Raw genomic sequence first — 57,546 nt, forward strand, 5'->3', positions numbered from 1 at the left:
GGGGGTGGGGTCGGTGGCGGCGGCGGGGCGGGGGGGGTGGGGGGGTCGGCGCGGGGGGGGGGCGGGGGGGGGGGGGGCCCCCGCGGGGCCCCCCCCCCCCCCCCCGCCCCCCCCCCCCCACGGCGGGTGTGTCAGGTGGCGCTGGGGGTCCCCCCCCAAGCCGTCTGGGCACAGGGGGCGGAACTGCGCGACAAGCCACGACGGGCCGCAGACGCCGTAACCGCAGCTCGCCGCACGGCGGAACCGCGCCCGCCGACGGGGGACGCACGGTCACGACCTAAGGCGCGGCCGGGGAATCGGACCGGTCCGCGGGCGTCAGCAGGTCCGCGAGGCCCTGCCGGGTCGTGGCGACGACGACGCGGTCCTCGGCGTCCAGCAGGTGCCCGGGGTGGAGGCCCCACAGCAGGGACGGTTCCTGTTCGTGCTGGCCGTGCGCGAGGTCGAGCGAACGGGAGTCCGGCCGCGCCGTGTCCAGGGCGATGACCCGCCACACGCCGGGGCGGAAGGCTTCGGCGACGGTGCGGCCCTCGAAGTGCGGATGGCCGGCGACGGGCACCACGGCGAAGAGCAGGATCCGCCGCTCCACGAAGATCGCCCCCAGCACCTGCCGCCCCATCATCGCGCTGGCGAAGGCGGGCGCCGCCAGATGGGCGACGCTGCGGCTGCGGGTGACGGCGGTGGGGTGCGCGGAGCGCAGGGTCCGGTACACCGCGGTGGCGAAGTCGTCGTCGTCCAGCCGCAGCACCACCCGCAGGTCGTTGCCGAGCGACCGGGCGGCGAGCGTGGCCTCCAGGTTGGTGGTGTCGGAGCTGGTGAGCGCCAGCAGGGCCTCGGCGCGGTGCGCCTTGGCGGACTCCAGGACGCCGTCCTCGGTGACGTCGCCGAGGACCACGGGCACCCCCAGGTCGCGGGCGAGCGCGATGCCCCGCGCGTCGGCGTCCTGCTCGACGCAGACGACGGGGATGTCCAGCTCGCGCAGCCGGGTCAGCACCCGCGCGCCGACCTTGCCGAGGCCGAGCAGCACGATGTGGTCCGACAGTCCGCGCGGCGGGCGGCGCAGCGCGCCGGTGCTGCGGAAGGTGCCCAGCGCCTCCAGCACCCCCGCGACCAGCAGCGGCAGCAGCGCCAGCCCGGCGAGCCCGGACAGGAGTTGCAGCACCTGCCGGGCGGTCGGCTCTTCGATCGCGGGTTCGTTGATGGAGAACAGGTCGAGCAGGGTGAGGTACGCGGCGCTGACGGGCGCGGCGTCGGTGAGCCAGGTGGTGGTCGCGGTCAGCGCGACCACGGCGCCGAGGATGCCGGCGAGCGCCCACCGGAGCTGGGAGGAGACCAACTCCCGCAGCGGCACCCCGCGCCGGGCGAGCCGCCGCGCGCCGAGCGCCGGCCCCTCGTGCCGCACGGCCTCCAGCACGACGGTGCCCCGCCCGGCGCCCTCGCGCACGGTCCGGTCGTCGGGCAGCAGTTGCGGCCCCTGCGCGCCGCTGCCGTCCGAGCCCTCGGCGCCGGCGGGGTCGGCGGCGGTCGACGACAGCAGTGCGAGCGTGCACAGACCCCCGTCGGGCACCTCCCCCCGCCCGGGCGCGGGCCGTTCGGCGGCCCTCAGCAGCAGTCCGTCGGCCTGCACCACCTTGTTGGTGTCCGCGACGGCGGTCGCCACCAGCGCGGGCGCCGCGGTGTCCGCGTCGGACAGCACGGTCGTGGACGCGTCCAGACTGGCCCGGTCCATCCCCGGCACCGCCACCAGCGCCGCCTGGTCGAGGAGTTCCTCCAGGTGCTGCCCCAACTTGCGGTTGTACATCCGCACCACGAGCCGCAGCCCCGGGCTGAGCCGTCGCGCGGCGAGCGCGGCGCGCAGGTTCGTCTCGTCGTCCTCGTACACGAGCGCCAGCGCGGTGGCCCGTGCGGCGTCCGCCCGCACCAGCGCCTCCTGCGTCGGCGCGGCGGCGGTGACGACCTGCACGCCCGGCCCGCCCGGATCCGCGTCCTCCGCGGGCACCAGCAGCACGACCCGCTGCCGGTACACGTCCCGCAGTTCGACGGCGACCCGCTGCGCGAGCGCGTCGTCCCCGCAGACCACCATGTGCCCGCCGTCGCCCGACTCCGCGTCCTGCTGGTGCGGCAGCGTGACCATGTTCCCCCTCGTGACGTCCCGGTGTACGCGTCGATGATGCAACCGGCGGTGGTGGAAAGGGGAGTTCGGCCCTCCGCGGGGCCCATCGGGTGCGGTGTCCTTCGCCCGAGGGCGCGAGCGGTGCGGGTTCCGCCGCGGACGCCGTCCGGGTGCTCGGGTGCTCGTGTCCCGTCGGCCGGTGGGCCGTTAGAGCGCACGGCGCCAGCACTGCCCGTGCCAGGGACGGCGGGGGTCCGCGGCTCCGCCGCGCGGGCGGTGTCGTTGCGCCAGGCGGCGTACCGCCGGGGACCGCCGGGCGACGGCCGGGCGTGCCTCAACCGCCCTGGTACGCGCCCCCGTTGTGCGCCCCGGCACGTGCCCGCCGTACGCGCCGTGGCGTACGTCCGTGCGCCGGTGGCGTCCGTGACGGCTGCCTTCGTCGGCCGTTGTCAGCGTGTACGCGGACGCGCCCCGACTGCGCCCGAACACCGCCACGCCATGTTTGGAGATGCCGTTGCACGGCCACGTCCCGCCCGCGTCCCACCCCCATCCACCCCACACCCCCCATCGCAACAGGCCCGATCTGAAGGGGTACGCGGCCTCGTCCCTCGGGTACGCGCTCTTCGCCACCCGTTGGCTCCAGGCCCCGCTGTACTTCGGGCTGGTCGCGGCCCAGGGGGTGTACGTATACAAGTTCTTCAACGAGCTGTGGCACCTGGTGCAGCACGTGATCACCGGGCAGGCCGACGAGACCATGGTCATGCTCGCGGTGCTCAAACTGGTCGACGTCGTCATGATCGCGAATCTGCTGATCATGACGATCGTGGGGGGCTACGAGACCTTCGTCTCCCGGATCGGCCTCCAGGGGCACCGGGACCAGCCCGAGTGGCTGTCGCACGTCAACTCGAACGTGCTGAAGGTGAAGCTGGCGACGGCGATCGTGGGCATCTCGTCCGTACACCTGCTCCAGATGTTCGTGGACGTCGCGCACACCTCGCACCACGCGCTGCTGTGGGGGACGGTCATCCACATGGCGTTCATCCTGTCGGCGGCGATCCTGGCGTACATGTCGGGGCCGATGGAGCGCCGCGGTGCGCACCACCCGCACCACGACCCCGCGCCCCGGCCGACGCCCGCGCCGCCCGCGCCCGCGCCGGCGTCCCCGACGGCAGCCGCGGCCCCCGGGCCCGTTCCCGTGGCCGTGCCGGCTCCGGCCGCGTCCGTCGCGCCGCGGTTGGAGAGCGTGCCCGTGCAGCCGAAGGCGACGGCGGTCGACGTCGAGCAGCGGGACCACGCGTCCGCCGACGCCCGGGTCCGGGCCGCCGGGCTGCCGGCCCGCAAGACGCTGGAGGAGTTCGACGACGAACACCTGCGCTCCTTCGACCGGGAGGCCGTCGCCCGGCTCGGCGAACTCGACTTCGTCCGCGCGCGCCGCAACGTCGTCTTCCTCGGCCCGCCCGGCACCGGCAAGACGCACCTCGCGGTCGCCCTCGGCGTCCGCGCCTGCCAGGCCGGCCACGAAGTGCGGTTCGCCACCGCCACCGAGTGGGTCGCCCGGCTCGCCGCGGCGCAGTCCGCGGGGCGGCTCACCGAAGAGCTGGCCCGGCTCGACCGGCACGAACTGCTGGTGATCGACGAGATCGGTTACGTGCCCTTCGACGCCGACGCCACCGGTCTGCTCTTCCGGCTGATCGCGCACCGCTACGAGCGGGCGTCGGTGGTCGTCACCGGCAGCCGCCCGCTGGGGCAGTGGCCGGCGACCTTCGGGGACGGCCCCGTCACCTTCGCACTCCTCGACCGGCTCGCCCACCACGCGGACGTGATCACGCTCAAGGGCGACAGCTACCGACTGCGGGGCCGGACCGCGCAGGCCGCGGCGTCGGCCCCGGCGTGGAAGGCGGGCTGACCCCGCCACCCTCGGGCGCGGTGCCGTACGGGTCCGGTCCACCCGGCCCGCACGACACCGCGCCCACCGCTGTCACGGCGCCGGGGCAGCGGGAGTCAGGCGTCCGTGAAGGTCCGCACCTCGCGGACCGTGCCGGCACCCGCGTCGGCTGAAGTCGGCTGAGGCCGACGGAGGTCCTACGGCTTGCGGGCCACCGCCCCCAACATCGCCACCTGCTCGTCGGCCACCCCCGCCTGCTCCTCCGTCGGCCGCCAGCGGTGCACCGGGGTGAGCCCGGGCGCCACCAGTTCCAACCCGTCGAAGAACGCGCCGACCTCGGCCTCGGTGCGGGTCACCATGGGGATGCCCCGGCTCTCGTACTGCTCCTTCACCCGCCCTATCTCGGCCGGCGCGTACACGTCGGTGGCGGTCGACACGGCCAGGAAGCTGCCCGACGGCAGCGGGTCGAGCAGCCGCCGCAGCAGCACGCCGTCCGCCGGCGGCCGGATGAAGTGCAGCACGGCGATGGCCGTCAGCGCGACGGGCTGCTTCAGGTCCAGCAACTCCTTGAACACCGGCGATTCGAGGATCGCGTCGGGCTCGCGCATGTCGGCGTCGAGGTACGCGGTGCGGCCCGGCGGCGCGCTGGTCAACAGCGCCTCCGCGTGCGCCAGCACGATCGGGTCGTTGTCGACGTACACCACCGACGCGTCCGGCTGCTCCCGCTGGACCACCTCGTGCAGATTGGGCGACGTCGGCAGGCCGGTACCGACGTCCAGGAACTGGCGCACGCCCGCCTCCCGCGCCAGATGGCGGACGACCCGCTGCATGAAGAGCCGGTTCTGCCGCATGCTCACCCGCAGCGACGGCCACCCCTCCATCATCGCCTCGCCGGCGTCGACGTCCACTTGGTAGTGATCCTTGCCGCCGATCACGTAGTCGTAGATCCGCGCCGGGTGGGCGCGACTCGTGTCGATGCGGCCGGGCGCCTGCCCACCCGCCTGCTCGCCGTGTGCCATGCATCAACTCCCGTCGTTCCACCGTATGTTGAAACCTTAATTGGTCTACACCGCAGGAACGGGACGACCGGGCCGTGATATCACGCCAACGACGGCACCGGCCCGCGCGCGGCCCCGGGGCGTCCCGACGGCGCCGCTATCGTGTGCGGCACGGCGCATGGGGGGTGGTGGACCGGTGGAACCGTTCGGGTCGGTGGTGCTGGCGGCCGTCGGCACGGTCACGTCCGGCGTGGTCGCGGGCGCGGGCGGCGAGGTGGGCCGGCGCAGCGCGGAGGCGCTGGCCGGACTCTGGCGCCGGGCGCGCGGTGCGGAACCCGCGGCGGAAGGCGGCGACGGTGCGCTGCCCGGCACCGAAGAGGAACGGCGCGCGCTCGCCGCCGACCTCGACGCGCACGCGCGGCGCTCGCCCGAGTTCGCCCGCGAGGTCCGCGAGTGGGTCGCCGAGGCCGAGCACCTGGCGGCCGCCCGTCGGTCGGCGAGCGGCGGCTTCGACGCCGTACGGCCGCAGATGCTCCCCCCGTCCACCGCCGTCTTCACCGACCGCGAAGAGCTGATCGCGGACGTCACCCGGCTCGCGGAAGCAGCCGACGCCACCGCGGGCGGCGGCGCGCCCAAGGTCGTCGTCCTGTCCGGCCCCGGCGGCATCGGCAAGAGCGCCACCACCGTGCACTGCGCCCACCTGCTCAAGGACCGCTTCCCCGACGGGCAGCTGTACGTGGACCTCGCCGGCGCTTCCGGCACCGGCGCGCTCCGGCCCTCCGACGCCCTCGTCCGCTTCCTGGCCGCGCTCGGCACGCCCCCGGAGCGGACGCCCGCCGACGAACACGGGCAGACCGCGCTGTACCGCGACCGCACCGCAGACCGCCGGCTGCTCGTCGTCCTCGACAACGCCCACTCCGACGCCCAGGTCGAACCCCTGCTGCCGGCGTCCCCGCACGCCCTGGTGCTGGTCACCAGCCGGCTGCGCCCGCACGGCCTCGTCCGCGACCTGGGCGCCGTCGCCCGCACCCTCCCGCCGCTCGACGCCGCCGACTCCCTGCGGCTGTTGGCCCGGATCGTCGGCGCCGACCGGATGGCGGGCAGCGAGACCAGCACCCGGGCGGTCGCCGCGGACTGCGGCGGCGTACCGCTCGCCCTGTGCACCACGGGCGCGCACGTCGCCGCCCGCACCCATCTGACGTGGGAGACGGTCGCCCGCCAACTGGCCACGGGTAGGGGAGGGGAAACGATGGGCGAAGACGGGAACGACGGCACGCCCCGCGGCGCCGTCCACCGCGCCCACGACGTCAGCTACGCGGAACTCGACCCGGCCGCGGCCCGCCTGTACCGGCTCGCCGCGCTCTGGCCCTGGCCCGCGGTCACGGTGCCGCTCGCGGCCCGCGCCGCCGACGTCGACGAGCCCACGGCCCGCGCCCTCCTCGACCGCCTCGCCCGGCTGCACCTGGTCGAAGAGGTCGCCGAGGAGCGCTACCGCTACCACGACCTCGTGCGCGACCACGCCCGCCGCAAGGCGGAGGACGTCGACGGCCACCGCGCCGTCGCCGCCGCGGTGGGCCGCACGGTCCGCCACTGGCTGGGGTTCGCCGTCGCCGCCGACCACCGGGTCATCCCGGCGCGCTGGCACCTGGGCCCGGCGTACCTGCGCCCGGCCCGTGAAGAGGCGGCGCCGGGCGGCGCCCGGGACGCGCTCGCAGCCCTGGCGCGCGAGCGCGACAACCTCGCCGCCGCCGTGCGCGCCGCCGACCACTGGGGCCTGGACGACCTCGTGTGGCAGCTCTGCGAGGCGACGTGGGCCATGCACCTGCGGCTCGGCTTCCACGAACAGTGGGTCGACACCCACCTGCTGGGCGTCGCCGCGGCCCGCCGCGCCGCCGAGGACGGCGCCGGTGACCCCCGCGCCGAGGGCCGCGTCCTCGTGCAACTCGCCTTCGCCCACATGGGCCTGGGGCGGCAGGAGGACGCCGAGGACGACCTCGCGCAGGCACTCGCCGCGGAGGAGCGGGCCGGCCACCACCGGGGGCGCGCCACCGCGCTGGAGGTGACGGGCCTGCTGCGACTGCGCACCTGGCGCTGGCCCGAGGCGGAAGCGTGCTTCGAGGCCGCGCTGGGCGCCCTCGCCGACATCCGGCCCGGCGACGACGGCGAACAGGACGTGCCGCGCGCCAGCGCCATCCTGGCCCACCACGTCGGGCGCGCCCTGCGCGGCCAGGGCCGGCACGCCGAGGCCGTACGCCGTCTGCACACCGCACTCGCCGCCTTCCGCGACCTGGACGCCCGCGACCGCTACAACGAGGGCCGCGTCTACATGAGCCTCGGGGAAACCCACCTGGAGGCGGACGAACCGGAGTTGGCGCGCGTCTGCCTGGACCGCGCCGTCGACGTGATGACGCAGGAGGGCGCCGCCCTCCAACTCGCCGACGCCGCCTACCTGCGCGCCCGCTGTGCACGCCGCCTCGACGACCCGACCGCCGAGCGCGCCGACCTGACGACCGCGGAGCGGCTGTACGAGCAGGCCGACGACTACGGCTCGTTCGGCTCCCTCGCGGCGATCCGCGCCCGCCTGGTGGACCTGCGAGACCCGCTTTAGGCCGCGCCCGGGGAACCCCGCGCGTCCCTATGCGTCCCTGCGCCCAGGGCCCCCGGCGCCCCCAAGACCCCGCCGTCTCCTTGCGGGATCAGTTTCCCCTGCGGTCCGGTGGGGGTTGTTCGCGCAGTTCCCCGCGCCCCTGTTTCGCTGCCCCCGTCATTCGTCTGCGGGCTGGAGGCGGAGGCATTTAGGGGCGCGGGGAACTGCGCGAGCAACCACCCACCGGCCGGTAGAGACCAAACTCGCCCGCGGGGGCTACGGCGGGTGTGTCAGGTGGGGGTCCCAACGCCCTCTGGGCGTAGGGGGCGGAACAGCGGGACAAGCCCCCACCGGGCCGCAGACGCCGTAACGCAGCTCGCCGCACGGCGAAACCGCACTCGCGGGGAAACGGTGGATCAGCCCAGCCGCACCAGGAAACCCGCGCGACCTAGCGCGGAGCGTGCTCCACCGAGACCTGGTGGTGGGCGCGGCCCGTCACCACGACCAGCCACGTCGGGAGGGACGAGGCGCCCTGCATCACCAGCCAGCCGTGCAGCGCGGACGCGTACGCCGCCGGGTCCGTGAGGTCGGTGCGGCCGTCCGCGCCCGGCTGTGCCCGCAGTCGGACGAGCCGGCCGGACCTGGTCCGTACGACGCAGCGGTCGGGGCCGTCGACCCAGACCGCGAGCCGGCAGTACGGGTGCCGCGCCAGCACCTCCGCCGTCCACGCGGCGGGCGGGCCGACGCGAGGGTCGTCGGGCGGGCCGTGCCGCACGATGACGTCCGCCACCCGCAGCCGGCCCGGGTCCCGGGTGTCCTCGTGCACCGCGGTGTGCGCGGCGTCCGCGTCGTCGGCGGCGTCGCCGACCGGGTCGTCCGGGCCGGTCTCCGAGTGCCGGACGACGGCGACCCGCGCCGGGTCCGTGCCGAGGATCCGGGTCAACACCCGTACCGGCGCGGTGCGTTCGGCCGGCTCGTACGCGGGCAGCGGAAGCGGGTCGAGCAGCGCGGGCCCGTGTCCGGGCTCGGGCAGCCCCAGCAGGCCGTAGAAGAGGCGGCGCAGCAGGGCCGCGGACTCGCCGGGCACGGAGCTGGTGAGCGCGGCGAGTCGGGCGTACCGGTCCGGTGCGTGGGTGTCGATCGCCCGGTCGATCTGGGCCCGCAGGTCGCCGGCGCGGCCGGGGCGGCGCAGCGCGGGCGCGGCGCGGCCGAGCGCGGCGACCGGCGACGCGGGGTCGAGCACGGAGTCCGCGCCGTGGTCGTCGTCGGACGGGAAGGCGCCGAGGAGGACGGGGGTGCCGACGGCGGCGGCGTAGTACGTGACGCTGCCGTGGTCGCCGATGACGCAGTCCGCCGCGACGATCGCCTGCCGCCAGGCGTCCAGCGGCGAGACGGTGACCAGCCCGGCGCGGCGCGCCCGGTCCAGCCAGGCCCGCACCTGGCCGGGGCCGTGGCCGTACCAGATGTTGGGGTGCAGGACGGCGGCCGTGCGGTACTCGTCGGCGGGCAGTTCGGAGGCGAGCCGCGGCAGCAGTCGGGGCAGGGCGTCGTTGAGGAGCCCGCGGGTGGACCACGTCGAGTTGAGGACGACGAGCCTTTGGTGCGGGCCGACGCCGAGGGCGCGGCGGAAGCGGTCCCGGTGCGGGAGCGCGGCGAGGATGCGGTCGTAGCAGGGGTCACCGGCGATGGCGGCGGTGGGTGCGGCCTCGGGGCAGGCGGCGGTCAGCCGGGCTAGCTGCTCGGGGTGGGACAGCACGGTCGCGGCGGCGAGCGGACGGCCCTGGTGTAGCAGCCACTCGGGTGCGAGCCCGAACACGGGCGGGGCGGTCGCGGTCGTGACCGAGGTCGCGGTCGCCGGTGCGGCTGCGGCGTCCTGGCGTCCTGGCGTCCTGGCGTCCTGGCGTCCTGGCGTCCTGGCGTCCTGGCGTCCTGGCGTGGCCAGCCTCTTATTGTATCCAACGCCGTGCGACAGGACGGCCAAGTGCCCTCGCAGCAAGTGCAGTTCGCCGCCGTAGCTCGCCGAGATGGCCAGGTCCACGGGGGTGTCCACGGCCTGCTCCCACGGGAGCACCGGCAGTTCCGTCCCGGCGAGCAGCTCCGGCACCCCGCCCTGGAAGGGCGAGGACCCCGTGCACGTGACCAGGAGCTGCACCCGCGGATCGCCGTCGAAGAGCGGGAGGACGTCCAGCAGGCGGGTCGCCGCGGTGACGTTGTGCACGACGAGGAGGACGCGGCGGCAGCCCTCGCGCGAGATCCACCGGTCCGCGTCGGCGCCCACCGGGACCCTCAGGGCCTGTCTTATGGATCTTGCTGGGCTCGCGTGCCCTGGTGCCGCTCCCCCTGGGCCTGCGGCCCGGGAGGTGCCCCCACTCCGCGTTGTCGTCGGTCGCCGAAGGCCCCCTGTGCCCTGAGGGCACGGGAGGTACCCCCACCCTGTGCCCTGAGGGCACGGGAGGTACCCCCACCCTGTGCCCTGAGGGCACGGGAGGTACCCCCACCCTGTGCCCTGAGGGCACGGTGGTACCCCCACCGCTTCGACTCTCCCCCTGGGCCTGGCGGCCCGGGTGGTACCCCCATCCTCCGCCTTGAGATCCACGACACCAGCCCCCGCTCACTTATCCAGCCTGATCCGTAAGACAGGCCCTCAGCCGCACTCCCCGTCCCCCAGTCCCCGCGCCTCCCGGAGCCCGTCCGCTCCGGCGTCCGCCACGCCGTCGGCGCGTCGCCCGATGCTACCTCCGGGCCCCGGCGGGCGCCGGCTGGCAGACTCGCGCCTGCCAGTGTCAGTGCCGATGCCCGTACCAGTGCGCGTACCGGAGGCCGTACATGACGACGAGTCACCCCATCGCCGAAGACCTCGAACACGACCTCGACGCCGAGGTCGTCGTGGTCGGTGCCGGACCGACCGGGCTGATGCTCGCGGGCGACCTCGCCGCCGCGGGCGTACGGACCGTCCTCGTCGAGCGCCGCCCGCCCGGCCTGAGCAATCTGACCCGCGCCTTCGGCGTGCACGCCCGCACCCTGGAACTGCTGGACGCGCGCGGCGTCGCGGACGAACTGGTCGCGACCGGGCACCGGGTGACCGGCTTCCGCCCCTTCCGCTGGTTGAGCGTGGACCTCTCGCGGCTGCGGACCCGCTTCCCGTACCTGCTGATCACCCCGCAGTACGAGGTGGAACGCGTGCTGGAGCGGCGGGCGCGGGACGCGGGCGCGGACGTCCGGTACGGCACGGAGGTGGTGGAGCTGCGCCACGACGGGCGGGGCGCGGTCGTCGCCCGCACCGCCGACGGCGCTGAGCTGACGGCCCGCTACCTCGTCGGCGCGGACGGCGCCCGCAGCACCGTCCGCCGGGCGCTCGGACTGCCCTTCCCCGGCGGCTCGGTGATCCGCTCGATGGTGCTCGCGGACGTACGGCTCGACGAGGCGCCGGAAGGGATGCTGGCGGTGAACACCGACGGCGACACCATCGCGCTGGTGCTGCCCTTCGGCGACGGCTGGTACCGGGTGATGGGCTGGGACCGGACGCACCAGCCGCCGGACGACGAGCCCGTGGACCTCGAAGAGATCCGTTCGCTCGCGCGGCGCGCGCTGGGGACGGACTACGGGATGGGCGAGCCGCGTTGGATCTCCCGGTTCCACTGCGACGAGCGGCAGGTGCCGTCGTACCGCAGGGGCCGGGTGTTCCTGGCGGGCGACGCCGCGCACGTCCACTCGCCCGCGGGCGGGATGGGCCTGAACACCGGCATCCAGGACGCGGCGAACCTGTCGTGGAAGCTGGCGGCGGCGCTGCGGGGCCGCGCGGGCGATCCGCAGGCGCTGCTCGACGGCTACCAGCGGGAGCGGTACCCGGTGGGCCGGGCGGTGATCCGCAGCAGCGGCGCGATCATAAGGCTGGCGATGGCCCACACCCGTCCGCAGCGGGCGGCACGGGTCGCGGTGGCGGGCGTCGCGGCACTGCCGCCGTTGACGCGCCGGGCGGTGGCCCAGGTGACCGGCCTCGGCATCGCCTACCCGCGCCGCCCGGGCGCCCACACCCTGGAGGGCCGCCGCGTCCCGGACCTGGCCCTGGCGGACGGCCGCCTCTACGAACTCCTGCGCGCAGGCGGCTTCGTCCTGGTGACGCCCCCGCACGTCCCGCCGGTGCACCACCCCTCCCTGATCCACACCCACTGGCCCGACGCCTCCCACCGCGACCTGTGCCTCCTGATCCGCCCCGACGCCTACGCGGCGTGGGCGAGCGCCCACCCGGACGCGGTGTCCCTCCGGGACGCGGTGGCTTGGTGGTGCGGTTCGTGACCCGGGTCGCGGGAGCCCTCGGTGAGGGCGTTGGTGACGCACTGGAGGCCGTCGCCACCGCGCGGACCAAGGGGGTGTCGTGCCCGCGCGCGGATGCTAGTTTCCTTTCCCGTGACGGGGCACCAGGACGAGACCAAGGCGGCCTACAACGGGGTCGTCGAGCTGTACGCATCGCTGTTCGCCGATCGGCTGGAGTCACAGCCGTTCGCGAGGAACATGATCGCCACGTTCGCCGAGTTGGTGCGCGCGACGGGGAACGCACGGACGGCCGATGTCGGGTGCGGACCCGGACACCTCACGGCCGTGCTGAACGAGCTGGGGTTGGACGCCTTCGGGCTCGACCTCTCCCCGGGAATGATCGACCACGCCCGGGGCGCCCATCCGTCGCTGCGGTTCGACGAGGCGCGGATGGAAGCCCTGCCGATCGACGACGGCACGCTCGGCGGCGTGCTGGCCCACTACTCGATGATTCACACCCCGCCCGATGAGTTGCCTGCGCTGCTTGCCGAGCAGGTGCGCGTCCTGGCGCCAGGAGGTCTCATCCTGGTTTCGTTCTACGGGACCGACGGCCCGGAACTCGTCCCCTTCGACCACAAGGTGGCTCCTGCCTACAGTTGGCCGGCGGACCGGTTCGCAGAACTGCTGGCCGGGGCGGGCCTGGACGTGTTCGCCCGGCTGCTCCACGACCCGGCCTCCGAGCGAGGCTTCCTCGACGCCCACTTGCTGGCCCGCCGACCGGTCTGACTCGGCCCGGTCAAGGACGCCACCACTGAGGTCGCCACCCGGATCGACAACGGCCGCCTCGGATCACCTTCGGTGAGGTCCTCCTTGATGCCGGTGAAGACGGTGGCGGAGATGCGGAGGGCGGCACCGGTCGGGGCCTTGAAGTCGCGGACGGGGACGACGTCGGACCGAGCGTACGCCGTGCGGAAATCCAGACACCGCCGTCGCTAGTTCTTCTGTTCCTTCCTCAGCACTTCTTGCGCCCGTTCGCGTAGCCATTGCATTTCCCAGTTCGTGTACCTCCACTCGTAAGGCGGTTCGCCCGCGTTCAAGGCGGCAAGAGCCGGGATGTTGAGGACGCGGAGGGCGAGATTCGGGTTCGTGGGTACTACATGGGAGATGGCCCGCAGCACCCAACCCAGTGGGTTCCTTCTGTGCCACCGGCGCCGGGACCAGTCCATCAGCAGAGCGGGGGACGAGTTGTCCGAGACGAGTTCCACGAGGAAAGTGAGCGCGGACTCTGGGTCGGTGCTCACGCCCACCAGGAGGAGCGCTCCCACCTCCCGGACGCGGTCGTGCTTCGGGGATGAGACGAATTCTGTGAGGACCTCGACGGCGGTTTCTGCGTCGTGATCGATCAGGAGTTCCGCGGCTTCTATCCGGGCGAAGCTATTGAGAGACCCACTCCGGGCCAGATGGGCGACGAGAGGCGATCCGGTGCGCATGTCGTGGTCGATGACGAGTCTCGCGGCGGCTATGCGGGTGGATGAAGCGAGGGTGTCGTCCTCGGCCAGTCTGAGGGCGAGGGACGAACCGATGTCCACGCTGTGACCGTGGACGATGCGTACTGCCCGTAGTTGATCGTGCGCTTCGAAGCCAGGAGTGCGGGAGGAAGCCCATGCTGAGAGGAGCTTGATCGCGCTAGCGGGACCGTTCTCGATGACAAGTTCTGCGGCGTCCATGCGGGTGGCGGGAGCGAGGGTGTCGTCCTCGGCCAGTCTGAGGGCGAGGGACGAACCGATGTCCACGCTGTGACCGTGGGCGATGCGTACTGCCCGTAGTCGATCGTGGGCCTTGAACTTCTTGAAGCGGCGGGTGGTGTCGGAGACTGCTTTCGTAAGAAATTCGAGCGCGTACTGCGTGTCGTGGTCCAGTAGGGCTTGGGCCGCGTCGATCCGGCGGGCAGGCGATCGACCGCTGTCGCGGGTATACCGGCGGAGGAGCTGCTTGCCGGTTTTCGGCGCGTGGCCGAGTAACGCTGCTGCTGCCCTGATGCGATCCGAACCACGCTCGGCCTGTTTCGCTTGGGTGGTGGCGTAGCGCGTGAAGACCTTCAGGGTCTTCTTGGGGACGGGAGTGCCGAGTTCGAGAAGCGGAGGCAGCCAGTCGATGGCAACGTCCCGGTCGGCGATCTCGTGGAGTTGATCAACGCACACGCGGGTCAGGTGGGGTCTCTGGTTCGCGGTGCTGTTGGCGGCAAACTCTGCTGCCTCGATGAGGAATCCCGCGTAGGAGTGCCTTTTCTTCTTCGGTATTCTGTATGTGCCGTCGGTGCGACGTAGCGGCAGGACATCCCTGACATCGTCGTGAAGAACATCGGGCGTGCGGACGGCGTGGCGGGCGGCGAGGAATTCCAGGACGGTCTGGTGGCGGAATTCAAAGCGCCCTGGCTTCTTCTGGTCCATGCCGTTGACTCGGAGCAGACCGGTGCGGGCGAGCTGGTCGGCAACGCGGTGGGCCCATTCGGCGTTGCTGTGGCGGTGGCTCTTACCGGGAACGGCAGCGAGCAGGGGCAATGCCCGCAAGCGGGCATTGCCGAGGCAGCCGTGGGCGATCTCCTCGATGAGGCGGATGCACGACTCAGTGTCCATCGGCTGGTACGGCTCCGGTTCGGAGCGGTCGATGAGGAGGTTGGTGAACTGCCGGTACAACTCGCCGCGAGCTAGCGGCAGCGGGCCGTCGGGGTTCAACACGCGAAGCTGGCACAGCATGGCTGCCATGAGTGGCGTGCGTGCTATTCGGGCCAGCTTGGCACGCTTGATCGCCTCGGTGAACCTGGTGGCCATCTCACCTGGATTGCCGACCTCGCTCGCCCGGAACCATGCTTCGGCGAATTCCGGAAGTTCCTTTCGCGTGAGGGGTTGAAGCTGATGGCGGTGTGCTCTGGGAAGCAGCCTTTGGATCTCGCTGCCAATCAGGGGGCGAGTTGCGACGATGATCCTGAACGTGCCCTCGTTGCTGAACTTCTTCAGGGCTGCCTCGACGCGAACGGCGTCGGGGGCCTCGTCGAGCGCGTCGACCAGCAGCAGCCACGGCTGACGAGGGTGCGGGCGGGTGGCGAACAGCTGCGGGCGGACGGCCCCGGTCTGGCCAATGTCGTCGAGAACGGCGGCTGCGGCGCTGGCAACACCTTTGATGCTCAGGTCGGAGGCGCGGACCAGGACCGGAAGCGCGACGCTTCCCGGCGCTTCCCGCCACTTCTTGACGCCGTCGTCCAGGAGGTGGCGGAGCAGAGTGGACTTGCCGCCGCCGGGACCGGCCAGCACCACACTGTGGCCCGGAACGTTCAGGAGCACCTCGGCCTTCAGACGGGGCCCGAGCACCGTCGGGCCGTTGTCCTCGGCTGAATCGCCTGGATCCGGTCCCGTTCCGGCCTGTGGGTCCCGCTCGGCGTCTTCAGGCTGGCCCGTCGTGCCGCCCGGGTCCGGTTCGGCGTCTTCAGGCCGGCCCGCCGTACCGCCCGGGTCCGATTCGGAGCTCTCCGGCTTCAGGGCGGTGTCAGTGCGGGTGTGTTGGCGAATGTAGACCTGAGACAGGGGCGGGGCGTCGCCGTTGCCGGGCAGCCGGTAGGGGTGGAAGTCCGCCAGCTTGGATGCGGCAGCAAGGTAGGAGCCGAGTCCCTCGGGTAGGACCGGGTCGGCACGGCCAAGCCCCGCGGCCTTGAGCAGATTGAACAACGCCTTTGCCTCGGCGTGGTGGCCGTGTGGGCCGTGCAGGAACTCCGGGTGTTCGCCGAGGGCAACGTCCAGGCGTTCCAGGTAGAGGCCCGCATCATTGTCCTTGGACTGGACGATGACGCCGATGAGGTGGTCGCCGCAGAACACCGGGCCGCCGGAGGCACCGCTCCAGTCCCGTCCGGTGGCGAGGCGGTCGTGGCTGAATTCCAGTCGACCGGTCTTGGCGGCCTCGTCTTTGACGTCCCCGACGATGCGGGTGCACTCGCGCACCCGGTCAGGCGGTCGCCCGCTGCCGGGAGCGACCGTGCGCACGGCGTGCAGGGGATAGCAGGCTGCAGTGACGGGGAGACTGCCGAAGCCCGAGGACAGCTTCCCCACGCGGGCTGCGGTGGGGGCGCCCCTGGAACCAGAGGAGTTCGTCAGCTCCAACACGGCGAGGTCGAAGCCGGAGGAGCGCCAGACGACTTTGGCCCGGTGGGAATCCGCGACCCCGGTCGCACCGAACCGGACGGAGTAGGTGTCGGGGCCCGCGAGGTGGTCGTCGTGTGCGCCGAGGACGTGGCCGGCGGTGAGGACGAGGCGCTCGGCGACCAGGTATCCGGATCCGTAGCAGCAACGCTCTGGGCGGGTGCCTCCTGTGTCGCCGTCCGCGGACGCGGCCGACGGGATGGCGTAGATCTCGACAACCTGTTGTTCTGCCAGACCGCTGTCGTGGTTCACGTCTGCGTTCCGCCGTCAGCTCTCCAACCTGGCGCGTTGGCCCTCGCCGACTTCGACGGAGCGGTCACCGCGCGCGTCGGGCGTCCCGAGCGGGGTGAGGGTGATGCGGACGCGCTGCGTGGCGACGGACTGCCGGGTGGCTGCGGCACCGACGTCGAGGACCCAGAACCTCACCCCCGCCTTGCCGTCCCGCCCTTCGGTGGTGGCGAGGTCGAGTTCCAGCTCGACGTCGCCCACGCGGAAGTTCAAGGCGGCGTTCGCACCGGCCTGTTGTGCATTTTGCAGTTCGGTGCGTAACGCCTGGATCCACGTTGCGAGCGGAACCCCTGGTACCTCATCGGTCACGGCTGTAACCCCCCGTATCGGACCGTGCTCGGTGGAGCCACAGGCTAACGATTCCCGTCCGCCGCGCGGAAGGGTCCGCGACCAGGCCAGGCCCTCGGCTGGCTGCTCCCGCCAGTTGATTCCCCTCGCGGCACACCGGCAGCTCCGCCGTCCGCAGCACGAAGCCCACGACCGTCACCGCGTAGGGCGACGCTCCGCCATGGTTGAGGCGGCGCTCGTGGTGCGGAAGGGTCCGGGGCATGGAGTTCTTCTGCTACCACCGCGACCGGTTGGGTTCCCTCCCGATTCGGGAGGAGTTGTTGGAGCGACACTGGTCCTATATGGACCGTTATGCGAAGGAGCTGATAGCGCGAGGGCCGACGTTCGCCGATGACGGTGAGACGCCGACGGGGAGCGTGCACGCGGTCCGGCTGCCCGATGCCGCCGCCGCCCGTGCGTTCGCGTTCGACGAGCCGAACTATCAGGCCGGTGCGTACCGGGACGTGCTGCTGCGTCGGTGGCGCAATGTGCTGGGGCGGACGATGTGGGACTTTCCCGGTGGTCGCAGTGGTGGCAACCGGTACTTGGTGCTCGGGTTCGGCGAGGGGCGGGCCGTGGATCTCGATCCGCCGCGTCGGGACGATCTGATCGCGTACGGGCCGCTGCTGTCCGACGACGGGGAGGCGTGGTTGGGCACGGCTGCGCTGCTCAGGGCGGAGGGTGCGGACGAGGCGCGGGCCGTCCTGACGGCGGAGCGCTACGCGGAAGTCGAGGTGCGCGCCTGGGAGTTCGGCGGGCGGCGCTGAAGCACGCAGGGGCGGGGCGCCCGCGGGCGGGTGGTGTGGGGGCCGTCACGGTCCGGGCGGGGGCGGGCGTGATGAACGACATGGTCACGACGCAGTAGAGGATCCACCAAGGCCGTTAGGTGTGGCTTGCCTAAGTTGTATGGTGGCGCGGTCAGACCGTCCATGCGGAAGGAACGTGGTGTCCATGGGCGATGCCCGTCTGGTGGCGAAGGACCTGGACGTGGGGCACGCGGGCCGCCCCGTGCTCACGCAGGTGGGTCTTGAGCTGCGGCCCGGCGGCATCACCGTCCTCGTCGGGCCCAACGGCTGCGGCAAGTCCACCTTGCTGCGCACGGTGGCCGGACTGCTGCCCCCGATGCGGGGCGAGGTCAGCGTGGACGGCGCCCCGCTCGCGTCCTTCTCGCGGCGCACCCTGTCGCAGCGGCTCGCGTTCCTGCCGCAGTCGTCGCACTCGCCCGCCGGGGTGACCGTGCGCGAACTCGTGCGGCACGGGCGGTACGCCCACCGGGGCGCGCTCGCCCGGCACACCCCGGAGGACACCGAGGCGATCGACTGGGCGCTGACCGTCACGGACGCCGCGCCGCTGGTGGAGCGGCGGTTGGACGAGCTGTCCGGGGGCGAGCGGCAGCGCGCCTGGCTGGCGATGGTGCTGGCGCAGCGCGCCGGTGTCCTGCTGCTCGACGAGCCCACCACGTACCTGGACATGCGGCACCAGTTCGAGGTGCTGGACGTGGTGCGCCGGCTGGCCCGGGAGCACGACATCGCCTGCGGGGTCGTGCTGCACGACCTGATGCAGGCCGCCGCGTACGCCGATGACGTCGTGGTCGTGGCGGACGGCGGGATCACCGCCGCGGGCACGCCCGAGGAGGTGCTGACGCCGGAGGTCATCCACCGGGCGTTCGGACTGCGGGTGAACGTCGTGCGCGACCCGGCTACGGGCTACCTCGCCTGCTTCCCGCAGCGCACGGAAGAACCCCAGCACACCTCCTGAGCGCGCGGAAGAACCCCAGCACGCCTCCTGAAGCTCACGAACAACCCTGCACACAAGGAGAGTTACCCCCATGCGGAATTTGGTGCGCACCCTCGCGACGGGCAGTGCCGCCGTGGCCCTCACCCTGGTCGTGGCCGGTTGCGGCGAGTCCGGGTCGGTCGGCGACGCCGCGGGCGGCGACAAGGACGGCAAGAAGGACACCGGCAGCGGCGCGATAAGCATCGCGACCGCGCAGGGCGAGGTGAAGCTGGAGAAGCCGGCCACCAAGGTCGTCGCCCTGGAGTGGACGTACACCGAAGAGCTGATCGCCCTCGGCGTCACCCCGGCCGGCAACGCCGACAACAAGCAGTACGAGACCTGGATCACCGCCAAGGGCGCGAAGCTGCCGTCCGGCGTGACCGACGTCGGCAACCGCAACGAGCCCAGCCTGGAGAAGATCCGGGCCCTCAAGCCCGATCTGATCGTCATCGACAACGACCGCTCGAAGTCGAACCTCAAGCAGCTCCAGGACATCGCGCCGGTGCTGTCGTTCACGTACACCACCCAGCCCCAGCTCGACACGATGAAGAAGAACTTCACCGAGCTGGCGAAGGCCGTCGGCAAGACGAACGAGGCCGGCGAGGTCATCAAGCGCATCGACACCGCCGCCGCCGACCTCAAGGGCCGGCTGGAGAAGGCCGGCAAGGCCGGCACGACGTACACGATCGGCCAGGGCTTCACCGCCAACGGCACCGCGTCCGTCCGCATGCTCAACAACGACGCCATCGCGGCCCAGGTCCTCAACCTCGCCGGCCTGAAGAACGGCTGGACGGACAAGGGCGACACCTGGGGCATGACCACCGTCGGCGTCGAGGGGCTGACCGCCGCGCCGAAGGGCGCCACCTTCCTCTACGTCGCCGCCACCAACGACAACCCGTTCACCGGCGTCTTCGCGAAGAACCCGGTGTGGAAGAACCTGGACTTCGTGAAGAACGACCGGGTGAACCCGCTCGACCCGGGCACCTGGCTCTTCGGCGGACCGCTGTCCGCGCTCCACGTCCTCGACGAGACCGGCAAGGCCCTGAAGGTCTGATGTCCCTCTCCGTACGGCTCCCCGCCAGCCCGAAGGAAGACCGTCCGCGCGGCCCGCGCCGGCCGTCCGCCGCCCTGGTGGGCGGCGGCCTCGGGGTCCTCCTCGCCGTGGTCGCCGTGGTCCACCTCGGGCTCGGGTCGTCCGGGGTCGGCATCGGCGACATCCTCGCCTACCTCGTCGGCGACGGCACCCAGCACACCGAGGACGTGCTCCTCGGCAGCCGGCTGCCGCGCACCGTCACCGGGCTCGTCGTCGGCATCGCCGTCGGGGTCTCCGGCGTGCTCGTGCAGGGCGCCACCCGCAATCCGCTGGCGGCGCCCGACACGCTCGGCGTGAACGCGGGCGCGTACTTCGCCGTCGTCCTCGTCGCGTACGTCGGCCTCGACCTCGGGCCGCTGCCCTCCGGCGCCGCGGCCTTCATCGGCGGGCTGCTCGCCATCGGCGTCGTCTACCTGCTGAGCAGCGGCGGGGTCCTCACGCCGGGGCGGACGCTGCTCGCCGGCGCCACGGTCGCGCTCGCCGCGACCGCCGGGGCCGAGTTCCTCCAGATGATGGACGTGGAGAAGACCCGCGGCCTGTTCTTCTGGGGCAACGGCACCCTGATGCAGGCCGAGTTGGACAAGCCCCTGATCACGGGCGCCGTGGTGCTCGTCATCGCGTGCGCGGCGCCGCTGCTGGCCCGGCCGCTGGACCTGCTGGCGCTCGGCGACGAGACCGCGCAGGCCATGGGCGTACGGGTGGAACGCATCCGGCCCGCCGCGTTCCTGGTGGCCGTGCTGCTGTCGGCGACCGCGGTGTCCCTGGCCGGACCGATCGGCTTCGTCGGGCTCATCGCCCCCGTCATCGTGCGCCAACTCGGCGTGCGCAAGCACGTGTTGCTGATGCCGCTGGCCGGGCTGCTGGCCTGCGCGGTGCTGCTGGGCGCCGACGCCGCGGGCCAGGTGGTGGTGCCGCCGTCGGCGGTGTACGCCTCCGAACTCCCCGTCGGCGTGGTCACCGCGCTGATCGGCGGGCCCATCTTCATGCTGCTCGCCCGCAAGGTGAGCACCGGGGACGCGGACACCGGCGCCGCCGTCGCGGTCGCCGGCCAGCGGCGCACCCCCACGTACGCCCTCGCGATCGGCGGCGGTCTGATCGCCCTCGGCGTCTCCATGGCGCTGTCGCTGCGGGTCGGGGACGTGTCGGTGAGCTGGAGCCAGATCGGCGCGGCGCTCACCGGCTCCGCGAACGAGGTGACCGAGGCGGTCGTGTCGTACCGGATCCCGCGGATCCTGGTGGCGGCGCTCGCCGGTGCGTGTCTGGCCGTCGCGGGTGCGGCCGTGCAGTCCGTGGTCCGCAATCCGCTGGCGGAGCCGAACCTCGTGGGCGTCACGGGCGGTGCGTCGCTGGGCGCGGTCACCCTGATCGTGGCCGTGCCCTCCGCGCCGGCGATCGCGCTGCCGGCGGCGGCGGGGGTCGGCGGCGTGCTGATGCTGGTGCTCGTGATGCTGGTCGCCCGCGGCTCCGGCGGCGGACGCGCCGGGCTCGACCCGACGCGGGTCGTCCTCGTCGGCATCGGCGCGGCGGCGACCTCGATGGCCCTGGTCAACATCATGGTCGTCAGCGCGCAGATGAACATCGCGGCGTCGCTGAGCTGGCTGGCGGGCAGCACGTACGCCCGGGACTACACGGCGCTCGGCTGGCTGGTGGTGCCCGCGGTGGTCGCGGTCCTGCTGGTGCTGGCGGCCCGCCCGGTGAACCTGCTGGCGCTCGGCGAGGAACTGCCGCGCGCGCTGGGCCTGGAGCTGAGCCGCGCCCGGCTGTTGGTGCTGGGCGCGGGCGCGGTGCTCGCGGCGGGCACGGCGGCGGCGGTCGGTGCGGTCGGCTTCGTCGGGCTGGTGGCGCCGCACTTGGCGCGCCGGTTGGTGGGAGGCAACAGCCGCCGGATGATCCCGATGGCGGCGGTGCTGGGGGCGGTGCTCGTCGTCGCGTCCGACGCGATCGGGCGTTCGCTGCTGGCGCCGACGGAGATCCCGGTGGGGATCGTGACCGCGCTGGTCGGCGCGCCGTACCTGGTGTGGCTGCTGCGGCGGACGCGGGGCGCGGCGGAGTGAGGGTTCGCCGTGCGGCGCGCTGTGTGGGCGGGGGTTCGCCGTGCGGCGCGCTGTGTGGCCGCGCCTAGGGCGTGGGGGGACCCCAGCGCCCCTGATGTGCTGCCCCTGCATTTCGTCTGCGCGTCACGGACGGGGTTCCAGAACTTGTTCCTGAAGGCCAGCGGTGTTCGTCTCCGATGCGGGTGACGGTCGGTGATGACGGTCAGGGCGCCCACAGGGGCCGGGCGGCGTGACGAGGAGGTGGCCGGGGGTGCCGGCGGCGACCCCGGCTGATCCTGCGGCTGCGCCTACTCGCCGGGCTCCACCGGGACGATCCGCACGTCGCCGACGCCGTCCTCGGCCGCGTTGCGAAGCTCGTGGTCCGTCGTGGCGGCTCAGAGGGCCGGGCGGTCGATTCGGTAGACGAAGTGCAGACGGTCGTCGACGGGGTTGTCGGGCTCCAGAAGGGCCTCGGCATAACGTCGGAACCCCGACTTCTCCAACACCCGCCACGAAGCACGGTTCGCGGAGTGCACGGGAACGACGATGCTCCCCGCATCCGGATGGTCGGTCCAGGTGGTCGCGACAACCGCCTGGACAACGCGCGTTCCGAGCCCCTGACCGGTCAGCTGGGCATCACCGATCAGATAGTCGAGCGTCATCGCCCGTTCGGGCACCTCGGCCTGTTCCGCCAGATTTCCGATGTACTGCGGATAGTCCGCGATCCAGCATCTCTGCACCAACGCGACCGGCTCCCCGTCCACAGCGACAAGAAGGTCCTCCGACGGCTCCTCCCCCCGGGCCGCCGGCCCGAAGTCCCGTGCGACTGCCTCGGGCGAGGTGTCGTGATTCCACCACCGTGCGACGTGTGGCTGAAGGAGCCACTGCCTCAGCCGGGGGAAGTCGTGCTCACCGAGCCTTCGCCATGTGATCGTCACGGGGAGCCTCACGGGATCGGGTTGAGTTTCCGGCTCTTTATGCCAGACAACCGACCACCGCGTCACCGGAATTTCGCCGCTGGTGTCGGCGGGGGTGCGGGCGCAGGCGGTGGGGCGGGACGGGGCGCCCTGCGGTTGCGCCGTGCGGCGAGCAAACGCGGCCCGTCTGTGGCTTGTCGCGCAGTTCCCCGCGCCCCTGATGGTCTGCCCCCGTCGTATGCCTGCGGGTGACGGACGGGGCTTTGGGGGCGCAGTCCGCCCCATGCCCTCTGGGCGTAGGGGGCGGAACTGCGCGACAAGCCACGGACGGGCCGCAGACGCCCGCGCACCCGCAGGGAAACGGTGGCTCCGCCCAGGCGGACAGGGATCCGCATCCGGGCCGTGACATATGGCCAAACGATTTCGTCATGCGCATTCCATCCTGCAAGATGACGAACGGGGTGTCCCCGCGCTCTCTGTGGCCCGCCTCGCGTCCCACGGGGGCGTCCCCCAGTCCGATGCCACCGCTCACCGGAAGCAGGAACGTGACCGAGCAGCCGTCCCAGCCGCAGCAGCCGCAGCACCCGTCCCAGCCCCAGGCACCCAACACCCCGCCCCCGCCGCCCGGCTACGGCTACCCGGGCCCGGGGCCCGCGGCCGGTGCCCCGGGCGGGCACCCCGGACAGCCCGGCTTCGGCGCGCCGCAGCCCGGCCCCGGCGGTTACCCGACGGCGCCGCCCGTCGGGTACGTCCCGCCGGGCACGTACACGGGCGACCCGAACGCCCCGTACGGCTACGACATCCACGGCCGGCCGTACTCCGACAAGTCGAAGATCGTCGCCGGCGTCCTCTCGCTCACCCTCGGCACCTTCGGCGTCGGCCGGTTCTACATGGGCAACGTCGGCATGGGCGTCGCGCAGCTCCTGACCCTCGGCGGCTGCGGCATCTGGAGCCTGATCGACGGCATCCTCATCCTCGCCGGCTCCAACCAGACGGACTCCCAGGGACGACCGCTGCGTGGCTGACGCCCAGCCGGCGCGCCCGCGCCGGCTGACCCGGATCCGACGCAACCCGGCGACGGCACCGATCGCGGTGTTCGTCGCCGGGGCGTCGGCCGCGGTCTACCTGTACGGCACCGATCCGCACGAGGGCGGCCAGTGGCTGCCGCAGTGCCCGCTGCGATGGACGACCGGGCTGCTGTGCCCCGTGTGCGGCGGCACGCGCATGGTCTACGACCTGATGCACGGCGATGTCGCCGCGGCCTGGTACGACAACCGCGCCCTCTTCCTCGTCGCCCCCATCGGCCTCGCGGTGCTGGCACGTTGGGCATTCGAAGGGCTGCGCGGCCGTCGATGGCGTCCGAAGTGGCCCCTGGCGCTCCAGGTTTTGGCCGCCTCGGCGACGTTGACCTGGGGAGTAGCCCGAAATCTGGTGTGAGGAAGACGCCTGACGGGCCGTACGGGTTGCCTGAACGCGCAGTGATTTATCACGGTAAGAGCACGATCACCCCATCTGACTTCCGTTGTTCGGGCCCGGCTCTTTACGCTGCGTGCGTCGCAGGGGGGCGATTCGGCGACGTCTTGGCGTGGTTCTCGCGACGCGCGTTTCGGCGCTTCCTCCCGTGTTGACACCGGGAGTGCGCTCCGGGTGACGGCACCTGCTCCATCTGCACGACCGCTCGCACCGTTGCCGCTCGCGCCTACGGTTCCATCTGTTTGACCCAGGAGAACTTCCATGACCGTCCCCACCCCCGACGCTCCCTACGGCTTCGACCCGCAGGGTCGCCCGTACTCCGACAAGTCGAAGATCGTCGCCGGCGTCCTGCAGATCTTCATCGGCACCCTGGGCATCGGTCGCTTCTACGTCGGCAACGTCGGCATGGGCGTCGCGCAGCTCCTGACCCTCGGCGGCTGTGGCATCTGGTCCCTCATCGACGGGATCATGTTCCTCACCAGCAACGACCGCACCGACAAGGACGGTCGCGTGCTGCGCGGCTGACCCACGCGTCGAAGCGGGTCGGAGGTCCGTAGGGCACAACGCCCTGCGGACCTCCGCGCTTTGTCGCGGGGCGCGGAAATCCGCTCGACAGCGGCGCGCGGGACCACTGTGATGGTCGCGACCGCCCGCCGCCCCGAGGAGCTCCGCAATCGATGCCGCACTGGCCAGGCGTCTGGTCGACACCCAGTTCCCGCAGTGGGCCGAACTGCCCCTCACCCGGTTCGACCCGGCCGGCTCGGACCACGTGATCTACCGGTTGGGCGACGAACTCTCCGTACGCCTGCCCCGCCACGACGGTGCGATCGACCAGGCGGCGAAGGAGTCCCGGTGGCTGCCGGCGCTCGCCCCGCACCTGCCGCTGGCCGTGCCCGTACTGCTCGGGGTCGGTGAGCCCGACTTCGGCTACCCGTGGCGGTGGGCGGTCTCCCGCTGGCTGCCCGGCGAGGTGGCGACCGTCGACGCGCTGGCCGAATCGACGCCGGCGGCCGTCCAGTTGGCGCGGTTCCTCACCGCCCTCCAGAACGCGCCGGGAGCGGACGCCTCCGACGCCCCGGTGAACGGCGGTTCGCTCGCCGAGCGGGACCGTGCGACCCGCGCCGCGATCGCGCAGGTCTCGCAGCGCGCACAGGTCTCGCAGGTCGACGGCGGCTTCGACGCCGCCGCGATGACCGCGCTGTGGGACGCGGCGCTCGACGCCCCCGCCTGGGACCGCCCTTCGGTCTGGTTCCACGGCGACTTCCACACCGGCAACCTGCTGACCGTCGACGGCCGCCTCAGCGCCGTCATCGACTTCGGCGAACTGGGCACCGGCGATCCGGCCCGCGACTTGATCATCGCCTTCACCCTGATGTCCGCCACCAGCCGCACCGCGTTCCGCACCGCCCTCGGCGTCGACGACGCCACCTGGACCCGCGGCCGCGGCTGGGCCCTGACCACCGGCCTGAACGCGTACACCGCCCACGCCGCGACCAACCCCCGCGTCGCCGCGCAAACCACCCGCCAGATCGCCGAAGCCCTGCGCGGCTAGGCCCTTTGTGCCCTGCGGGCACCGGGGGGACCCCCAGCGCCCCTGTTTCGCTGCCCCGTCGTTCAACTGCGGGTTGGCGGCGGAGGTGTTTAGGGGCGCGGGGAACTGCGCGAGCAACCCGCCACCGGCCCGCGGGGACCGATGCTTCCGAAGCGAAACGGTGGGGATGCCAGGGCCGCTGAAGGTTCCCCACGCCCTCTGGGCGTAGGGGGGAGGAACCGCGCGACAAGCCACAGACGGGCCGCAGGCGCCACAGCGCAGCCCGCCCCACGGCGGAAGCGCAGCCCGTCGCGCGGCGGAACCGCGGCTCAGGCGAAGGACGCGAGGGACTCGGGGAGGGTTTGGCCGCCGTCGACGGTGAGGGTCTGGCCGGTGATGAACGCGGCCTCGTCGGAGGCGAGGAACGCCACCGCGTGCGCGATGTCGGCCGGCACGCCCATCCGGCCCACCGGAATCGACGCGGTCATCTCCCGCTCGTACTCCCCGCCCAACTCGGTCAGGCTCTCGGTGCGCACGTTGCCCGGCAGTACCGCGTTGACGGTGATCCCGGCCGACGCCAACTCCAGGGCCGCGCTGCGGATGAAGCCGAGCTGACCGGCCTTGCTCGCGCCGTAGTGGGACCAGCCGACGTAGCCGGTGAGGGGGCCGGTGATGGAGGAGGTCAGCACGATCCGGCCGTGCCCGGCGCGCTCCATGCCGGGCAGGAACGCCTTCGTCACCAGGATCGACCCGCGCACGTTCACGGCCATCATGTCGTCGACGTCGTCCGCGGTCATCTCCCGCAGCCGCTTGGCGGGGAAGATCCCGGCGTTCGGGCACACCACGTCCACGTGCCCGTGCCGCCGCAGGACCTCCGCGGCCACCGTCTCGATCGACTCCGGATCCCGCAGGTCCAGCCCCAGCCCGATCACCCGCCCACCGGTGGCGGCGGCCATCTCCTCGGCCGCCCGCCGGGCGGTCTCGTCGCTCCGCCCGGTGATGGCCACGGCCGCACCCCGGGCCGCGAACAACTCCGCGATCCCCCGCCCGATCCCCCGCGTCGCACCCGTCACGACCACGGACCGCTGCTGCCAATCAGTGCCCAACTCCACGCTTCCACGCCCTCGCTCGGTGGCCCGTACGTCCGTCAGCACGGACACGTTCGTGATCGTCACGGTAGAGGGCCCGCACCCCGGCGCGACCGCCGATCGGGGCGGACCGACCGGAATCGACCCGCCGTCGTCCGAGACCCGGGCACGAGCGGGCGGCGGCACCCCCAGGGCGCCGCCGCCCGTCGTCGAGGCGTCCGCGGACCGCTACAGCGTCCGCTCCATCCGGTCCGCCACCAGCTTCACGAACCGGCCCGCGTCCTTCGGCTGGCCGCCTTCCGCCAGGACCGCGAGGGCGTGCAGGAGTTCGGCGGTCTCGGTCAGGGCGGTGTGGTCGTCGCGGTCGCCGTGGGCCTGCTTGAGGGCCCGGACCAGTTGGTGTTCCGGGTTGAGTTCCAGGATGCGCTTGGTCTTGGGGACCTCCTGGCCCATCGCCCGGTACATGTTCTCCAGCGCGGGCGTCAGATCGCTCGCGTCGGCGACCACGCAGGCCGGGGAGACGGTGAGGCGGGCGGAGAGGCGGACTTCCTTGACGTCCTCGGCGAGGTGCTCGCTCATCCAGCCCAGCAGGCCGGCGTACTCCTCGCCCTGCTTCTCCTTCTTCTCCTTCTCCTCGTCGGTGGCGGACTGCTCGTCGTCGCCGAGGTCGATCTGGCCCTTGGCGATCGAGCGGAGCTGCTTGCCCTCGTACGGGCCGACGGCGTCGACCCACACCTCGTCCACCGGGTCGGTCAGCAGCAGGACTTCGATGCCCTTGGCGCGGAACGCCTCCATGTGCGGGGAGTTCTCGATGGCCTGCCGGGACTCGCCCGTCATGTAGTAGACGTCGTCCTGGCCGTCCTTCATCCGCTCCACGTACGCCGCGAGCGTCGTCGGCTCGTCGGCGTCGTGCGTGGTCGCGAAGGAGCAGGCGGCGAGGACCGCGTCCCGGTTGTCGGCGTCGGTGACCAGGCCCTCCTTGAGGACCGTGCCGAACTCGCGCCAGAACGTGGCGTAGTCGTCGGGCGCCTTGGTGCGCAGGTCCTTCACCGTGGCGAGGACCTTCTTCGTCAGCCGGCGCTGCATCATCCGGATCTGGCGGTCCTGCTGGAGGATCTCGCGCGAGACGTTCAGTGAGAGGTCCTGGGCGTCGACGATGCCCTTCACGAAGCGCAGGTAGGACGGCAGCAGCTCCTTGCAGCCGTCCATCACGAAGACGCGCTTCACGTAGAGCTGGAGGCCGCCCTGGTAGTCCCGGGTGAACAGGTCGTGCGGGGCGTGCGAGGGGACGAAGAGGAGGGCCTGGTACTCGAAGGTGCCCTCGGCCTGGAGGCGGACGATCTCCAGCGGGTCGCGCCAGTCGTGGCTGATGTGCTTGTACAGCTCGTGGTACTCGTCGTCGGACACCTCGTCCCGCGGGCGTGCCCACAGCGCCTTCATCGAGTTCAGCGTCTCGGGCTCCGGTGCCGCCTCGGCTTCGGCCGGCTGCCCTTCGGCGGTGGCGTCGGCGTCTTCGGCGACCGGCGCCGGCTTCGGCGTCATCCGGATCGGCCAGGTGATGAAGTCCGAGTACCGCTTGACGATCTCCCGGACCTTCCACGGCGCGGTGTAGTCGTGGAGCTGGTTCTCCGGGTCCGCGGGCTTCAAGTGGAGGGTGACGGAGGTGCCCTGGGGCGCGTCGTCGACGGATTCCAGGGTGTACGTGCTCTCGCCGCGCGAGGTCCAGCGGGTGCCCTGCGCCTCGCCGGCCCGCCGGGTCAGCAAGGTCACCTCGTCCGCGACCATGAAGCTGGCGTAGAAGCCGACGCCGAACTGGCCGATGAGCCCGTCCGTCCCGGCCGCGTCCTGCGCCTCGCGCAGCTCCTTGAGGAACTTGGCCGTGCCCGAGTTCGCGATGGTGCCGATGAGTTGGGTGACCTCGTCGTACGACATGCCGATGCCGTTGTCCCGGACCGTGACGGTGCGGGCGTCCTCGTCGGTCTCGATCTCGATGTGCAGGTCGGACGCGTCGACGTCGAGCGCGTCGTCCCGCAGCGCCTCCAAGCGCAACTTGTCCAGCGCGTCGGAGGAGTTGGAGACGAGCTCCCGCAGGAACACGTCCTTGTTCGAGTAGACCGAGTGGATCACCAGCTGGAGGAGCTGACGCGCTTCAACCTGGAACTCAAACGTTTCGGTCGGCATAGCTCGGAAGTACCTCACAGATGCTCTGTCGCCTGAATTGGTCTGGAGACGTCACTTTATGGCAGCGACCAGCGACGCAGCAGACGGCGACGGGGGCACCCGGACGGTCGGGCCGCATTTAGGGGTGCCCGGGCCGGCGAGTAGGGGTTCCCCGGCCGGAGTTCAGTCCGTTCGGCGGCCGGAGTTCAGTTCGTTTCGGGCGTCGGGCGCAGGGTGCGCGCCGCCAGCACTCCGAGCGCGCACACCACCGCCGCCGTCAGGCAGACCGTGGTGAACGCGTCGGTGAACGCGTCCCGTGCCGCCGCCCGCGACCCCTCGGGCACCAGGTCGAAGCGGGCCGTGGCGACCGCGGCGCGCAGCTCCTCGTCCGCGCCGAGCCGGGCCGCGAGGTGCGCGGAGAACACCGCGCCGAAGACCGCGACGCCCGCGGCCGTGCCCAGCGGCAGGCAGGCGTTCGTCAGCCCGGACGCCATGCCGGTGCGGTCCGCGGGGACCGCACCGACCGCGACGCCCATCAGGGGCGGGAAGACCACGGCGCCGCCCGCGCCGAGCAGCAGCAGCCCGGCGACGGTGACCGCGCGCGGCGCGCCGGCGCCCGCGGCCGCGAGGCCGAGCAGGCCCACCGCCTTGAGGGCGAAGCCGGCGGCGACCAGGGAGTGCGGCGGGAAGGCGCGTTGCAGCCGGGCGACGAAGACGCCGACGACCAGCAGGCTCCCGGTCAGCGGCAGCAGGTGCAGCCCGGTTTCCAACGGGGAGTACGCGTACGCCGTGGCCAACCACAGGGTGATGAACGCCAGCGAGCCGAGCCCCGCCACCCGGGCCAGGAAGCCCAGCACCGCGGCGCCCGAGAAGGCGCGGATGCGCAGCAGCGCGAGGTCGAGCAGGCCGTCGCCGCGGCGCTGGCTGCGGACCAGGGCGACGACGAGGGCGAGGCCGAGGACGGTGGAGCCGATGACGCCCGGCGTGGTCCAGCCGTGCTCGGTCCCGGCGACCAGGGGGTAGTGGAGGGCGAGCAGCGCGCCGACGGCGAGCAGCGCCCCGGGCACGTCGACCCGTCGCGCGGTCGCGCCGCGCGCCGAGGACTCGGGCATCCGGGCCAGCGCGCCGACCACGATCAGCACCCCGATGGGGATGTTGACGAGGAAGATCCACCGCCAGCCCGGGCCCTGGACGAAGACGCCGCCGACGACCGGGCCGAGCGCGCCCGCGCCGGAGGAGATCGCCGCGAAGGCCGCGATCGCCGCGCGCCGCCGGGCCTCGTCCTCGTACACCGTCGCGAGCAGCGCCAGCGCGGGCGCGAACATCAACGCGCCGCCCAGCCCTTGGACGGCGCGGGCGACGATCAGGGTGGCCGCGTCGGGGGCGAGCCCGCACGCCGCGGAGGCGAGGGTGAACAGCGTCGTACCGGTGACGAAGACGGCCCGTCGGCCCACCCGGTCCGAGAGCGCGCCGCCGGTCAGCAGCAGGGCGCCGAAGGCGAGGGAGTACGCGGAGATGACCCACTGCACCTTGCCGAGGCCGGTGTCGAGGTCGCGCGCGATGTCGAAGAGTGCGATGTTCACCACGGTCACGTCGAGCGTCATGACCACGCCCGCGGCGCTGACGAGCAGGAACGTCCACCAGGGCGCGCGGGGGCGGGACGGCGCCTTCGCCGGTGAGCCCGGTGTGCTCAGTGCGCCCACTGCGGCCGGGGTGGCCGAAAATTCGCTGGCATCCGGGGACTTCGGGGCTGGCGAGGCGTTCGACGGCACGGTTGACACCACTGCTGGCTACACCTCACAGAGACGCACGGGGACAGGACGGGGACAGGAGCGGAACGGCCACCACGACAAGACCACAAGCAGGCAAGTTTGGATAGGCTAACCTCAATTATTATCTGACGCGACGTCAGATAGACGCGGTGGCTGAAAGTAGTGCTTGCACATTAGGCAAGGCTTACCTAAGGCTTGCTCCCGTCTCTGTGTAGTGACCAGTGATCACCCCGACCCCGGAGCCGCTCGATGCCCGACCACCCCGTACCCGACCTCCCCGACACCGACCCCGCCGCCTGGCGCGAGGCCAACCGCCAGCTCCTCGCCAAGGCGATCGGCGAATGGTGCTTCGAGGACATGCTCAAAACGGTCGAGACCGGCGACGGCGGCTACCGCGTCGACCTCGACAGCGGTACGACGTACGCCTTCACCGCCCGGGTCGGCGCCTTCGGCTGGCTGCGCGTGGACCCCGCGTCCATCACCCGCACCGCCACCAGCATGCTCGGCAACTCCGTCGCAGAACCCGCCTGGGACGCCCAGCAGTTCCTCTTCGAAGCGGCCTCCACCCTCGGCACGGACCCCTCCACCGTCGCCACCTACTTCACCGAACTCGCCGCCACCCTCGCCGTCGACGCCGCCCGCATCACCCACGGCGGCGAGAGCGTCGCCGAACTGCGCGCCCTCGGCCACACCGAGCTGGAGTGCCGGATGACCGGCCACAACCTGCTCGTCGCCAACAAGGGCCGGATCGGTTTCTCCGCCTCCGACGTGCGCAAGTACGCCCCCGAGGCCGCCCAGCCGCTCGCCCTCAGATGGGTCGCCGTGCACCGCGGCCTCGCCGAGTTCCGCGGCACCTCCGAGCTGTCCGAGCACACCATCGTCGAGCGCGAACTCGACGAAGCCACCCGGGCCCGCTTCACCGCCGTCCTCCAGGGCGCCGGCGTCGACCCCGACGCGTACGTCTGGATGCCCGTCCACCCCTGGCAGTGGGACCACGCCGTGCAGATCCTGCACGCCGCTGACGTCGCGCAGCGCCGGATCGTCCCGCTCGGCGACAGCCCCGACCAGTACCTGCCGGGCCAGTCCATCCGCACCATGGCGAACGTCGGAACGCCCGAGCGGTACGACGTGAAACTGCCGCTGAAGATCCTCAACACCCTGGTGTGGCGCGGCATACCGCCGCACTGCACCAAGGGCGCCCCCGTGGTCACCCAGTGGCTGCGCGGCCTGGTGGAGCGCGACCCCTTCCTGACCGGCGAGTGCCGCACCGTCTTCCTCGGCGAAGTCGCGTCCGTGACCGTGCACCACCCCTACCTCTCCAAGCTCGACCAGGCGCCCTACCAGCACCTGGAGACCCTCGGCTGCATCTGGCGCGAGTCGGTCACCGACCGCAAGGACGACGGCGAGCGGGTGCGCACCTTCGCCTCCCTCCTGCACGTCGACGCCACCGGGGACGCCTTCGTCGCCGAACTCGTGCGCTCCTCCGGCCTGAAGCCCGAAGAGTGGCTGCGTAAGCTCTTTGATGTGCTTTTGGTGCCGCTGATGCACGTGCTGTACCGGTACGGCGTCACCTTCAACCCGCACGGACAGAACACTCTCATCGGCTACGACGAGAACGACGTCCCGACCCGGCTGTACCTGAAGGACTTCGTCGACGACGTCTGCGTCTCCTACACCGACGTGCCCGAGCGCGGCCCCGAGCCCGACGGCCACGACCACGTGCTGCCCCGCAAGCACCCCTCCGTCATCCGACAGCACGTCGTCGACCAGGTCTTCGTCGGCCACTTCCGCTACCTCTCGCCGCTGTGCGAAGCCCAGTTGGGCGTGCCGGAGAAGCGGTTCTGGCAGCTCGTGCGGCAGACGATCCTGGACTTCCAGCGGGACTTCCGCCGTCGCTTCCCCGACCTGGAGGGCAGGTTCACGGAGTACGACCTGCTCAGCCCGCAGATCCCCCGGTACGGGCTGAACCGCGACCGGATCGTGGTCACCCGCTACGGCGACCGGGCGCTGCGGCACGCGCTGTACCCCAACGGCACGCACCCCAACCCGCTCGCCGAGGAGGGCGGCGCATGACCGTCACCACCGAACAGGACACCGCGGTCGGCCCCGCGGACCCGGCGCACGACCCGCTGCACGCACTCGACCCGCGCGGCGCCGCCGAACACGCCCACGTCGAAGCGCTGCTGCGCTGCTGGCTGCGGGAGACCGGCCGCGAGGTCGAGGCCGGCCCGCTGCGCGTCGAACTGCCCACCGCGGGGCTCGCGCTGGTCACCGAGGTCACCCACCGCTCCCCGACGGGCTGGCACCGCTTCGCCCCGGTCCGCCTGGAGGGCCCCGGCGGGCCGCTCGGCGCCACCGCCGACCCGGTGACCGCGGTAGCGCTGCTGTCCACCGAGGCCGCCGCCCGCACCGTCGCCGCCGGCCGGACCATCCCGACCGCCGAAGTGGCGGACCTGGTGGAGCGGACCGCGGAGTCCGTACGCCGGGTGGCGACGTTCATCGCCGACCGGCGGGCCCGCCCCGAGCCCCCGGCCGGCACGGACGCGTTCCTCGACGCGGAACAGGCGCTGCTGCTGGGCCACCTCAACCATCCGGCGCCGAAGAGCCGCGACGGCATCTCCGACCACGACACGGCCGCCTTCTCGCCCGAACTCCGCGGCTCGTTCAAGCTGCACTGGTTCGCCGCCGACCCGTCCGTCATCTCCCACGACGCGGTCGCCGGCGCGCCCTCGCTCGCCGGCCGGAACACCGTCGACCTGCTGGCCGACCTCGCCGGCCGGCCCGACGTCGACGGCCGGGTCCTGGTGCCCGCGCACCCCTGGCAGGCCCGGGACGTCCTGCACCGGCCGCGGATCGCCGCGCTGGTGGCCTCCGGCGCCCTCGAACCCCTCGGCGAGCTGGGCCCCGAGTGGTGGCCCACCTCCAGCGTGCGCACCCTGTACCGGCCGGACACCTCGGTGATGCTGAAGCTGTCGCTGGGGCTCCGGCTCACCAACTCGCGCCGCGAGTCGACCCGTACGGAACTGCTGCGCGGCCTGGAGATCAACCGGCTGCTCGACGCCGGCCACGCGGACGCCACCTTCCGCGCCCACCCCGGCTTCGCCATCACCCGCGACCCGGCCTGGCTCGCCGTGGACGAACCCGGCCGCGCCGGCGGGCCCGAGGTGACCGGCCTGGACGTGGCCGTGCGCGAAGCGCCCGAAGGCATCGCGCAGATGCGCTGCCTCGTCGGGCTCGTCGCCCCGCGGCCCGGCCTCGGCCGCAGCGCCCTCGGGGAACTCGTCGCGGCGCAGGGCCCCGGCGCTGCCGAGCAGTGGACCGCCGACTACGTCGACCGGGTCCTCGTGCCGATGCTGCACCTGTACGCCACCACCGGCATCGGCCTGGAGGCGCACCAGCAGAACACCCTCGTGCGGCTGGACGCCCAGGGCCGCGTCTGCGGGTCCGCGTTCCGCGACAACCAGGGCTACTACCTGGCCGCGTCCCACCTGCCGGCGCTGCGCGAACGGCTCGGGGTGCGGGAGTCCACGCTCGCCGTGGTGGAGGACGCCCTCGTCGACGACCGGCTCTCGTACTACCTGCTGCGCAACCAGGCGCTGTCCGTCGTCGGCTGCCTCGCCGTCGACGGCCTCGCGGCCGAACGGGACCTGCTCGCGGTGCTCGCGGACCGGCTGCGGCAGGCGCTGCCCGCGCTCGCGGCCGCGGCGCCCGACGGCGACCGGCTGGCCCGCCGCTGGCTGACCGCGTCCACCCTGCCCTGCAAGGGCAACCTGCTCACCCGGCTGCACGGCATCGACGAGGTGCTCGCCCCGCTCGACGCCCAGTCCGTGTACCTCGACGCCCCCAACCCGCTCCAGGAGGCCGCCGTATGACGTCCCCGCACCAGGGCGACTCCGCCGCGGGCGTGCCCGGGCCGCCGCTGCCGCACCTCGACGGAGGGTGGAGCGCCCGGGTGGCCCGCTCCCACGGCACGGACCTGGACCTGGTGCACGGCTGGATGCAGTCGCCCCACGTCGACGCCTTCTGGCACCAGGCGTGGCCCAGGGAGCGCTGGCAGGAGGAGATCTCCGGGCACCTCGCCGGCGACGCGATCCTGCCCGTCCTCGTCGCGCTCGACGGGGAGCAGTTCGCGTACATCGAGGTGTACCGGGTGCTGCGGGACCGGCTCGGCGAGCACTACCCGTACCGCCCGCACGACCTCGGCCTGCACATCGCGATCGGCGACCGCGACCGTACGGGCAAGGGCCTCGGCCGCGCGCTGTTGCGGGCCCTCGCGGACGGCCTGCTCGCGGTGGACCCCGACTGCACCAGGGTCGTCGCCGAGCCGGACGTCACGAACGGCCCGTCGCTACGGGCCTTCGCGGCGGCCGGCTTCAGGGAGGCCGGCGAGGTCGTCTTCCCGGACAAGAAGGCGGCGCTCGTCGTCCGCCCGCGCACGGATGCGGACATGGTGGCGGCCGGCCGCGTCTGAGGCGTGCGGTGCGGTGGGTCGGGGGCGGTCGAGTCGGCCGCCCCCCGGCCCGCGCGCCAAATTCAAGCTCGGCGAGCGCACAATCAGCCCCCCGGCGTTGCGACCTGCGCCTGGACAAGCGCTGGCACCCGCCGGGGCTCTGCCCGGACCGCCCCCTACGCCCGGAGGGCATGGGGGGACCCCAGCGCCTCAAACGCCGGCGAGGCTGATTTTCCTCCGCCGAGGCTGGTTGTGCGCTGCGCTCGGCTTCAGCCAAGCGCACTCGGCTTCAGCTCAGCGCGCTCAGCTTCTGCCACTCGGGCCACGACACGTTCCAGTTGCTGTACCCGTTGCCCAGCGGCGCCTTGCCCTTGGCGTCCTTGCCGGTGACCGTGAACGGATCGCCGACCTGGACGTCCCGGTAGAAGGTGGTGGCGTTCGCGGTGCTCATCCCGATGCAGCCGGAGCTCTTGTTCGCCTTGCCGAAGTACGCCGCGTTCCAGGGCGCGGCGTGCGCGTACGCCCCCGAGTACGTCAGGTGCATCGAGTAGTCGACCATCTTGTCGTACGCGTCGCCGAGGCCGACGGACTGCGACGTCATCCGGACCGTGCCCGCCTTCGCCATCAGCACGCTGGTGCCGCTCCAGGAGCGCTTGTCGGCGCCCGGCGTGGGATCGCCACCGGAGATCGGGATCGTGCGCGTCGGCTTCCCGGCCCGCACGAAGTCGAGCCGCTTGGCATCGAGGTCGACCTTCACCTCCTGGTGGGCGCCGACGGTGAAGGACTTGTCGTAGTCCCTGGCGAAGAAGCCGCCCTTCGCGCCGGAGTCGGTGCCGTTCAGCAGGGCCTGGAGGCGGACCTGGGTGCCGGGCTTCCAGTACTCCCGGGGCCGCCAGTCGACCCGGTCGCGTCCGTCGTAGTGCTCCACCCAGCCCCAGGAGCCTTCGGTGTTGTTGGAGGTGGTGACCTTCAACTGCCGTTCCACATCAGCCTTGTTGGTGATGCGCCGGTCGAAGACGATCGAGATCGGATGGGCGACGCCCACGGTCTTCGCCGTCGGCCACAGGTCCAGCGTGTTCTTCTTCGTGGCCTGCGCGGTGGAGAAGGACGCCTGCTGGGTGTCCTTGGCGCCGCCCGTGCCCTTGGTCTCGGCCGTCACCCGGTACGTCCGCCCCGGCAGCGCCTTGCGGTCCGAGGTCCAGACCGTGCCGTCCTTCGACAGCGTGCCGGTGAGCGGCTTGGCCGCCGTGCCGTCGGTGACGGTGACGGTGGTGATCGTGCCGCCGCTGGCCTTCACCTGGACCTGCTGGCCCGCCTTGACGCCGCTGCCGCCCGGCGTGACGGCGACGGTGGCGGGCTTCCCGCCGGCCTTCACGGTGCCCGACTTGCCGTCGGAGTCGTCGGCGGAACAGCCGGCGAGGGCCAGCGGTACGAGTACGGCGACCACGGCCGCGGCGGCGCGCACGGATATTCGGCGCGGGGTGCGCGAGGAGCGCAAGGGGAGCCTCCAGGAGGGTTTTGCGACTGATGAGGACGTAGGGGAAACAGGGACGCGGTCAGCGGGCGAGGGCCTCCGCGGGACCCATGACCGTCACGGGCTGCGCGGCCGGCTTCAGTTTGCGCAGGAGTTCCTTCATCCGGCCCCGGGGGAGCCCGACGCAGCCTTCGGTGCCGCCGTCGTGGCTGACGTGGAACCAGATCCCGCCGCCCCGTCCGGCGCCCATCGGTCGGGAGAAGTCGTACGGCGGACGCCCCGCGACACGGTTGTAGTTGATCGCGACGACGTAGTCCAAGGCGCCCGCCTTGGGCTTGTCCTCGAAGTTCGTGCCGCGGGCGGTGTAGAGGACGCCGCGGTTGCGGTCGTAGGGCAGCGCGGTGCCCGGGTTCGCGAGCTTGCCGCCCGCGTCGGTGAGGCGGTAGGTGCCGATCGGGGTGCGCAGATCGCCCCGCACGTGGCGCTCGGCCCAGCCCTTGTGTCCGTTGCGGGCCGCCCACTCGTCGGCGACCGGGCGCCAACCGTGCTCGGGGTGGCGCTCGTAGAGCCTGACCCGGGAGCGGTTGGAGTCCTCGCCCTCGCCGGTGACGAGGACGACCTGGTGGGTGTCGGGCCCGATCGTCGCCCGGGTGCGCGGCCCGAGGCCGGGCAGTTCGGCGGGAGGGGCGGCCGGTGCCGCTGCGGTCGCTTCCACGGGATCGGGGTGCGCGCCGCCCGCCGGGGCCTTCGCGGACGGGCTCTTGGCGACCGGGTCCGCGGGCCCGTCGGCGGTGCACGACGTGCCCAACAGCAGCCCGGCGACCAAGGCGACCGCTCCGCCCGGACGTGTGCAGCGACGTATTCGGGGGCGGGTGCGGGTCACTTCGCGCCCCCGGGCTGCTTGGCGCGTTCCGGCGCGGCGAAGGCGGCGTTCTCGATGAGGTTCATGGTCTCCGCGAAGGTCTTCTTCGGCACGTCGGCCCCCATGCAGATGTTGGCGCTGACGATGGTGTCGGGCTCGGGTGCGTTGCCGATCGAGGCCGAGTAGGAGACCGAGCCGCCGGACGCCAGGCACTCGATGTCCACCTCCTCGTCCTCCCTGGGCTTCTCGCCGTGGCGCAGCACCTTGTCGGAGAGGGTGTCGACCTGCCAGCGCACGAGGGTGACGACGACGCCGTCGGCCGGCAGGTTCTGGACGGGCTGGCACGGGGTCCAGCCCGCGCCGTCGCACGGCCGCGGCGGCTTGGTGATCGGCACGTTCGCCACGAAGCCCTCGGCCCGCATGCCGAGCCTCGGCTGTGCCGGCAGGGCCAGGCTGTGCCAGCCGCCGGGCACCTGGAGCACCAGCCCGGACAGCTCGGGGAAGCGCTTCTTGCTGATCCGGTCCGCGGCCGTGGGGGAGGTCGGGTCCGAGGGCGCCGTCGGTGCCGTTGTGCCGGTGCCGGGGCCGGCCGGCTCCGGGGAGGTTCGGTCGGCCGGCCGTGCCTCGACGTTCTCGGGCCGTACGACGTTGGGCAGCAGGGTCGACGAGAGCGCCACCAGCGCGCCGCTGAGCAGCGCGACCCCGGCGATCCGGCGGCGCCGGCGGCGCTGGATGCGCTCCCGCACCTGCCCCAGGCGCCCGTCCGGCGCGGCCGGGTGCGGAGTGATCCGTTCCAGCAGTACGCGCAGCTCCTGCTCCGCCGCGTCGCCGCCCGGGTCCGAACGGCCCTCGTCAGGCCCGCGCATAGCAGTCACCGCCCTCCTCCACCGCGGAGGACGGCAGCAGCGTCCGCAGGGTGCGCAGCGCCTTGGCGGACTGGCTCTTCACCGTGCCCGGGGTGCAGCCGAGCGTGGCCGCGGTCTCCTCGACGCTCAGGTCCTCGAAGTAGCGCAGCACCACCACGGCCCGCTGTCGTGGCGGCAGCGCCCGTACCGCCGCGGCCAAGGACTGCTCCAGGTCGACCGAGGCGTACGGGTCGTGCCCCGGCGTCGACCAGCGCCCGGGCTGGTCGGGGAGTTCGCCGTGCGGGACCTCGCCGCGCCAGCGCCGGCGCCACCAGGAGGTGTGCGTGTTCACCAGCGCGGCGCGGATGTATGCCTCGGGCCGGTCGTGCGCGATCTTGTCCCACTTGGGCCAGACCTTCGCCAGCACCGTCTGGAGCAGGTCTTCCGCGAGGTGGGCGTCGCCGGTCAGCAGCCACGCGATCCTGAGCAGGCGCGGGCCGCGGGCGGCGACGAACGTGTCGAAGTCGCCGTTGCTGCCCAGGGAACCCATCCCGCCGTCCTCGCACTCGTTTTGCACCGTCCACGTAGGAGGAACGGGTCGGGAGGCGGGTCGGGTTGCCTCGGTCGAAGAACTTCTTCCCGGCCGGGCGGCCCGGGTGACTACGGCAGGTGCTGCTTGGCGTCCTCGTAGGTGGCGTCACCGGCCGTTCCGGTGGGCCCGTACACCAGGTACACCACGCCGCTGTCGAAGCTCCGGGACGTCAGCAGCTTCAGCGGGATCGTCGTGTCGGCCTCGTCGAAGAGCCGCATCCCCTTGCGCACCGCGATGGGGTGCACCAGCAGGTGCAGCTCGTCCAGCAGCCCGGCGTCCATGAGCTGACGGATCACGGAGATGGAGCCGCTGACGCTGATGTCCTTGCCGGGCTCCTCCTTCAGCGCGGTCACGAAGGACGCGAAGTCGCCTTCGAGCTGCTCCGAGTTGCGCCAGTGGAAGTCCAGCTCCTGGCGGGAGAGCACGATCTTGCGGGAGTCGCCGAGCAGCTTGGCGAAGGCGTAGTCCTCGCCGCCGGCGGCCTCGCGGTCCGGCCAGGCGCCGGCGAAGCTGTCGTACGTCTTGCGGCCGATCAGGAGGGTGTCGCTGCGTTCGAGGAGGGCGCCGACGGCGGCGCCCATGTCGTCGTCGAAGTAGGGGAAGTGCCATTGGTCGGGTGCTTCGACGACCCCGTCGAGGGAGATGAACAGGCTGGCGAGGATCTTCCGCATGTGGTTCTCCGGGTGGGTGCGAAGGCGGATCGATGCTTGGACCGGGAGAGCGTTTCGAACTCATCGGCGAATGCGCGGTGATTTTGCCGAGGGATGGGACGGGGTGGGGCGGGGGACGCGGGGGCGGTACAGGTCGTCATGCTCCCGCATCGGGGCCGAGTCGAGCAGGCTGGCCGCGTCCGTCTCGGTGACGGGGGCCGTCTGCCGGGCCGTCCGCCGGGGCGTCCGCCGGGCCGTCGGCGGGGCCGTCCGGCTTCCGCCGTTCCGTCGGCAGGTCCCGTACCCGACGGACGGGGGAGAAGAAGAGGATCAGCGCGGCGAGCGGGACCCCGGCCGCCATGACGGCGATCGCCGGGCGGGTGCCGAGCACGGTGCCGAGCGCGCCGCCGAGCAGCGCGCCGAGCGGGATCGTCCCGAAGCCGAGGAAGGCCCCGGTGGCGGTGAGCCGGCCGAGCAGCTCCGGCGGGCAGTAGCGCTGCTGGAAGCTGGACTTGACGATGTTGCCGGCGACGACGCCCGCGGAGACGAAGAAGCCGCCCGTGACGAAGAAGAGGACCCCGGCCCCGCGCACGGTCAGCGGGATGAGCAGCGCGGCGACGGGCAGGCCGAGTTCGAACAGCAGCATGGCGCGGGCGGTGCCGATCCGGTCGGCGACGCGGCGGGCGACGAACGCGCCGGCCACGCCGCCCGCGCTGGTGGCCGCGACGAGCGTGCCGACGGCGCCGGGGGCCAGCCCCACGTCCCGGATCAGGAAGTCGACCTGGATGGACTGGTACCCCATCAGGGCCAGGTTGGAGGCGGCTCCGAAGAGGGTGAGGGTGCGGAACCAGGGGTCGCCGGCGATCAGCCGCACCCCGGCGCGGACGTCGTCGACGAGGGCGCCGGCACCCCGACCGGTCTCGGCCGAGGCGGCGCGCGGCTCGCGGTGCCGGATGCCGGCCAGGCACAGCAGGGAGACGAGGAACGTGGCGGCGTTCGCGAACAGCCCGTTCACGGCCCCGGCGAGCTGGGCGATCAGCCCGCCGGAGCCGAGCCCGGCGATCTGCGCGGCGGACGCGCTGCCGTGCAGCTTGGCGTTGCCCTCCGGCTGGTCCTCGGGCGCCAGGATGCTCGGCAGGTAGGCGGTGTAGGCGGTCTGGAAGAACACGGCCGCGGCGCCCGTCAGCAGGGCGACCGCGAGCAGCAGCCCCATGCTCAGCCAGCCCAGCCGGGCGGCGACGGGCACGAACGCGAAGAGCACGAGGGAGACGGCGGCGGCGCCCAGCATGATCGGCCGGCGCCGCCAGCGGTCCACCCAGACGCCCACGGGCAGCCCGATGAGCAGCCAGGGCGCCCAGGCGCTGGCGCTCAGCAGACCGACTTCGAAGGTGCTGGCGTCCAGCGCGGACACGGCGATCAGCGGCATTGCCACGCCGGTGACGGACGCGCCGAACTTGCCGGCGGTCTCGCCGCACCACAACAGCCGGAAGTCACGGTGGCGGCGCAGCAGCCCCCCGCGGACGGCTCCGCCGCTCACGCCGGGCCCCGTTTCGTCCCGCCGCGTTCCGTGGAGCCGCGTTCCTTGGAGCTCCGCTCCTTGCGGGGGAAGGACTGGAGCTGCACCACGACGGGGAGCGCGTCGGGCCCGGCCCCGGCGTCCGGGCCGGGGGTGTGCCGGGCGACGACGGCCGCCAGCTCGGCATTGAGCGCCCTGAGCTGGTCGGGGGTGAGCCGCAGGTCGAGCCAGTCGGCGATGGTGCCGGCCTCGCGCCACGCGTCGTCCCAGTCCTCGTTGACGTACGTGATGACGCGGTTGGAGAGCTGCTGCACCAGCTCGTGCAGATAGACGTTGAAGGCACCTCGGGCGGCGGGGTCGTCGCGGAAGTCCGCGGTGTTCAACTCATTGACCACGGCCGCCCGGCGCCACCAGCGCTCCCGCCTGGTCCCGCGCTCGGCGTCCTCCTCGATGAAGCCGTGCTCCGCGAGATGGCGCAGGTGCCAGCTCACGGTCCCGGTGCTCTCCCCGAGCCGCTCGGCGAGCCCGGTGGCGTTGGCGGGTCCGTCCAACGTGAGCAGTTCGAGGATCTGCACCCGCAGCGGATGCGCCAGCCCGCGCAGGGAACGGGCGTCGACGCGACGGGTGGGCTTGGGCGTGGGTTCGGTCTCGTCGGACATGCGGCAAGCGTATGTTGCAAAGAGTCCTCTGCATAGACTCCTCTGCAAAGAACTCTCTGCGGTTTGGGTACGTGCGGGTTGGACGCAGCCGCCGTTTCCCCGACGGGTGCGTTGGTCTCCGCGGCCCGGTGGTGGGCTCGTCGCGCAGTTCCGCCCCCTGCGCCCTGCGGGCACGGGGGGACCCCCAGCGCCCCTGAAAGCTCCGCCCTTACGGGCGAGAGACCGGGGCCATGCCTACGCCCGTAGGGCGAGGCAATTAGGGGCGCGGGGAACTGCGCGACAAGCCACAGAATGTCCGCAGAGACCAACGCACCCGCGGGGAAACGGCGAGCATGCCAGGGGCGCTGGGGGTCCCACCGCGCCCGCAGGGCGCAGGGGGCGGAACTGCGCGACAAGCCACAGAATGTCCGCAGAGACCAACGGGCCCGCAGGGAAACGGCGAGCATGTCCAAGGCACAGGGAAGGACGCGGAACTTCCCAGACCCCCTAGCTCCGCGCAGCCCGCCGCAGGCGTCGCCGTACGAACACCCCGTACGCAACCGCCAGCACGACCAGCGCCGGCCCCCCGACGTAGCACGCCAACCGCATTTCCGGCACGAAGACGCCCGTCGCGTAGACGGACAGCAGCGCCGCCACCCCGAGCAGCGGCGTCAGCGCCCCGCCGCGCAGCCGCAGCGTGGACGCCGGCCGCCCCGCGTCCTTCCGGAACGCCAGCAGGGTGAGCAGGATGACGATCCACACCGCGATCACGCCGAACGTCCCCAGTGACATCAGCACCGCGAAGACCCGCGCCCCGAACACCGCGGTGAGCCCGGCCGTCGCCAGGAAGCCGAGCGAGGTCACGAGGACGGCCCGACGCGGCACGCCCCGCCCGGTCGTGGTGCCCAGCGCGCGCGGCGCGAGCCCGTCGTCGCCCAGCGAGTGCAGCATCCGCCCGGCCGCGTACAGGTTCGCGTTCGCCGCCGACAGCGCCGTGACCAGGACGACGAAGTTGGTGACGGACGCCGCCGCGGGGATGCCGGCCGCCGCGAACATCGTCACGAACGGACTCGAATCGGCGGAGTGCCCCGGCGCGTACCGGGTCCACGGCAGCACCGCGAGCATCACGGCGATCGCGCCCAGGTAGAAGAGGGCCAGTCGCAGAACGAGCGTGCGCAGCGCGGTGCGCAGCGCGGACCCGGGCTCCTTCGCCTCCGGCGCGGTGACGGCGACGAGTTCGATGCCCGCGAAGCTGAACAGCACGATCGCCATGACCAGCCAGATCGAGAGCGCGCCTTCGGGGACGAAGCCGCCGTGCGCGGTCCAGTTGGCCACCCCGGTCGCCGGGTGGTCCGGCAGCCCGAAGACGATCAGTACGACGCCGATGACGACGAACGCGACGACGGCGAACGCCTTGATCGCGCTCAGCACGGACTCCGCGGTGCCGAAGGTGCCGACCCCGGTCAGGTTGACGCCGGTCACGGCCGCCGCGAAGACCAGCACGGCCAGCCACAGCGGCACGTCGGGCCACCAGAAGCGCAGGTAGATCGCCGCGGCCACCACCTCGCTGCCGATGCCGACGATCAGCGCGACCCAGTAGATCCAGCGGACGGAGAACCCGGCGAACGGCCCGAGGTAGCGCCCGGCGAGCGTGCCGAAGGAGCCCTGCACGGGCAGCGCGCTGACCATCTCGCCGAGCGCGTACGCCACGACGAGGGCGATCAGCGCGCCGGCGGCGTAGCTGATCAGCACGGCGGGACCGGCAGTGGAGATCGCCGCGCCGGCGCCCAGGAAGAGCCCCGTCCCGAGCGCGGAGCCGAGCCCGAGCAGCGCCATCTGCTGCTTGCCGAGCCCGCGCCGCAGCCCGCCGCCGTCGCCCTGCCCGCCGTCGGTGCCGCCGGTGTCGCCGGTGTCGCGCCGCTCGTCGGTCGCCGCGGTCGGCGGACGTCGGGAAGCGGTGGTCACGGCGGCGGGTCCTCTCTGCGTGTCCATGTGTCTGCGTGGCTGCCTGTGCGCAGGGCTCGCGCACGCAGAGAGCGCCGACCGCCATGGGGTGACGACCGGCATTCGGGGCGACGCGGTGTCGGTGGGACCGGGCGCGGGCGCTACGCGTGCGCGGCTGCGGAAGCAGGGCTCATTGCCCGGGTCTGCCCTATACCGTACCTTCTCGCCCGCAGCCGTCGAACACGGCGTACGCCCAGGTCAGAGCGGGTGTGCAACGGGTCACAGCGGGCCGGCCGCCCGAAGCGCCGCCCATCGTCCGCCGGCGCCACGGACCGCACGGGCGGCCCGCCCGCGGGAGCCCCTGCGGGGCGCATGCGGACCCCGGTGACCATGGCTAGGCTGGAAACGGGAGGGGTTTGGCACACCGAGAGAGGCCGGTGCCGATCCTCCTTTCTTCGCGGCAGGTCTCTTCTCAGACGTCTCCGGTGTCCCGGTCTCTCCGGGGCTTCCGGCGCTATCGATGTCACGCATGTCACGCATGTCACCCATGCCATGTAGGTCATGTAGGTCATGCATGCCGCTGAGGTCGCTGACATCACCGATGTCCCTGACGTCTCCGGTCTCCCTCGGGTCACGACACGACCGTCAGGAGGCGGAGGAACCATGCTCACCGTCACAGCCGTAGTCATCGCCCTCGCCGTGACGTGCACGGCACTCGTTCTCGTGGGACTGCGGATCGGCTTCGCCCGTCCCGCGTACGCCGATCTGAAGTGCGGCGACGCGCCCATGTACTTCGACGGCGGACTCGTCGTCACCTGGTCCGGCCCCGCTCCCGCCGAAGCGCGGGTGAAGCTGGGCAACGGCGAGATCTTCGAGCGCGTCGAGCAAGTGACGGGCCCGGGGATCCCCGCCGCGTACCCGAAGAAGTACCTCGACAACCTGCGTGCGTCCGATGTGTTCAACGCGAGCACGGCGTGGACCACCGAAGAGCTGGTGCGCTGGCAGGAGCGGCACGGCATCGAGATGGAGCGCGAGGCACTCGCCGTGTACGAGGACTACCTGAGCAAGGGCAACACCATCTTCATGGCCCTGGTCGACCACCCCGCCGTCGCCGAGCCCGCCGCGTACGTGGCGTGCAGCCTGGTGCTCCAGCGCGCCGTGGTCGTCTACAACGGCGGGCGCGAGGAGCTGTTCCTCCGCTCGTACTTCCACAGCGCGCGGGACGACTCGTCGGAGTACGTGAACTTCGCGCCCAGCGGCAGCGTCCACTACTCCTTCAAGACGGACGCGGCCTGGTTCCCGCTGGAGCTGACGCGCTTCATCGCCGAGCCGGCGTCGTACGTGGAGCTGGACGTCGTCACCCCCGAGGACTTCGACGAAGCGCTGCTGCCGCAGCCGTTCGCCTCGCACGACGCGGGCTACGTGCTGCTGGGCGACGTCAAGTACGAGGTGCGGCGGGCCTCCGCGGTGCTCCCGGTGGACGACCCGAGCCGGGCCATCCCGGACTTCCGCTTCGCGCTGCCCGCGTGATCCGTGAGTCGTGATCCGTAAGGCCGGAAGCCGTGCGCCTCGCGGCCCTCGCCCTCCTCGCGCTCGCACTCGTGCTCGTCGCCCTCCTGTCGTCGACGTACTTCGTCCGCGTGGCGACGGAGTCCATGGCGCCGACGCTGCTCGTCGGCGATCGGCTCCTGGTGGTCCGACGGGCCGTGCTGCCGCGGCGCTCTCCCCGCCGCGGGCAGGTCGTGGTCTTCACCGCGGCCGGTGATCGGAGTCGACGGCTGGTCAAGCGCGTGGCCGCGGTCGGCGGAGACACGGTCCCCGCCGACCGCGGCACGGCACTCGGCGCCCGCCGCCGCGAAGTCGCCGTACCCCCGGGAGGGCTCTACGTGCTGGGCGACAACGGAAGGGCGTCGCACGACTCCCGGGAGTACGGCTGCATCGGCACCGACCGGGTGAAGGGCCGGGCGCTGCTGGTGGTGTGGCCGCCGGGGCGGGCGCGCAGGGTCAGGTGCGCCCCGCCCCGGGCGTAGGGCCCGGCGGTCAGCCGGTGCCCTTCACGGGCGCGCTGCTGCGCCCGTGGCGTCGGCCGCTGAGTTCGGCGTCGAGTGTCTCTTGGGCCGCGCGCATGGCCTCCGCGTACTCGGGGTCCTGTAGCCGCTGCCACATCTGGTCCTCGGAGAGTTCCTCCACGTGGCTGGTCACCCACCAGATGTTGCCGACGGGGTCTTTGACGCGTCCTCCCCGCTGCCCGAACGCGTCGTCGGCCGGGGGAGTGACGACCCGGCCGCCGGCCTCGACGGCTCGTGAGACCGCCTTGTCCGCGTCGGCCACGTACACGTTCAGCAGACTCGGCGTGGCGGGCCAGTCCGCGCGTCGGTCGAAGGCCATCACGACGGTGTCGCCGACCCGGATCTCGGCGTGGCCGATCGAGCCGTCCTCGGTCGTCACCCGCGACAGCTCCTGCCCGCCGAACGCCCGGGTGACGAAGTCGAGGAACGCTCCTGTGTCGTCGGTGACGACCCAGGGCGCAACGGTGGTGCGGCCCTGCGGCGCTGTGTCGGTCTGCTCAGGCATCGCGGTCCCTTCGAAGGCATCGTTCGCCAGCAACCTAAGGACCATTTAGGCCAAAGTTTGTCCTAGGTCACGTGTCCTCGCCGGCACGGCGGCTACGGCAGGCGGGTGCTCCGGGCCGGCGGTCTCCGAGGCCGAAGGGCGGGCTCAGGACGTGTGCTTCGCGATCCACGTCCGGTACGCCGGCACGTTCGTCCAGATCCCCGGTCCGGTCGAGCACACCTCGCTGTCGTCCCCGTCCCGGGACGTGGCGCCGATCAGCTCCCAACGCTTGCCGTTTCCGGCGCGCTGGAGCAGCGGCCCGCCCGAGTCGCCCCCGCACGCCATCGTCCCGGCGACCTGCCCCCGCTGGCACAGCTCGCGCTTCGCGCTGATGCCCATGCAGTCGCGCGCCGGCACCGTGCGCAGCCCGACCTGCTGCAACCGCATCGGCATCACGAACGCGTCGTCCTTGATCGTCCCCCATCCGACGGCCCGGGTCGCGGTGCCCGCGGGCCCGGCCTTGTCCGCGATCCGCACCGGCTTCTGCGTGACCGGCCGATCGAGCTTCACGAGCGCGATGTCGTACACGGCCCCGTCGCTCTGCGGGTCGTACTTCGGGTGGCCCACGATCCGCGCGATGCTGCGCACGGCCCCGCCGGAGGTGCGCTGCTCGCTGCCGATGCGGACCTTGCCGGTGGGCTTGATCCCCGGCGCCTGCGGATCCGGTACGACGCAGTGCGCTGCGGTGACGACCCACTGCGGGGCGATCAACGAGCCGCCGCAGTGCCCGTTGTCGTTCACCATCGGTATCGACACCATGAACCCGTACCGCTGCGTCGAGTCCTGACCGCCGACGATCGCCCCGGCGGACCCGGTCGTCGCGGTCGCACAAGCCGCGGTGGCCGTCAGCACTGCGGCGATGCGCGCCGCCCGACGAGTACGGAGACGCCGGTGGTCGGCGGGCGGGCGCGTCTCGGTGGTGCGGTTGAACACGGTTGTTCCCCTCGGTGGTCGGTCGGTGGTCGGTCGGTGGTCGGTAACTAGGGAGACGCCGTAATCGGGTGATCCGTGCATTCGGTCGGGCTGTGCGATGGGTGCGTCGCCGTTCGGACGGTCAGCGGGGCCCCGGTTTCGCGAAGTTCTTGGATTCGCCCGCAAGGTCCTTGGTTGAGCGCTAAGTTGGCCCTTCACGAAATCTGCACATCCGCACCAAGGGGGGACCTTGAGCTACCCGTACACACCCGCCCCGCCGCCACCGCCCGTGCCCCCGGCACCCCGCCCCCTGCTGAAGATGAAGCGCATCTGGGCGGGCGGCGCCCTGCTGATGTTCATCGGCTTCGGCTGCGGTGCCGTGGGCGACTCCCAGGACGACAAGTCCCCCGCGGCCGCGTCCGCGCCGAGCCCGGCGCCGACGGTCACGACGACGGTCGCCCCCACGGCCACCGCCACCGTCACCGCGACCCCCGAGCCGGCCCCCACGGTCACCGTCACCAAGAACGTCACCGCCGCGAAGCCCCCCAAGCCCGCGAAGGCTCCGGACCCGGCCCCGCCCGCGGACGTCACCGGAGACCGCAGCGACGCCGGCGCGAACGTCTACTACGCCAACTGCGCCGCGGCCCGCGCAGCCGGCGCCACCCCGGTCAAACGAGGCGACCCGGGCTACGCCCGCCACCTGGACCGCGACGGCGACGGCGTGGGCTGCGACCGGGGCTGAGCCGTGCCCGCAAAGTCCGGTGCGCTTCGCCACGTCCACACGCGCAGCGAAGCGCACCGGACATTGCGGACGCGACCGAGGTTCTCAGGTCACTCGCGCGGGGCGACGCCTTCGCGTAGCCGCGCCGCACGCGGATCGGTGAACGCCGAGAGCAACTCGCCCGCCCCGAGCGCCCGCAGGAAACCTTCGAGGACCCGTTCGTACGGGGCCGGCGCCTGCGGCCCGTAGCCATGCAGGTCTGCGTACAGCTGCCCGTCCGGGAAGTGCTCGCGTACGGCATGAGCCCAGTGCAGGGCCAGTGACGTCTTGCCGACTCCCGCCGTGCCGGCTCCCGAGCACTTCGAGGAAGCCGTCACCACCCGACGCGACCGCGCTCGCATCTTCGCCAACCCCGTGGAGCCCGTTTTCATGGTGCTGCTGGACGAGGCGGCGCTGCGACGGGTGGTGGGTGGTCCGGACGTCATGGCGGAGCAACTGCGCCATATCGCAGAGGACTACGAGGATGAACCGCACTGACGTACCGGTCTGGCGCAAGTCCAGCTACAGCGGGAACGAGGACAACTGCGTCGAGTTCGCCGACAACGTTCCCGGCACCGTCCCCGTTCGCGATTCCAAGAACCCCACCGGGCCCGCCCTCAGCTTCGGCGTACCCGCCTGGGGTGACTTCGTCGGGATGATCAAGCGCGAAGGCTGAACCGCCCGTTCGCACGACCGGAGGGCCGGGGGAAAAGCACCCCGGCCCTCCGCCATGCGCGGCGAGTCGTGCGTCAGGACGGTCCGCGCTCGGACGGCGGTGGGGCGATGACGTTCGTGACGTCGACCGTACGCCGCAGCGCCCGCGCGATCCGTACCGCGTCGTCCACCGCCCAGAAGTGGATGAAGAACAGTCGCGGCGTGTCCCGCAGGTGGTGGTTGTGCAGCTCCACCAGGCTGATCCCCCCTTTCCGCAGTGCGCCGATCACGTCGTCGACCTCTTCCGCGATCACCGCGCAGTCGCCGTGCAGTGCGGCCCGGCCGCCGCCCAGCGGCTGGAAGACGAACGCCGTGGTGGCGCCGAGGCCGGGCGGCAGCACCAGATGGCCGTCGACGATCTTCTCGGCGCGGATGAAGGCCGCCTTGTAGATGCCGTCGACGCTGGAGCCCTTGATGCCCAGCGCGGCGTCGATGCCGGCCGTGTCGAGGTCGACCGGGTCCGCCGGAAGCGTCTCGGGCGGGGGCGTCGCCGTCTGGTCCAGCCCCGCGCGCAGACCGCGGGCGATGGCCACCGGGTCCTTGCCGTGGGCGTGGACGTGCGTCCACCAGATGTCCGGGTTGTGGGCGAGCAGGTGCTTGTGGATCGCGGTCTGTGCGATGCCGTGCTGGTGGAACGCGTCGGTGACCGCCTGGAGCTCCCGCTCGGTCACGACGATGTCGCCCATCGCCATCGAGGAACCGTCGGTGTAGCGGGCGAACGCGACGTGCGAACCGAGCGCGAGCCCGGGGGTGACGCGTACGCCGTGCGAGATCACGTGCAGGTCGGAGCGGTTGAAGGCGGTGTGGTACGTGACGTTCCGCAGCACGCTGCCTTCGCGTCCCAGCTCCTTCGCGACCCCGGTCCAGTCCTTCGCGGTGGTCGGCACGGGGTCGAGCAGCGCGTGTCCGGCCCCGCCCCCGGTGGGGGTCCTGGCCCGGGCGGACGCGATGCCGCCGCCCGCCCCCGCCAGCACCGGGGCCAGCGCGCCCACGGTCAGCAGGCGCCGTCGTGATGTGGCCGTCGGTACGGCGGTGCTCTGGGGTCGGTCTGCTGCCATGACGCGATCGCCTCCACGGGGACGGGTGAAGATGAAGCCCTGGGTGGGAAGACCTGGGCGGGAAGCCCTGGGAAATCGAACGTAACACCGCGAAATACAGCAAACCGGATAGATATCCGCCATTGGGGCTTCTCGCTCGAACGGCGGTCATGTGGGCCGTTCAGGTCGCGACGCAGACCACGCCCCCGTCCGACCGGGCCTCGGGCGTCACGGCGATGAGCGCGTCCAGCGCGGTGCGCGCGGTCAGCAGGTCGGCCACGGCGCGGTCGATCCGTTCGCGTTCGCGGTGCAGGTCGGGCAGGAGCCCGGAGCACGCGGGCACCAGGTGCTCGCCGTCGTCGACGGTGCACGGCAGCAGCTCCGCGATGGTGCGGGTGCCGAGGCCCGCCGCCAGCAGCATGCGGATGGCGCGGACGGTGTGCACGTCCTGTTCGTCGTACTCCCGGTACCCGCTGGACCCGCGGCGCGGCGCGAGCAGGCCCTGTTCCTCGTAATAGCGCAGCAGGCGCTGGCTGACTCCGGTCCGCCGGGACAAGTCGCCGATGTGCATGGGGGCGTCACCATCCGTTCTCGTGCTTCGCGTGCGGGTGCGTGCTGGTCGTTCGGGTTGACCTTCACACCGATGTGAGGGCCTAGCGTCCGCCACATGACAACAACCCACTCCCCGAACCCCATTTCCCCGGCCCCCGTTTCGCTGCTCGGACTCGGACCGATGGGCCTCGCGCTCGCCGAGGCCCTGCTCGACCGCGGCCACCCGCTGACCGTCTGGAACCGCACCCCGAAGAAGGCGGACGCGGTCGTGGCCCGCGGCGCCCACCGCGCCGGGACCGCCGCGGACGCGCTGGCCGCGGCGCCGCTCACGCTCGTCTGCCTCAAGGACTACGACGCGATGTACGAGGCGCTGGCCGCGGCGCCCGCCGCGCCGGGGCGCCTGATCGTGAACCTCAACTCCGGTACGCCGCGCGAGGCGCGGGAAGCGGCGGCGTGGGCGGCCGAGCGGGGGTACGCGTACCTCGACGGCGCGATCATGGTGCCGCCGTTCCTCGTCGGCAAGGACGGCGCGGTCTTCCTCTACAGCGGCCACCGCGCCCCCTTCGACGAGCACCTGCCCGCCCTCCGGTCCCTCGGCGACCCCCGCCACCTCGGCACCGAGCCCGGTCTCGCGGTCGTCTACAACACCGCGCTGCTCGGGATGATGTACGCCAATCTGAACGGCTGGCTCCACGCCGCCGCCCTGGTCGACTCCGCCGGCGTCCCCGCGGCGGACTTCGCGGACCTCGCGCTCGGCTGGTTCGCGCCCACGGTCCTCTCCCCGGCCGCCCTGCACGAGTCGGCCCCCGCGCTCGACGGCGGCGACTACCCCGGCGACCTCGGCACCCTGGAGATGAACCTGACCGCCCTCGACCACATCGTCCGCACCAGCGAAGAACAGGGCGTCCGGGCCGACCACCCGCGCCTGATGCACGACATCGCCCGGGCGGCCGTGGACCTCGGGCACGGGCAGAGCAACTACTACGCGGTGTACGAGGCGTTCAAGGCGCGCCGCCAGCCGGCGTCCTAGCTCACGGGCGCGCCAGATCACGGGCGTCCCAGCTCACCGGCGTTCTGGTGGGACCGCGTCACCAGCCCCGCCTCGTACGCCAGGATCACGAGCTGCACCCGGTCGCGCGCGTCGAGTTTGGCGAGCAGCCGGGTCAGATAGGTCTTGGCCGTGGCGACGGTGATGGAGAGCTGCTCGGCGATCTCGGCGTTGGACAGGCCCTTGCCGACGAGCGTCAGCACTTCGCGTTCCCGTCGAAGGTCGTCAGCACGACGACGCGGGCGGTGCCGGTCTCCGTCCCGTTCCCGGTGCCCGCGGTGATCAGACGGGGCGCTTCGATGCCGTCCGTGCCGGGCATCCGGATGTCCATCACCACGACGTCGGGGGCGAGTTCTTCGGTCAGCCTGACCGCGTCGGCGCCGTCGCCGGCTTCGCCCACGACCTCGACGTCCGCGGTGTCGGTGATGACCATGCACAGGGCGGCGCGGACCAGGGGCTGATCGTCGACGAGTACCACGCGGATGGTCATCTGGCTCCGGCCTTCGCCGCGGGTTCGCCGCCCGCCGCGGTCGGCAGGGGCAGTCGGGTGCGGCCACCCGGAAGCCGCCCCGGGACGCGGCCCGGCGGTGAAGCGGCCGTCCAGCAGGGCGACGCGCTCGGCATGCCGACCAGGCCGAATCCGGTGTCCGTTCGCCTGGCGGAGCCTGGACGGTCTACGCGGCGTGGGCCTGCGCCGCCTGCGCGATCGCGGCGACCGCGGTCCACCGACGGGACCAGTGAGGGCGGTGTCCGGCCGTGTCACGGGGGTGGAGACGAACTCGTCATCGGGTACGGGGCAATGTGTCAGTCGCACCCCCTACGCTGCGAACACGAGAGCGCGTCAGAATTGCCGCCCCGGCTCCGGGCATATGCGTCACCAGGTGATCTCCCACCCGATAGGTTCATCTCATGCCCGGCCGTCTTCTGGAACTACACGTCGAGAACTTCCGCAGCCTCCGGGACGTGACCATCCCCTTGGGGCCGCTCACCGTCCTGGTGGGCCCCAACGGCGTGGGCAAGTCGAATGTCCTCAAGGTGTTCGACTTCCTCGCCGCGATCATCCGAACGGACCTCCAACCCGCACTCGACGAGCGCGGCGGGTTCGACGAGGTGGGTTTCTGGGGCGGTGACAAGCCGCCCACGTCGATGGTGATCCGGCTCAAGGCGGACTGGACGACGCACGCGAGTGCCAAGGCACCGGACGAGTACTCGCTGACGATTCGCCGGCGTTCCGTGCCGGGCAAGCGTGACTCCTACACGCTGTCCCGGCAGGAGAGTTTCACGTTCAAGCGGACCCAGGGGCGAGGGCGGCGCATCACGATCTCCGGCGACGCGGCCCGCGTGGTGAACGAGAGGGCCGGTCGGGAGTCCGACGGCGGGAGCTTCGGAATTCAGCGGCTGAGCAGTGGTCTTTCCACCCTGCCCAGGCTGGGGCGGTCGGACGGCGGTGAGGAGGTCGCGAGGGTCGCCGAGCGCTTGTCGTCCTTCCGGGTCTTCGACGTGGATGTCACCGCTGCTCGACAGCCGACGCGTCTCCGCTCGATAAGGGCAGGCCGTTTAGATTCCCATGCCGAGAACCTGGCGGCTTTCCTCGTCCAACTGAGTACGGACGAGAAACGCTGGGAGCACCTGACGCAGGATGCCCGTCACATTCTGCCGCAACTGGAATCGATCGAATTCGAGCAGGTCGGCGGTTACTCGGCGGACAGGCTCGCAGTCGTGCTCCATGAACGCGGTCTCCGTAGGGCCACCCCGCTTGCCGACGCTTCTTTCGGAACGGTACGTCTTCTTGGATTGTTGGCCATGCTCTACGATCCCAAGCCGCCGGCGCTGACGTGTGTCGAGGAGATTGATCACGGTCTGCATCCACAAGCCCTCGAACTCATCGTGGAGCGGATGAGGGAGGCGTCCAAGCGCACGCAATTCATCGTCGCCACCCACTCGCCCGCGCTCGTCGACCGATTGAAGCCGAACGAATTCATCGTCTGCGACCGGGAAGACGACGGTGCGTCCGTGATCCCCGCACTGTCGACGGCCGAGATCGAGGAGATCGTTGCGGAGACGGGTGATCAGCCCCTCGGTGAGTTGTGGTTCTCCGGCGTGCTAGGCGGCGACTTGACGGAGGACGAGCTGTGAGTCGTCGGGGCATATCCAAGCCCAGCGGCCGGGGCGTGGTGGTGCTCGCCGGCGAGAGCGCCAATGACCGCCGGATATTAGCCGAGTTCATCAAGGCGGCTCATCCCAGGCTTGCGGCTGCCGTCACCCTGACCGAGATCAACGATCCGGTGCGACTGCGCGCGAAATCGGGTGCGGATCTGCACGCGGCAGCGGACACGCTGGTGGGCAAGGCGCGCGGCAAAGCGTTAGCGAAGCGCGGTGATTTCGTGGGAATTGCCGTCCACGAGGACATGGACACCTGCCCGGGGCCCGCGTACGACGCCGCCCGCACGGCCGTCTCCCACGCCCTGGCGAAGGCCGCCACCGCCTCATCCTCCGTGTATGCGTTGGCCGCTGCGGAGTCCGAAGCGTGGCTGATGCTTTTCCCGAAGGCTTTCCCGCTCTACCGGCCCTCGTGGAAGATCCCGGAGAAATGGCGCGGAAAGGACACAGGGCGTCGCCAGACCCCCAAAGAGGACCTCGAAGGACTCTTCTCGAATCCACGCTTCAGAGAGAGCGACGGACCCCACATCGCTTCCACGGCCCTGGCCCATGGACTGCTTTCGGCGCCCGAGGGCACGAACCGTTCGTACCAGGAGTTCCTGTCGGATCTGTCGCTGTGGGAGGTTCCGGCTGCTGCCGGCTCTTGACGTGCGGGGCCGATGGCGGTGGTGCGGCCGCACCCGCTCAAGTCGCCGCAGCGGCCGACCCCGTGCCGGCGCCCTGGGCCACCGCGGAAGCCGCGAACTTCTCGATGCGTTTGCGGAGCGGTTCGGCCGCGTCCCCGGGCGGGACGCGGGTGTCCAGGCCCAACACCTCGATGACGCCCAGCCGGCCGCGGGGGCCCTCGATCCTCAGGGTGCGTCGGGTGGCGGCGTGGGGCGAGGGGTGGACGACCAGGGCCAGGGCTGAGTCCGGGGCGGTGTAGCCGGCGATGTAGGTGAGGAGTTGGTGCCGGTCCGCGGATCCGACTCTCCTGTCCTCGTACTTCTTGTACTTCGCGTCCACGATGAGGAAGCGCGTGTCCCCGGGCCGTTGGGCCCGCCGGGGAAAGGCCAGCAGCACGTCCGGGTCGAAAGGCCGGTACCCGCTCCCGTGCCCTCCACGGGTGTGGATTTCGCCTTCCTGCTTTCGCGCGGCCCTGCCGCCCAGGTCGTTCGCTGCGTCGAAGGCCATCCGTTTGACCACCCTCTCCCACAGCACGTTCAGGTTGAGCAGCAGGCCCTTGGTGCCGAAGCCGTACGGATCCAGCAGGTCGGACACCCCGCCGCCGCCGAGGACGGCCCTGGCCCAGGAGTGGGCGGCCCGGTAGTGGCCGTTCAGCCGGGTGTACTGACCCCGGGCGAGCAGGGGCAGGGCGTCCACCGGCCGGCGGAGGGCGGGGAAGCCGGCCGCCGCGTCGAGTAGCCACCGGGTCAGGCGCGGGTCGGTGGACCGTCGGGCGGCGACGGTCAGCGCGGCTCCGCACACCAGGTTCTCCCAGCCGCCCTCCTCGTACTCGAACGTCCGGAGGTGGAGCCGGTCGACCGCGCCGAAGCACCGGGTCGCCTGCGCTTCCACGTCGAGCCGTCCCCTCAGGGTGGTGTCGACGCGCTCGCGGCGCACGTAGTCGCGGCGCAGTCCGCGCCGGAGCAACAAGCGGCATTCGTGGAGCAGTGCGGCCGGCACCAGCCCCGCGTATCCGTCGGCGCCGATCGGCCAGTTCCGCAGGGTCTCGTCCGGCTCCGGCCGGTTGTTGGCGTAGCAGAGCCAGTCGATCAGCCGTTTCCCTTCCACGGGGAACTTGGGCCGCAGGACCAGACGGATCAGGTCGAGCTGGAGCACTCCGCTGGTGGCCCGCGCCTTCAGCGCGTAGCCGTGGCGACCGTCGGTGACCGACACCGCCTTGGTCGCCCTCAGCACGCGGAGGTCGTTCGCGGTGAGCCGGGAGTGCGGGACGGTGACGGACGCGTGCTCCTCAAGGGTCACTTCGTTCCCGACGGTGCCGTGCTGCACCGGGCCGTTACGCGGCATCCCAGCCGTCCGTGCCGTCCGTGCCGTCCGTGCCGTCCGTGTCGCCCCCGAGTCCGTCGCCTGCGGCCTCGACGACCACGAACTCGTCCGCCAACACCCCCGGCAGGTCCTGCGGGTTGGTCTGCACGACCCGACCGGTCTTGTCGTCCACCAGCGCCCCCAGCACGCTCCGCAGCAGGTCGGGCTGGCCCAGGCAGTAGTCGGCCACCAGTGGCACGATCTCGTGGTGGAAGGCGTTGGAGAGCTGCTCCGCCGTGGCGATGGGCCGGTCCCCGGCGAGCAGATACGCCTGGCCGAGGAGGTGGTCCGGGCCGAAGGCGGCGTCGAGCTTGGCGTTCAGCCCTTCCAGGAAGGACGCCAGCCCCAGCCCGCCCACCTCCCCGTCCAGCACGTCCGGATCCGGCTGGACGTCGAGGAAGGCGAACCGCCGCCGGATCGCCGCGTCGATGTGCCCCACGCTGCGGTCGGCGGAGTTCATCGTGCCGATGATGCGGACGTTCGCCGGTACGGTCTGCTGACGGCCGCTGTTGGGCAGGGTGACGTGGACGGAGCCCCGCTTGTCGATCTCCAGCAGGGTGATCAGCTCGCCCAGGATCCGCGGCAGGTCGCCCCGGTTGATCTCGTCGATGACGATCAGGAAGGTGTCGTCGGGTGCTTCCTCGGCCGCCGTGCAGACGCGACGGAAGAGCCCGTCCGTCATGGTCAGCTTCAGCCCGGCTCCGTCCGCGGCCGTATCGGGCTTGAAGCCCTCGACGAAGTCCTCGTAGCCGTAGGACGGGTGGAAGGTGACCACGGTGAGGCGGGCCGCTGCTGCCTTGTCGGGCACCTTGGACAACTCGGCGAGGGCCGCGGCGCGTTCCGCCGGAGCCGCCTCGATCTGGTCCGCGCTTCCCGCCAGGGCGAGCGCGACGCTGAGTGCCAGCCTCGTCTTGCCGGTGCCGGGCGGCCCCTGCAACACCACCTGTCCCTTGTGGTCGAGCAGGTCGCACACCGCGCGCACGTCGTCGGGCAGCTCCGCGTCGGCGGTGGGCGCCGGCTCGACGGCCTCGGCGAGCACCGCCTTCCGGCCCTGTCGGATCTCCCGCCACAGCTTGGGCTTCACCACTGCCAGGGTCGGCTGCCAGGCGTGCCGGGGCGAGTCGAAGTGCTGGGCGTACGAGGTGTCCCAGTCCACCCCCACGGTGTGCCGGTGCTTCTCCACGTCCTCGTTGTACGAGTAGCCGTCGGTGACGGTGCCCACCGCCAGCACCTCCGACTTGCCCCGGTTGGCGACGATCAGATCACCGGACTCCAGGTCCCGGTAGGCGAGCAGTTGCCTGGCGAGCCGAAGGTTTCCACCGGTGCTGTGCGGCCGGTGCTGGTCCAGGGCTTCCTTCAGTTCCCGGTCGCTCTCGTACTGACCGAGGCTGCCGACTTCGTCCCAGGCGACGCGGATGTGACCGTTCGCGAGACAGTCGTCCCACAGGGCGGCGCCCACGCCCGGTGCGACCTTCCAGACCTCGCGGTTCTTCGGCCGCGGGTCGTGGAAGGCGTAGAGGAACTGCATCACCACGTGCGGGCGCCACCCGGCGAACTCCGGCGTCTGTCGTACGAGGGCGAGCAGTTCGCGGTTCGCGCGCCATGTGCGTACGCCCGACGAGTACTGGTGGGGCAGTCCGCCCAAGAGCGCGGTGAAGTGCCGCACGTGCGACGAGGAGAACACCGGCAGGAACTCGCCGGGCGCGTAGACCGCCAGTGCCTTGGTGGTCAGCGCCTGCCCGTACGAGAGCGACACCAACTCGTCGATGTGCTCGTACGCGCCATCGGCGGCCGCTGCGAACGCGGTGTTGAAGTCGGCGCGCACGTGCTCCCAGGCCGCGTGCACGTCGATCCCGCGCAGCGCGACGGGAACCCGCCACTCGCCCGTCCGGTGCTGGAAGATGATGTGCTTCGCCGCGCTGCCGCCGCGAATGCTGCCGATCGCGTTGGTGCCGTACTCCATCAGCCGGCAGAAGGAGACCCGCCGCCTGCCGTAGCCCGCCGGACCCAGGGCGTACCGCTCCAGCGCCAGCTCCGGCCAGTCCTCCAGCGGGAACTCCTTCAGCACCCGCTGCCGTTCCTCCTCGGCCCGGTCGGCGCCCTGCTCCGCGGCTTCCCGATCGAAACGGGCGATGCGCTCCGCGAGGCCGCCCCTGAAATCCCCACCCTCAGCCATGGGCGCATTGTCCCGCAGCGCGCGGTGGAGATCGCGGCTTTGGGGCAAGCCGTCGAGACCGGCGCACCGCAAGGCGCCGTGTAACCGCGCCGT

General features: G+C 72.2%; 47 protein-coding genes and 2 pseudogenes (1 of these 49 only partly in view). 23 read left to right on the forward strand and 26 right to left on the reverse strand.

Translation table 11 applies throughout. The features are described 5' to 3' along the window. Positions 1–277: 277 nt before the first annotated feature. Positions 278–2,131, reverse strand: a complete 1,854-nt coding sequence (locus tag ACH4E8_RS16435) for a potassium channel family protein (protein ID WP_398448634.1) — start codon at positions 2,129–2,131, stop codon at positions 278–280. A gap of 487 nt (positions 2,132–2,618) precedes the next feature. Between ACH4E8_RS16435 and istB the strand changes: the two genes are divergently transcribed. Further along, on the forward strand, positions 2,619–4,016 hold the full coding sequence (gene istB / locus ACH4E8_RS16440; protein ID WP_398448636.1) for an IS21-like element helper ATPase IstB: 1,398 nt from the start codon (positions 2,619–2,621) through the stop codon (positions 4,014–4,016). Between the two features lie 176 nt (positions 4,017–4,192). Here the strand turns inward: istB and ACH4E8_RS16445 are convergent, their stop codons facing one another. Then, positions 4,193–5,014: an SAM-dependent methyltransferase gene (locus tag ACH4E8_RS16445; RefSeq protein WP_398448638.1), complete on the reverse strand. Its 822-nt coding sequence runs from the start codon at positions 5,012–5,014 to the stop codon at positions 4,193–4,195. 175 nt (positions 5,015–5,189) lie between these two features. On the opposite strand from ACH4E8_RS16445, the gene ACH4E8_RS16450 reads away from it, so the two are divergent. Beyond that, entirely contained in the window at positions 5,190–7,601 is a 2,412-nt protein-coding gene (locus tag ACH4E8_RS16450) for a tetratricopeptide repeat protein (protein WP_398448640.1), read from the forward strand. Positions 7,602–8,028: 427 nt separating this feature from the next. Here the strand turns inward: ACH4E8_RS16450 and ACH4E8_RS16455 are convergent, their stop codons facing one another. Further along, on the reverse strand, positions 8,029–9,858 hold the full coding sequence (locus ACH4E8_RS16455) for a hypothetical protein (RefSeq protein WP_398448642.1): 1,830 nt from the start codon (positions 9,856–9,858) through the stop codon (positions 8,029–8,031). Positions 9,859–10,406: 548 nt separating this feature from the next. On the opposite strand from ACH4E8_RS16455, the gene ACH4E8_RS16460 reads away from it, so the two are divergent. Next, positions 10,407–11,876 carry an FAD-dependent oxidoreductase gene (locus ACH4E8_RS16460; RefSeq protein ID WP_398448644.1) on the forward strand — a complete coding sequence of 490 codons (1,470 nt, stop codon included), beginning with the start codon at positions 10,407–10,409 and terminating at the stop codon, positions 11,874–11,876. A gap of 111 nt (positions 11,877–11,987) precedes the next feature. Beyond that, positions 11,988–12,620 (forward strand): class I SAM-dependent methyltransferase, encoded by a 633-nt coding sequence (locus ACH4E8_RS16465; protein WP_398448646.1) that lies wholly within the window; start codon positions 11,988–11,990, stop codon positions 12,618–12,620. Between the two features lie 206 nt (positions 12,621–12,826). Here ACH4E8_RS16465 and ACH4E8_RS16470 read toward each other — a convergent pair whose 3' ends face one another. Next, positions 12,827–16,276 (reverse strand): NACHT domain-containing protein, encoded by a 3,450-nt coding sequence (locus tag ACH4E8_RS16470; RefSeq protein ID WP_398448648.1) that lies wholly within the window; start codon positions 16,274–16,276, stop codon positions 12,827–12,829. 15 nt (positions 16,277–16,291) lie between these two features. Then, positions 16,292–16,621 carry a trypco2 family protein gene (locus ACH4E8_RS16475; RefSeq protein ID WP_398448650.1) on the reverse strand — a complete coding sequence of 110 codons (330 nt, stop codon included), beginning with the start codon at positions 16,619–16,621 and terminating at the stop codon, positions 16,292–16,294. A 239-nt stretch (positions 16,622–16,860) separates the two neighbouring features. Between ACH4E8_RS16475 and ACH4E8_RS16480 the strand changes: the two genes are divergently transcribed. The 4 genes from ACH4E8_RS16480 (at position 16,861) to ACH4E8_RS16495 (ending at position 21,562) form a co-directional block, all read left to right on the forward strand. Then, positions 16,861–17,406: a YciI family protein gene (locus ACH4E8_RS16480; RefSeq protein ID WP_398448652.1), complete on the forward strand. Its 546-nt coding sequence runs from the start codon at positions 16,861–16,863 to the stop codon at positions 17,404–17,406. A gap of 184 nt (positions 17,407–17,590) precedes the next feature. Further along, positions 17,591–18,397, forward strand: coding sequence for an ABC transporter ATP-binding protein (locus tag ACH4E8_RS16485; protein ID WP_398448654.1), 807 nt, complete (start codon positions 17,591–17,593; stop codon positions 18,395–18,397). 70 nt (positions 18,398–18,467) lie between these two features. Next, positions 18,468–19,469 carry an ABC transporter substrate-binding protein gene (locus ACH4E8_RS16490; protein WP_398448656.1) on the forward strand — a complete coding sequence of 334 codons (1,002 nt, stop codon included), beginning with the start codon at positions 18,468–18,470 and terminating at the stop codon, positions 19,467–19,469. Then, positions 19,469–21,562 (forward strand): iron ABC transporter permease, encoded by a 2,094-nt coding sequence (locus tag ACH4E8_RS16495; protein ID WP_398448658.1) that lies wholly within the window; start codon positions 19,469–19,471, stop codon positions 21,560–21,562. The genes ACH4E8_RS16490 and ACH4E8_RS16495 overlap by 1 nt, the downstream gene beginning before the upstream one ends. A 374-nt stretch (positions 21,563–21,936) precedes the next feature. Here ACH4E8_RS16495 and ACH4E8_RS16500 read toward each other — a convergent pair whose 3' ends face one another. Beyond that, the gene (locus tag ACH4E8_RS16500; RefSeq protein ID WP_398448660.1) at positions 21,937–22,743 is read right to left on the reverse strand and encodes a GNAT family N-acetyltransferase; all 807 of its coding nucleotides are present in this window, start codon (positions 22,741–22,743) and stop codon (positions 21,937–21,939) included. Positions 22,744–23,003: 260 nt separating this feature from the next. On the opposite strand from ACH4E8_RS16500, the gene ACH4E8_RS16505 reads away from it, so the two are divergent. From ACH4E8_RS16505 to ACH4E8_RS16520, 4 genes are all read left to right on the forward strand, one after another. Next, a complete protein-coding gene (locus ACH4E8_RS16505) occupies positions 23,004–23,483 on the forward strand; it encodes a TM2 domain-containing protein (protein WP_398448662.1) in 480 nt (159 codons plus the stop codon). Then, positions 23,476–23,895, forward strand: a complete 420-nt coding sequence (locus ACH4E8_RS16510; RefSeq protein ID WP_398448664.1) for a DUF2752 domain-containing protein — start codon at positions 23,476–23,478, stop codon at positions 23,893–23,895. The genes ACH4E8_RS16505 and ACH4E8_RS16510 overlap by 8 nt, the downstream gene beginning before the upstream one ends. 297 nt (positions 23,896–24,192) lie before the next feature. Next, a complete protein-coding gene (locus ACH4E8_RS16515; RefSeq protein ID WP_398448666.1) occupies positions 24,193–24,456 on the forward strand; it encodes a TM2 domain-containing protein in 264 nt (87 codons plus the stop codon). A 148-nt stretch (positions 24,457–24,604) separates the two neighbouring features. Further along, positions 24,605–25,483: an aminoglycoside phosphotransferase family protein gene (locus ACH4E8_RS16520; protein ID WP_398449211.1), complete on the forward strand. Its 879-nt coding sequence runs from the start codon at positions 24,605–24,607 to the stop codon at positions 25,481–25,483. Positions 25,484–25,791: 308 nt separating this feature from the next. Here ACH4E8_RS16520 and fabG read toward each other — a convergent pair whose 3' ends face one another. The 3 genes from fabG to ACH4E8_RS16535 form a co-directional block, all read right to left on the reverse strand. After that, positions 25,792–26,568, reverse strand: coding sequence for a 3-oxoacyl-ACP reductase FabG (gene fabG, locus ACH4E8_RS16525; RefSeq protein WP_398449213.1), 777 nt, complete (start codon positions 26,566–26,568; stop codon positions 25,792–25,794). Positions 26,569–26,778: 210 nt separating this feature from the next. Continuing rightward, positions 26,779–28,731, reverse strand: a complete 1,953-nt coding sequence (gene htpG / locus ACH4E8_RS16530) for a molecular chaperone HtpG (protein ID WP_398448668.1) — start codon at positions 28,729–28,731, stop codon at positions 26,779–26,781. A gap of 185 nt (positions 28,732–28,916) precedes the next feature. After that, a complete protein-coding gene (locus tag ACH4E8_RS16535; RefSeq protein WP_398448670.1) occupies positions 28,917–30,413 on the reverse strand; it encodes an MFS transporter in 1,497 nt (498 codons plus the stop codon). A 318-nt stretch (positions 30,414–30,731) separates the two neighbouring features. Between ACH4E8_RS16535 and ACH4E8_RS16540 the strand changes: the two genes are divergently transcribed. The 3 genes from ACH4E8_RS16540 to ACH4E8_RS16550 are packed head-to-tail and all read left to right on the forward strand — an operon-like array spanning position 30,732 to position 34,953. Further along, a complete protein-coding gene (locus tag ACH4E8_RS16540) occupies positions 30,732–32,555 on the forward strand; it encodes an IucA/IucC family protein (RefSeq protein ID WP_398448672.1) in 1,824 nt (607 codons plus the stop codon). Then, positions 32,552–34,354: an IucA/IucC family protein gene (locus tag ACH4E8_RS16545; protein WP_398448674.1), complete on the forward strand. Its 1,803-nt coding sequence runs from the start codon at positions 32,552–32,554 to the stop codon at positions 34,352–34,354. The genes ACH4E8_RS16540 and ACH4E8_RS16545 overlap by 4 nt, the downstream gene beginning before the upstream one ends. After that, complete coding sequence (locus ACH4E8_RS16550) at positions 34,351–34,953, forward strand: GNAT family N-acetyltransferase (protein WP_398448676.1); 603 nt, start codon at positions 34,351–34,353, stop codon at positions 34,951–34,953. The genes ACH4E8_RS16545 and ACH4E8_RS16550 overlap by 4 nt, the downstream gene beginning before the upstream one ends. A gap of 268 nt (positions 34,954–35,221) precedes the next feature. Here ACH4E8_RS16550 and ACH4E8_RS16555 read toward each other — a convergent pair whose 3' ends face one another. The 8 genes from ACH4E8_RS16555 to ACH4E8_RS16590 form a co-directional block, all read right to left on the reverse strand. After that, complete coding sequence (locus ACH4E8_RS16555; protein WP_398448678.1) at positions 35,222–36,430, reverse strand: Ig-like domain-containing protein; 1,209 nt, start codon at positions 36,428–36,430, stop codon at positions 35,222–35,224. Between the two features lie 58 nt (positions 36,431–36,488). Further along, positions 36,489–37,232: a L,D-transpeptidase family protein gene (locus ACH4E8_RS16560; RefSeq protein WP_398448680.1), complete on the reverse strand. Its 744-nt coding sequence runs from the start codon at positions 37,230–37,232 to the stop codon at positions 36,489–36,491. Positions 37,233–37,285: 53 nt separating this feature from the next. Continuing rightward, the gene (locus ACH4E8_RS16565) at positions 37,286–38,134 is read right to left on the reverse strand and encodes a hypothetical protein (protein ID WP_398448682.1); all 849 of its coding nucleotides are present in this window, start codon (positions 38,132–38,134) and stop codon (positions 37,286–37,288) included. Continuing rightward, positions 38,121–38,663, reverse strand: a complete 543-nt coding sequence (locus ACH4E8_RS16570) for a SigE family RNA polymerase sigma factor (protein WP_398448684.1) — start codon at positions 38,661–38,663, stop codon at positions 38,121–38,123. The genes ACH4E8_RS16565 and ACH4E8_RS16570 overlap by 14 nt, the downstream gene beginning before the upstream one ends. Before the next feature lie 110 nt (positions 38,664–38,773). Continuing rightward, on the reverse strand, positions 38,774–39,376 hold the full coding sequence (locus ACH4E8_RS16575; protein ID WP_398448686.1) for a dihydrofolate reductase family protein: 603 nt from the start codon (positions 39,374–39,376) through the stop codon (positions 38,774–38,776). Between the two features lie 136 nt (positions 39,377–39,512). Continuing rightward, the gene (locus ACH4E8_RS16580; RefSeq protein WP_398448688.1) at positions 39,513–40,892 is read right to left on the reverse strand and encodes an MFS transporter; all 1,380 of its coding nucleotides are present in this window, start codon (positions 40,890–40,892) and stop codon (positions 39,513–39,515) included. Then, complete coding sequence (locus ACH4E8_RS16585; RefSeq protein ID WP_398448690.1) at positions 40,889–41,530, reverse strand: ArsR/SmtB family transcription factor; 642 nt, start codon at positions 41,528–41,530, stop codon at positions 40,889–40,891. Before ACH4E8_RS16585 ends, ACH4E8_RS16580 begins: the two co-directional genes overlap by 4 nt. A 486-nt stretch (positions 41,531–42,016) precedes the next feature. Then, positions 42,017–43,474 carry an amino acid permease gene (locus ACH4E8_RS16590; protein WP_398448692.1) on the reverse strand — a complete coding sequence of 486 codons (1,458 nt, stop codon included), beginning with the start codon at positions 43,472–43,474 and terminating at the stop codon, positions 42,017–42,019. Positions 43,475–44,116: 642 nt separating this feature from the next. Between ACH4E8_RS16590 and ACH4E8_RS16595 the strand changes: the two genes are divergently transcribed. After that, positions 44,117–44,983, forward strand: coding sequence for a hypothetical protein (locus tag ACH4E8_RS16595; RefSeq protein WP_398448694.1), 867 nt, complete (start codon positions 44,117–44,119; stop codon positions 44,981–44,983). Positions 44,984–45,015: 32 nt separating this feature from the next. Next, complete coding sequence (lepB, locus tag ACH4E8_RS16600; protein ID WP_398448697.1) at positions 45,016–45,483, forward strand: signal peptidase I; 468 nt, start codon at positions 45,016–45,018, stop codon at positions 45,481–45,483. Between the two features lie 10 nt (positions 45,484–45,493). Here lepB and ACH4E8_RS16605 read toward each other — a convergent pair whose 3' ends face one another. Next, positions 45,494–46,027, reverse strand: a complete 534-nt coding sequence (locus tag ACH4E8_RS16605; RefSeq protein ID WP_398448699.1) for a VOC family protein — start codon at positions 46,025–46,027, stop codon at positions 45,494–45,496. Between the two features lie 144 nt (positions 46,028–46,171). After that, the gene (locus ACH4E8_RS16610; protein WP_398448701.1) at positions 46,172–46,999 is read right to left on the reverse strand and encodes a S1 family peptidase; all 828 of its coding nucleotides are present in this window, start codon (positions 46,997–46,999) and stop codon (positions 46,172–46,174) included. A gap of 298 nt (positions 47,000–47,297) precedes the next feature. Between ACH4E8_RS16610 and ACH4E8_RS16615 the strand changes: the two genes are divergently transcribed. Continuing rightward, the gene (locus tag ACH4E8_RS16615) at positions 47,298–47,720 is read left to right on the forward strand and encodes an excalibur calcium-binding domain-containing protein (RefSeq protein ID WP_398448703.1); all 423 of its coding nucleotides are present in this window, start codon (positions 47,298–47,300) and stop codon (positions 47,718–47,720) included. A gap of 89 nt (positions 47,721–47,809) precedes the next feature. Here the strand turns inward: ACH4E8_RS16615 and ACH4E8_RS16620 are convergent, their stop codons facing one another. Then, a complete protein-coding gene (locus ACH4E8_RS16620) occupies positions 47,810–48,076 on the reverse strand; it encodes a hypothetical protein (protein WP_398448704.1) in 267 nt (88 codons plus the stop codon). Here ACH4E8_RS16620 and ACH4E8_RS16625 point away from each other — a divergent pair. Both ACH4E8_RS16625 and ACH4E8_RS16630 read left to right on the forward strand, forming a co-directional pair. After that, positions 48,042–48,236 (forward strand): Scr1 family TA system antitoxin-like transcriptional regulator, encoded by a 195-nt coding sequence (locus tag ACH4E8_RS16625; RefSeq protein ID WP_398448706.1) that lies wholly within the window; start codon positions 48,042–48,044, stop codon positions 48,234–48,236. The two genes, ACH4E8_RS16620 and ACH4E8_RS16625, sit on opposite strands and share 35 nt — an antisense overlap. Then, on the forward strand, positions 48,223–48,414 hold the full coding sequence (locus tag ACH4E8_RS16630) for a DUF397 domain-containing protein (RefSeq protein WP_398448708.1): 192 nt from the start codon (positions 48,223–48,225) through the stop codon (positions 48,412–48,414). The genes ACH4E8_RS16625 and ACH4E8_RS16630 overlap by 14 nt, the downstream gene beginning before the upstream one ends. A 73-nt stretch (positions 48,415–48,487) precedes the next feature. Here ACH4E8_RS16630 and ACH4E8_RS16635 read toward each other — a convergent pair whose 3' ends face one another. Both ACH4E8_RS16635 and ACH4E8_RS16640 read right to left on the reverse strand, forming a co-directional pair. Beyond that, a complete protein-coding gene (locus ACH4E8_RS16635) occupies positions 48,488–49,510 on the reverse strand; it encodes a DUF1259 domain-containing protein (protein WP_398448710.1) in 1,023 nt (340 codons plus the stop codon). A gap of 160 nt (positions 49,511–49,670) precedes the next feature. Further along, a complete protein-coding gene (locus ACH4E8_RS16640) occupies positions 49,671–50,060 on the reverse strand; it encodes a MerR family transcriptional regulator (protein ID WP_398448712.1) in 390 nt (129 codons plus the stop codon). Between the two features lie 96 nt (positions 50,061–50,156). Here ACH4E8_RS16640 and ACH4E8_RS16645 point away from each other — a divergent pair, with 96 nt between their 5' ends. Then, positions 50,157–51,071: an NAD(P)-dependent oxidoreductase gene (locus tag ACH4E8_RS16645; RefSeq protein WP_398448714.1), complete on the forward strand. Its 915-nt coding sequence runs from the start codon at positions 50,157–50,159 to the stop codon at positions 51,069–51,071. A 17-nt stretch (positions 51,072–51,088) separates the two neighbouring features. On the opposite strand, the pseudogene ACH4E8_RS16650 reads toward ACH4E8_RS16645, so the two are convergent. Then, positions 51,089–51,579, reverse strand: a pseudogene (locus tag ACH4E8_RS16650) (response regulator transcription factor). 419 nt (positions 51,580–51,998) lie between these two features. Here ACH4E8_RS16650 and ACH4E8_RS16655 point away from each other — a divergent pair. Together ACH4E8_RS16655 and ACH4E8_RS16660 are read left to right on the forward strand one after the other, a co-directional pair. After that, positions 51,999–53,225: an AAA family ATPase gene (locus tag ACH4E8_RS16655; protein ID WP_398448716.1), complete on the forward strand. Its 1,227-nt coding sequence runs from the start codon at positions 51,999–52,001 to the stop codon at positions 53,223–53,225. Positions 53,226–53,260: 35 nt separating this feature from the next. Next, the gene (locus tag ACH4E8_RS16660; RefSeq protein WP_398448718.1) at positions 53,261–53,896 is read left to right on the forward strand and encodes a hypothetical protein; all 636 of its coding nucleotides are present in this window, start codon (positions 53,261–53,263) and stop codon (positions 53,894–53,896) included. Between the two features lie 37 nt (positions 53,897–53,933). Here ACH4E8_RS16660 and ACH4E8_RS16665 read toward each other — a convergent pair whose 3' ends face one another. The 3 genes and pseudogenes from ACH4E8_RS16665 to ACH4E8_RS16675 all read right to left on the reverse strand — a co-directional run. Beyond that, a complete protein-coding gene (locus ACH4E8_RS16665) occupies positions 53,934–55,259 on the reverse strand; it encodes a PE-PGRS family protein (protein ID WP_398448719.1) in 1,326 nt (441 codons plus the stop codon). After that, positions 55,249–57,453, reverse strand: a complete 2,205-nt coding sequence (locus ACH4E8_RS16670; protein WP_398448721.1) for an McrB family protein — start codon at positions 57,451–57,453, stop codon at positions 55,249–55,251. Before ACH4E8_RS16670 ends, ACH4E8_RS16665 begins: the two co-directional genes overlap by 11 nt. Positions 57,454–57,545: 92 nt before the next feature. After that, position 57,546 (reverse strand): annotated as a pseudogene (locus ACH4E8_RS16675) (XRE family transcriptional regulator) (its annotated part continues 248 nt past the right edge of the window); the annotation flags it as partial.

The organism is Streptomyces sp. NPDC017979, from assembly GCF_044328175.1.
GTDB lineage: Bacteria > Actinomycetota > Actinomycetes > Streptomycetales > Streptomycetaceae > Streptomyces.

Excerpts from the sequence above, each read along its gene's own strand:
- ACH4E8_RS16435 (WP_398448634.1), bottom strand. The coding sequence starts at position 2,131 with ATGGTCACGCTGCCGCACCAGCAGGACGCGGAGTCGGGCGACGGCGGG.
- istB (WP_398448636.1), top strand. The coding sequence starts at position 2,619 with ATGCCGTTGCACGGCCACGTCCCGCCCGCGTCCCACCCCCATCCACCC.
- ACH4E8_RS16445 (WP_398448638.1), bottom strand. The coding sequence starts at position 5,014 with ATGGCACACGGCGAGCAGGCGGGTGGGCAGGCGCCCGGCCGCATCGAC.
- ACH4E8_RS16460 (WP_398448644.1), top strand. The coding sequence starts at position 10,407 with ATGACGACGAGTCACCCCATCGCCGAAGACCTCGAACACGACCTCGAC.
- ACH4E8_RS16480 (WP_398448652.1), top strand. The coding sequence starts at position 16,861 with ATGGAGTTCTTCTGCTACCACCGCGACCGGTTGGGTTCCCTCCCGATT.
- ACH4E8_RS16485 (WP_398448654.1), top strand. The coding sequence starts at position 17,591 with ATGGGCGATGCCCGTCTGGTGGCGAAGGACCTGGACGTGGGGCACGCG.
- ACH4E8_RS16490 (WP_398448656.1), top strand. The coding sequence starts at position 18,468 with ATGCGGAATTTGGTGCGCACCCTCGCGACGGGCAGTGCCGCCGTGGCC.
- ACH4E8_RS16495 (WP_398448658.1), top strand. The coding sequence starts at position 19,469 with ATGTCCCTCTCCGTACGGCTCCCCGCCAGCCCGAAGGAAGACCGTCCG.
- ACH4E8_RS16500 (WP_398448660.1), bottom strand. The coding sequence starts at position 22,743 with ATGGGGCGGACTGCGCCCCCAAAGCCCCGTCCGTCACCCGCAGGCATA.
- ACH4E8_RS16515 (WP_398448666.1), top strand. The coding sequence starts at position 24,193 with ATGACCGTCCCCACCCCCGACGCTCCCTACGGCTTCGACCCGCAGGGT.
- htpG (WP_398448668.1), bottom strand. The coding sequence starts at position 28,731 with ATGCCGACCGAAACGTTTGAGTTCCAGGTTGAAGCGCGTCAGCTCCTC.
- ACH4E8_RS16540 (WP_398448672.1), top strand. The coding sequence starts at position 30,732 with ATGCCCGACCACCCCGTACCCGACCTCCCCGACACCGACCCCGCCGCC.
- ACH4E8_RS16545 (WP_398448674.1), top strand. The coding sequence starts at position 32,552 with ATGACCGTCACCACCGAACAGGACACCGCGGTCGGCCCCGCGGACCCG.
- ACH4E8_RS16550 (WP_398448676.1), top strand. The coding sequence starts at position 34,351 with ATGACGTCCCCGCACCAGGGCGACTCCGCCGCGGGCGTGCCCGGGCCG.
- ACH4E8_RS16565 (WP_398448682.1), bottom strand. The coding sequence starts at position 38,134 with ATGCGCGGGCCTGACGAGGGCCGTTCGGACCCGGGCGGCGACGCGGCG.
- ACH4E8_RS16570 (WP_398448684.1), bottom strand. The coding sequence starts at position 38,663 with ATGGGTTCCCTGGGCAGCAACGGCGACTTCGACACGTTCGTCGCCGCC.
- ACH4E8_RS16575 (WP_398448686.1), bottom strand. The coding sequence starts at position 39,376 with ATGCGGAAGATCCTCGCCAGCCTGTTCATCTCCCTCGACGGGGTCGTC.
- ACH4E8_RS16585 (WP_398448690.1), bottom strand. The coding sequence starts at position 41,530 with ATGTCCGACGAGACCGAACCCACGCCCAAGCCCACCCGTCGCGTCGAC.
- ACH4E8_RS16595 (WP_398448694.1), top strand. The coding sequence starts at position 44,117 with ATGCTCACCGTCACAGCCGTAGTCATCGCCCTCGCCGTGACGTGCACG.
- ACH4E8_RS16605 (WP_398448699.1), bottom strand. The coding sequence starts at position 46,027 with ATGCCTGAGCAGACCGACACAGCGCCGCAGGGCCGCACCACCGTTGCG.
- ACH4E8_RS16615 (WP_398448703.1), top strand. The coding sequence starts at position 47,298 with ATGAAGCGCATCTGGGCGGGCGGCGCCCTGCTGATGTTCATCGGCTTC.
- ACH4E8_RS16630 (WP_398448708.1), top strand. The coding sequence starts at position 48,223 with ATGAACCGCACTGACGTACCGGTCTGGCGCAAGTCCAGCTACAGCGGG.
- ACH4E8_RS16635 (WP_398448710.1), bottom strand. The coding sequence starts at position 49,510 with ATGGCAGCAGACCGACCCCAGAGCACCGCCGTACCGACGGCCACATCA.
- ACH4E8_RS16640 (WP_398448712.1), bottom strand. The coding sequence starts at position 50,060 with ATGCACATCGGCGACTTGTCCCGGCGGACCGGAGTCAGCCAGCGCCTG.
- ACH4E8_RS16645 (WP_398448714.1), top strand. The coding sequence starts at position 50,157 with ATGACAACAACCCACTCCCCGAACCCCATTTCCCCGGCCCCCGTTTCG.
- ACH4E8_RS16655 (WP_398448716.1), top strand. The coding sequence starts at position 51,999 with ATGCCCGGCCGTCTTCTGGAACTACACGTCGAGAACTTCCGCAGCCTC.
- ACH4E8_RS16665 (WP_398448719.1), bottom strand. The coding sequence starts at position 55,259 with ATGCCGCGTAACGGCCCGGTGCAGCACGGCACCGTCGGGAACGAAGTG.
- ACH4E8_RS16670 (WP_398448721.1), bottom strand. The coding sequence starts at position 57,453 with ATGGCTGAGGGTGGGGATTTCAGGGGCGGCCTCGCGGAGCGCATCGCC.